This is a genomic window from Mesorhizobium sp. M7A.F.Ca.US.005.03.1.1, from assembly GCF_003997975.1.
Taxonomy (GTDB): Bacteria; Pseudomonadota; Alphaproteobacteria; order Rhizobiales; family Rhizobiaceae; genus Mesorhizobium; species Mesorhizobium ciceri.
The window spans coordinates 1-55597 of the sequence record NZ_RZRO01000036.1 but is presented as its reverse complement, the minus strand read 5'-3'; the positions used below and the strand labels follow the sequence as shown (position 1 = coordinate 55597).

Genomic DNA, 55597 nt, shown 5'->3' with positions numbered 1-55597 from the left:
GCCGTGGTCGGTATCGGCCTGATCTCGGTGGCAGCGATCGCCTGGTTGGTGCCGTCCGATGTCGCCGAGCCAAGCGGTGGCGGCCTGCGCGGCGAGCTGCGCGTGCTGGGCAAGCTGCAGGTCTGGCTGGCCATGCTGATCGCGGCGCTGACCTCCGCAAGCCTGTTCACCGTCTTCACCTACATCAAACCCTACCTCACCGAGGTATCGGGCTTGTCGACCTCGGCAGTCACGTGGGTTCTGCTGCTGTTCGGCGCGGGCATGACCATCGGCAACATCATCGGCGGCAGACTGGCCGACTGGAAACTGATGCCGACAGTGATCGGCACCCTGCTGCTGATGGCCCTGCTTTTCGTTGGATTCAGGCAGTTCGGCGCAATCGCCAGCGTTGCCATCGGCATCGTCTTCCTGTGGGGCCTGCTCATCTTCGTCGTCGTGCCGCCGTTGCAGATCCGGGTCGTCGAGGCGGCCTCCGAGGGACCGAACCTTGCCGCCACGCTGAACCAGGGCGCCTTCAATATCGGCAATGCCAGCGGCGCCTGGATAGGCGGCGTGGCCCTGTCCGCCGGTGTTTCCTATGCCAATTTGCCGCTGGTCGGCGCAGCACTCGCTCTTTTGGCGGTCACCGTCGCTGTGCTGTCGCAGGCGCTGGACCGGCGCGCGCCGGTCATCCCGCTTCCGGCTGAATAGTCTCTTGCGCCCATAGCGCGGCAGGCTGGACCAATCGACATCGGCGCCTTCAAATCGCATGTCTCTCGCTCCTGATGGAGGAAGTCATGCAGAAATCGATCGAACGCATCGCCGGGGAAAGCGAAGGGGTTTCCTACGAATTCCCGCTGTTCCGCTTCACTGGTTCCGACAAGGCTGCTCCTTCGGCCTATCTGCAGGCGGCACTCCATGCCGGCGAATTGCCGGGTGTCGTCGCCATCGACGCGCTGATGCCGATGCTTGCCAGGGCGGAGGCCGAAGGCCGCATCAAGGGCAACCTCACCATCGTGCCCTGGGCCAACCCGATCGGCCGGGCGCAATATCATTTCGGCGAGCATCAGGGCCGCTTTCATCTCGGCACGCGCACCAATTTCAACCGCGGCTTTCCGCTGCTCGCGGCGCCCGACACAGCGCTCTTGCCCGACACCACCCTTGGCAGCGTCGACCAGCGGCTGAAGACGCGGCTGGTGCAGCTGTCGCTCGGCCACGACATCATGCTCGACCTGCACTGCGATGACGAGGGCCTCGCCTATCTCTACGTCCACACCAGCCTGTGGCCTGGTATGGCCGATTGCGCCGCGGCCATGGGCGTCGACGCGGTCGTGCTGTGGAGCGAAGACACTGACGGCACCTTCGAGGGCGCCTCGATCATGCCCTATCAGAACGTCCCCGCCGATGTGGCCAAGCTCGACCGTCGCGTCGCCACCACCGTCGAATATCGCGGCATCCTCGATGTCGACGGTGCCTTGGCCGCCGCCGACGCCGACGGCCTCTACCGGCTGCTGGTGGCGCGCGGCGTGATCGCCGACAGCGCCCTGCCCGCGCCGGGTCCTTTCACCGGCTTCGTGGCGCCATTGGAAAACATCGACATGATGCCGGCGCCACGGGCCGGTGCCGTGCTCTATGACGTGAAGCCCGGCGACCGCGTCGCCAAGGGCGCGCGCCTCGCCACCATCGTCCATGCACCGGGTGAAGCCGATGGCCGCACCGAAGTGTTCGCACCGCAGGACGGCATCATGCTGACCCGCCGCTCGCGCCGCATCATCCGCGCCGGCGAAGATCTTCTGAAGCTGGTTGGCGACAGGAAGAGCACTGATGCCCGGTCGGGAACGCTGGAGGACTGACTTAGCCCGAAATAGCCAGTCGCGCTTTCGCCTCCAGCCATTCGGACATCTGCCGGTAAGGCATCGGGCCGTGACTGATGCGGGCGACACCCAGTTCCGCCAGCCGCTGGCGCGGCGGCACATGCGCCAGCGCAATGATGTTGACCGGCAACGCAATTGCCTTGCAGAGCGTCTCGATCAGGCCTTCGTCGCCAAGGCCCGGCGCAAAGAAGCCGTGCGCGCCGGCTTTTTCGAAGGCCTGTGCGCGCTCGATGGCCTGGTCGAGCAGAACGTCATCATGCGCATCCGGTTTCGCCTTGAGGAAGATGTCGGTTCGAGTGTTGATGAATGCCGGTATGCCGGAAGCCTTGACGGCCGCCGCCGCGGCTTCGATGCGCTTTGCCTGCACGGAAATGTCATGCAGGCCGCTGCCACCGACAATCTGATCCTCGAAATTGAAACCGATAGCGCCGGCCCGCAGCGCCAACGTCACCGTGCGAGCGACGATTTCCGGGTCAACGCCGTAGCCGCCCTCGAGGTCCATGGTCACCGGCAGGTCGACCGACCCGACGATGCGCTTGATGTTGTCGAGCGCCAGTTCCAGCGGGATTTTCTCGCCATCGGCGTAGCCGAACGCGGCCGCGACCGGCCAGCTTCCGGTGGCGATCGCCTTGGCACCCGCTTTCTCGATGATCTTGGCCGAACCCGGATCCCAGGCATTGTAGAGGACGACCGGGTTGCCCTTGACGTGGAGGGAATGAAACGTCCGCGCACGCTCGATCTGCTCGGTCATGGTTATTTTCCCGTCTTCCTGCTGTTGGATGAGCACTCTAAGCGGCACTGTCGGCTCTGGCGATGTGCCATGAGCCTGAGAAGCGGCGGCCAACGAACAGACTTTCAAACCTGTTGCGCATCCTTCTTTTCGCAGCTATGGATTTCGCCATGAATATGCGTTCGATCAAGACCATTTGGTGGTGGGCCTGCTGACAGCGGCCTGTTCGAACACGTGCGCGTGAATAGAGAGGGTGGCCGCAACGGAAAGTCCGGGCGGCCATTTGTTTTTTCCAAGCCATTCCCGGGTCCGTTGCCCCAAGAAGCTGATGGAGACGGCAATGACGATGAAGGTTCTGGAAAACGGCGCGGAAAGTTTCGTGACCGCGGGTGGCATCACCATCACCCGCGCGCGCCACGACCGGCCGTATGCGGGCGCGATCGACGCTTACGTCGACGGCCTGAATTCGCGCCGCGGCGCGGTGTTTTCCTCAAACTATGAATATCCCGGCCGCTACACGCGCTGGGACACCGCCATCATCGACCCGCCTCTGGTTATCTCCGCGCGCGGCCGCGCCATGCGTGTCGAGGCCCTCAACGGCCGTGGCGAGGTGTTGTTGCCGGTCATCGGCAAGGCGCTGGGTAGCCTGGCCGATATCACCATCGCCGAGACATCGAAAAGGCTCATCCGTCTCGACGTCGCCAAGCCCGGCCGTGTCTTCACGGAAGAAGAGCGCAGCCGCGTTCCTTCGGTGTTCACGGTGCTGCGCGCCATCACCGCTCTGTTCAAGACCGAGGAAGACGCCAATCTAGGTCTCTACGGCGCTTTCGGCTACGATCTCGCCTTCCAGTTCGACCCGGTAGACTACAAGCTCGAACGCAAGCCAAGCCAGCGCGACCTGGTGCTGTTCCTGCCTGACGAGATCCTGGTCGTCGACCATTATTCGGCCAAGGCATGGACCGACCGCTACGACTATGCCGGCGAGGGTTTTTCGACCGAAGGGCTGCCGCGCGACGAAATCTCCGAGCCGTTCAAGAGCCCCGACCGCATCCCGCCGCGCGGCGACCATGAACCCGGCGAATACGCCGACCTGGTGCGCAAGGCGATGGATTCGTTCAAGCGCGGCGACCTGTTCGAGGTCGTGCCGGGCCAGATGTTCTACGAGCGCTGCGAGACGCAGCCGTCCGAGATTTCGCGCAAGCTGAAGGCCATCAATCCGTCGCCCTATTCCTTCTTCATCAATCTGGGCGAAGGTGAATATCTGATCGGCGCCTCGCCCGAAATGTTCGTGCGCGTCAACGGCCGCCGCGTCGAGACCTGCCCGATCTCGGGCACCATCAAGCGCGGCGACGACGCAATTTCCGACTCAGAGCAGATCCTGAAACTGCTCAACTCGAAGAAAGACGAATCCGAGCTGACCATGTGCTCGGACGTCGACCGCAACGACAAGTCGCGGGTCTGCGAGCCGGGTTCGGTGCGCGTTATCGGCCGGCGCCAGATCGAGATGTATTCGCGCCTGATCCATACGGTCGACCACATCGAAGGCAGGCTGCGCGAAGGCATGGATGCCTTCGATGCCTTCCTGTCGCATGCCTGGGCGGTCACCGTCACCGGCGCGCCGAAGCTATGGGCCATGCGCTTTATCGAGCAGAACGAGAAGAGCCCGCGCGCCTGGTATGGCGGCGCGATCGGCATGGTCAATTTCAACGGCGACATGAACACCGGCCTGACGCTCCGCACCATCCGTATCAAGGACGGCATTGCCGAAGTGCGCGCCGGCGCCACATTGCTGTTCGACAGCATTCCCGAGGAAGAAGAAGCCGAAACCGAACTGAAGGCATCCGCCATGCTCTCCGCCATCCGCGACGCCAAGACAGGCAATTCCGCCAGCACCGAGCGCACCACCGCGCGCGTCGGCGACGGCGTCAACATCCTGCTGGTCGACCACGAGGACAGTTTCGTCCACACGCTGGCCAATTATTTTCGCCAGACCGGCGCCAACGTCTCGACCGTTCGCTCGCCGGTGCCTGAGGAAGTCTTCGACCGGCTGAAACCCGACCTCGTCGTGCTGTCGCCCGGCCCCGGCACGCCGAAGGACTTCGATTGCGCCGCAACCATCAAGAAGGCGCGCGCCCGCGAACTGCCGATCTTCGGCGTCTGCCTTGGCCTGCAGGCATTGGCCGAGGCCTATGGCGGCGAACTGCGGCAGCTGCACATACCGATGCACGGCAAGCCGTCGCGCATCCGCGTCTCCAAGCCCGGCATCATCTTCTCGGGCCTGCCCAAGGAAGTCACCGTCGGCCGCTACCACTCGATCTTTGCCGATCCGGTGCGGCTGCCCGACGATTTCATCGTCACGGCCGAGACCGAGGACGGCGTCATCATGGCCTTCGAGCACCGCAAGGAGCCGATCGCCGCAGTGCAATTCCACCCGGAATCGATCATGACGCTCGGGCACAATGCCGGCATGCGCATCATCGAGAACATCGTCGCCCACCTGCCGCGCAAGGCCAAGGAAAAGGCCGCCTGACGATCATGGCCGAAGCCGAGAACACGATGGCGATCGCGGCCAAGGCGGCCGCGAAGCGCAAGGTCGCGAACCTCGCCTTCTGGTCGATTATCGTCGCCTTTGTCGTGCTCGCGCTGAAAGCTGCCGCCTGGTACGTCACCGGCTCAGTCGCACTCTATTCGGACGCACTGGAATCGATCGTCAACGTCATCGCCTCGGTCGCCGCCTTCTGGGCGATCCAGATCAGCCACAAGCCGGCCGACCAGGATCATCCCTTCGGCCATCACAAGGCCGAGTATTTCTCGGCAGTGCTGGAAGGCGTGTTGATCGTGCTTGCCGCGCTATTGATCCTCAACGAGGTCTGGCGCTCCTGGCAGACTCCGTCACCCTTGGAACAGCCTTGGGAAGGTCTTGCGGTCAACGGCGTTGCCACGACTATCAACGCCTTCTGGGCCTGGACGCTGATCCGCGCCGGCAGGGCGGAGAAATCACCGGCACTGGTCGCCGACGGCAACCACATCATGACCGACGTGGTGACCTCGATCGGGGTCTTCGGCGGCCTGGTCGGGGCGATCCTGACCGGTTGGCAGATCCTTGACCCCGCACTTGCCGTCCTCGTGGCTTTGAACATCCTGTGGCAGGGCTGGCATGTCATCGGCTCGTCGATGAACGGGCTGATGGACCGCGCCGTCGACACCCAGGAGCACATGCGCATCCGCGACGTCATCTCGGCCAACTGCAAGGGCGCACTTGAAGTGCACGACCTCAAGACGCGCATCGCCGGCCGCGCCACCTTCATCGAGTTTCATCTGGTCGTCGACGCACACATGTCGGTCGGCGCCAGCCATGTCATCTGCGACCGCATCGAGGATGCGCTGAAGGCCGAAATCCCCTCGGTGCGCGTCACCATCCATGTCGAGCCCGACGACGAGGCCAAGCTGCCCAAGGGCACCACGGCCGTGCCGTTCGCATGAGGCGGTTCACCAGGTCTCGATTGAGAGATCTTTGATCCGCTCGAATTCCCGGACATTACGGGTCATCAGCGCAAGGTTCCGAGCGCGCGCTTGCCCACCGATCAACGCATCGTAGGGACCGATCGGAGTTCCTAACGTCGCAAGCGTTGCCCGAATCTCCCCAGCATGTCTTGCGTCTTCTCGGTCGAATTCGAGCACCGGGAACTGCAGAGCTTCGATGCGCGCCAAATTTTCAGCCCTTCGCTGGCTCTTTTCAGCACCATAGTGCAGTTCGTGCGCGACGATCGCAGAGAGGGCATAGTCCTGCGGCCTGTGCCGTTTTAGCAGCGCCAACAGACCCGCGTCGCCCTTGATGACCGCGATGACGGCATTGGTGTCGAGCAGGTAGATCACTTGAAAACGTCATCCAAGGCAGGTCGATCCTGCCCGTCTTGACGTTCGAGCGCCGCCTCGGCGAAATCGTTATCAAGCGGTCCGATCACTTGGTCTAGCCACGCCCAGTCCTGCGCAAGCGGTTCCAGAATGACGGTTTGCCCGTGACGGCGGATCGAAACCTCATCTGTTTCGAAACGGAACTCCTTGGGCAGACGCACAGCTTGTGACCGGCCCGACCAGAACACTTTCGCCTTGTCCATCACGCTATCCTCAAATGAGATATAGCAAAGATATATCCCTTCATGGCGACGTAGACAAGTCCGAGCTCAGGGCGAGCAGGCCGATTGCGGCATTGGCTTCAGCCGATAGACCTTGTCGTCGGATTTCGTCTTTCCGGCGTCCGCCTTCGAACACAGGTCGACGATTGCAAGCGCGCTGTTTGGGTTGGCCAGCATCATCGTGCCGTTGGCGCCACGCTTGAGGAAAATCTCCTTCTGCGCGATGTCGCAGGAGAAATCGCTCATCTTCGTGCTGGCCGCGCAGCGCCACTGGTCGGCTTCGCCCTGGCAGGAATAGGTCTGCGTCACCTTAGCCGATTTCTGCCGTGTGGTGACGGTAACGGCAATGTCGGCGCCGTCTGGCCAATTGGCGGTGTCACCGCCCGAGGCGAAGGACGCCAGTTCTACCTTGCCGCGGAAAACCCGGATCGACTGGGTGAGTTGATCGGGGTGCGAGCCGAGATGCGCTGCATCGTAGTCGCGCCCGTAGCAGAACGCCTGGTCCGGCTTCAGCCGCTCGCGCAACGGAGCTCCGAGCGCAGCGGCGACTGGATCGATGCGCGCGAACTCCGCCTGGCAGGTCGCTGCCGGCATCGGGTCGAGGCGGAAATTGTCATCCTCCGAGCCGAGCGCCTGCCTGTCATATTCCGCTGCGCCAAGCTCCTCTTCTGATCCGGCATCGAGATAGATGTCGGGCTGCAGATCCGAGAGGAACAGCCGACCCTTGTCATCGACCTTCAGCGACGCAAGCGTCCGGTCGCATTCCATGCCGCAATGGACCGGGCCCGTCTTGCCGTCCTCGGAAGCATGATTGCACCAGCCGCCGGCCCATTCAGGCGACTTGGCGCCGCGCACCGTGGTGGCGATGAAGGCATTGTAGGACGTGTCGGAATTCCCGGTCGGCTCCTCGTTCGGCCGGCTGACCGGATCATGGCCGTAGTAGAAGAAGATCCGCGCCACCTTCTGCTTCGGGTGCGCCTTGAGATGCGCCGCATCATAGACGCGGCCGAAACAGGCATCAGCGCCGTTCGGACTGAGTTCGGTAAGCTTCAGCGCATCGTCGGCGGAGGCCGATCCGGCAAGCGCGCCGAGCAGCACGGCGCAAAACCCGGCGCCGGCAACCGTCTTCCATTCCCCCAACCCAAACGCCCATTCCTTCAACGCCATGTGACCTCTCCTCCGCATCGAAAGGACGCAACGGCAATTTATGCTAGTATTGCGGCTGGAGTCACGCAATTCGCGGTCAGCCGCCAAGCGGAGGAGGATGCCATGCGCCGGCGCGATATGTTCCGCACGGTTCTTGCCGGAACCGGAACGCTTCTCGGTCTGCGGGCAGCACAGGCAGCCGCCACCGAGCCCACAAGGCAAAAAGTCGCCTACCACTTGAGCGACAGCGACAAGGTCAATTTCGTGCTCGGCAACATCAAGAACCATTATGAAGGCACCGGCGGCAAGGTCGACATCGTGCTGGTCGTGCATGGTCCCGCGCTCGCGGCCTTCAAGTCGAAAGGCATATCGGCCGCGATTTCCGGGCGCTTCGCCGGCCTGGTGCAGCAGGGACTGGAACCCCACGCCTGCGCCAACACCATGCACGGCATGGACATTACACTCCCCGACCTGCTCGCCGGATTTCATGCCGCCGACAAGGGCGGCGTCGTCAAACTCGCCGAACTGCAAGGCCAGGGTTACGCCTATCTGCGTCCGTAGAGCGGTTTGTTTGACGCAAATCCCCCGGGGAAAGCGCTCACACTTTTCCTTGAATTGCTCCAAGGCTTGAACACCGGGGTGGCAAGGGCCTACGAAGGGCAGGCAGACATCCCGGAGGAAGAACCGTGCCAGCCACCACACTCAGCATACCCGATCTTGCCGGCAAGGCAGTGCTGGTTACCGGTGCATCGACCGGCATCGGGGCGGCGCTCGCGCTGGCCTATGCAGCGCAGAAATGCAAGGTGGCGTTGCATTATAACTCGAGCCGCGACGCCGCCGAGAAGCTCGGCCTGACGATTGCCGACAAGGGCGGCGAGGTGTTTCTCGTCCAGGGCGATTTCTCCGTTGCCGCCGATGTCGAGCGCGTCGTCGAGGACAGTGCGCAATATTTCGGCCGCCTCGACGGGCTGGTCAACAATGCCGGCGGCATGCTCGGCCGCATCCCCTATGCCGAGCAGACCGAGGCGCATTACGATGCGGTGATGGACCTCAACGCCCGTTCGGTGCTGACTGCTTCGCGCAAGGCGATCCCGTGGCTGAAGAAACAGGGCGGCTTCATCGTCAACACCTCGTCGATCGCCGCCCGCAATGGTGCGGGCGGCGGCGCCGGGCTTTACGGCTCGGCCAAGGCCTTCGTCTCCAATGTGACGCGTGGCATGGCCAAGGAGCTGATCGGCTTCGGCATCCGCGTCAACGCGGTGGCGCCCGGCACAATTCTCACCCCGTTCCACGAGCGCTATTCGACCGACGAGCAGATCAAGGGCATGGTCGCCACCATTCCGCAGGGACGCGCCGGCACGGCGCAGGATTGCGTCGGCGCCTATCTGTTCCTCTCTTCCGACCTTCTCAGCGGCTACATCACCGGCCAGGTGATCGAGGTGAATGGCGGCCAGTTGATGCCTTGAACGGCTATCGGCATACTGGCGATCTGCACGCTCTTGTCGAAAACCTCAAAGGGAGACAACGGAATGTACGGACTGATCGGCAAGATGCGGGCGTCGCGCGGCCAGCGCGACGCGGTCATGGACCTCCTGCGCGCCAGCACCGGCGCCCTGCCGGGCTGCCTGAGCTATATCATCGCCCGCGATCCCGCCGATGCCGACGCGATCTGGGTCACCGAAGTGTGGACCGACGCCGAAAGCCACAAGGCCTCGCTGCAGCTTCCCGAAGTCCAGGCGGCGATCGCCAAGGCGCGGCCGTTCATCGCCGGCTTCGAATTCCAGGTCGAGACCCACCCCGTCGGCGGCTTCGGCCTAGCCGACAGCAAGACGGGGTGAGTTCGATGCCAATTTTGAGGAGCAATCTTTGACGCAGACAGTAAACATTCGCGATGCGAAAGCTCATCTGTCGCGCCTTGTGAGACGTGCAGCCCAAGGCGAGTCGTTTGTTATTGCCAAAGCCGGCAAGCCGTTGGCCAGAATCGTGCCGATCGAACAGCCGGCGCTGCAGGCGCGACGGGTCGGTTTTATGGCCGGCCAGTTTTCCGTCCCCGACGATTTCGACCGCACGGGTCGCAATGAGATCGAGCAACGGTTCAACGCCGGCTTGTGAGACCTGTTACTCGACACCTGGGCGGGTGAAACAATCATTTTTCTGTGAATCGCGGTTCGCATTTTTCGCCCTGCGGGTCTAAGAGCGAAACATGGATTCCTCGGCCGAGCAGCCCTCCCCGGACCTGCCCACACTCGAGCGCATGGCGCGGATGCGCAGGCTCTGGCAGTGGCTTGCCCTGCTGGTTGTTTCCTTGCTGTTTGCCGGCGCGCTGGAACTCGCCGCCCTGCCGGCGGCGCTGCTGATCGGGCCGATGCTGGCCGCCATCGTCGCCGGCACCAATGGCGCCACGGTGCGCGTGCCGCGTCTTCTGTTCGGCGCCGCCCAGGCGATCGTCGGCTGCCTCGTCGCGGCGTCGATCTCGGCCGACATCTTTCCGGTCTTCTACAAGGAATGGCCGCTGTTTCTTGGCGTCGTGGTGGCCACCGTCACAGCCTCCAGCCTGCTCGGCTGGCTGATCAGCCGCTGGCGCATCCTGCCCGGCACCACCGCCGTCTGGGGCTCGTCGCCGGGTGCGGCCACCGCCATGGTGCTGATGGCGGGTGCCTTCGGCGCCGATCAGCGGCTCGTCGCTTTCATGCAATATCTGCGCGTCATCTTCGTCTCGATGACGGCGGCACTCGTTGCCAAGATGTGGGTCGACACGTCTGAGGTCGAAATCCCCGCCATCGTCTGGTTTCCGCCGATCGATGCCCAAGCCTTCGCCGCCACCATCGGCATCGCGGTCGTAGGCGGCCTGGCGGGAAAGTTGTGCCGACTGCCCTCGCCCTTCTTCCTCGGCACCTTCATCTTCGGCACCGTCGTCCATCTCGGCTTGGGCGTGGAAATGCAATTGCCGCAATGGCTGCTGGCCGTCAGCTACGCCATGGTCGGCTGGTCGATCGGCCTGAACTTCACAAGGGCGATCCTGCGCCATGCGGCGCACGCCTTGCCGCAGATCATCGCCTCGATCGTGGCCTTGATCGCCTTTTGCGGCGGCCTTGCCTTCATGATCAGCCATCTCCTGGGCATCGATCCGCTGACCGCCTATCTGGCGACCAGCCCCGGCGGCATGGACAGCATCGCCATCATCGCTGCAGCAGCGCAGAACGTCGACATCTCTTTCGTCATGGCGCTGCAATCGGTGCGCTTCCTGATCGTGCTGCTGGTTGGCCCGAGCGTGGCGCGGCTGGTGGCGAGAGGCGTCAGGCAATAGGCAGCGGCTAGTCCTCGCCGCCCTCGCCCACGCTGTGCGCGTCCCGGCGCCAGTAGGCCGTAACCAGGTGGCGGTCGCGCGGCAGGCCCCACTGTTTACGCACGATCTTGCGGATCTCCCGGAAATCGCCAAATTCGCAACCGACCCAGACGTACAGGCCGTCGGCAAGCGCCATGTGCTTGCGCTCGCGCAAGGCGGCGGACAACAGGCCCGCGGTGCCGGCCTCGCGGCCGTGCCGGTAAAGCCAGGTGATGTCGATATTATCCCCTTGCGCCAGCGCCATCCGGTCGTCCGGCCCATCGATCTCGATCAGCGCCTCAGCGCGTGTTGACGGCGGCAGATCTTCCAGAATCCTGCCTATGGCGGGAAGTGCTGTGTCGTCGCCGAGCAGAAGCAAGGTCTGCGCCACCGGAGCGTCGCCGCCACCGGGTCCGATCATGCCGATGACATCTCCCGCCCGTGCATTTTGCGCGAAGCTGGCGGCGGGCGTCTCCTGGCCGGGGTGCAGCACGAAATCGACATCGAGCCAGCCGCTTGCGGCATCCAGCGCCCGGATCGTGTAGACCCGCACGGCAAGCGCATCGTCGCCCGAAGGCCAGACAATCAAGCCATCGGCACCCATCGACGGCCAGAGCGGCTGGCGGCCAGCCGGCGGCAGCAGCAGCCGTATGTGCAGGCCGCCATGGCTAAACCGGCCGAGATCCTTACCGGCGAAGCGCAGACGCTGCATATGCGCCGAGAACCGCGTCGACGACATCACCGTGATCTCGCGGAAGAAGACCGGCATGCCGGCGTCAATGCCGTCGCCTTGCCAATGGATGCCCCTGGTCGTGCCGAGATGTTCGGCGACATGGCCGGCAACCGTCATCTTCATGTAGGACAGGCAGGTTTCGTCGGACGCCGCGACGCGGATCAGTACGCTTTCATTATCGAGCGTGGCGCTCAACGAACCATAATAGAGGCGAAGCTCCCATTGGTCGGCGACGCCGGTGTCGATCTCGAATTCGCTGTGCTCGGCGCGCAGCCGGTCCATCACCGACCTGATCGCCGCGTCGCTGATCCGGGTTTGCGCGCTCAATTGGTCCATCATTCAAGTCCTATGCAACAGTTCGGGGCAAGCGCCGCAGCGCCCCCGCGGTCAGCGGCATGCCACAGCCGCTCAAGCGCTTCCACACAAACATGACTATCACTGTCATATTATGCGATGAACGCCTAGCGCGCCGCAAGGCGATCGGGAAGGAAATCGACGAACACGCGCACCTTCGGCGACAAATGGCGGTTGGAAGGCCACAGCATCCGGAACTGGCCACGGCCGTCGACATGACCGTCGAGAACGGTACGCAGCCTGTCTTCGTGCAGCGCCTCACGCACCAGGAAATCCGGCATGCAGGCGATGCCGAGGCCGGCGATCGTGGCGCCCTTCAATGCTTCCATGTTGTTGCAGGTCAGCATCGAGCGGATCTGCGGTTCAGCGCTTCCGGTTATGAACGGCCACTCCAGCAGCCTGCCGCTGTTGAGGAAGCGGAAGTTTATGCCGAAATGCCTGATGAGATCCGCCGGCTCGCCGGGTGTGCCATGGCGCTCGAGGTAGGAGGGCGCCGCGCACAGCAGCATGCGGAAGGGCGCAACGGGTCTCGACACGAGGCGCGAATCAGGCAGCTCGCCGCTGCGGATCGCGACATCGATGCCCTCGTCGATGACGTCGACGATCCGGTCGTTGAAATCGATATCGAGCTCGATCTCGGGATAGCGGGCCATGAACTCCGACAGCACCGGCAGCAACAGATGATAGGTGACGATCGGGGTGGATATGCGCAGCCGCCCACGCGGTGTTTCCCGTGTCCGCGACAGCATCGCCTCGGCATCGTCGATGTCGTCGAGGATGCGGCGCACCCGCTCGTTGAACAGCTTGCCCTCTTCCGTCAGGCCAATGCGCCGCGTGCTGCGCTGCAGGAGCCGCACGCCGAGTTCCTGCTCAAGCCGGGCGACACTTTTGCCGACAGCGGAAGCCGAGATGCCAAGCGCCCGTCCGGCAGCGACGAAATTGCCGAATTCGGCGGTGCGGGCAAAGGCCAGGAGCCCGTTGAGACGATCCATCGTGTCATTCCATTCGAGCGTTTCAGTCCGATATACCAGGAGATATAACACCATTTTTCCTGAAATGCCGACGACCTATCTTGTCATCACGACCGGCTCCGCAATCGCGGCCCACCGGCGAGTGCTGTTTCAGATAGGAAAATCCATGACTTCCAGGACCACAACCGGCTCTGCCGAGAGATGGCTCGTGCTCTTGTCCGTGTGCCTTGCCGCGATGACGATGCCATTGACCTTCACCGGTCCGGCCGTCGCTCTGTCGCGCATCGCGGCCGATCTCAGCGGCAGTCCCATCGAGCTCAACTGGGTGACCAACGCCTTCATGCTGACCTTCGGCGCCACCCTGATGGCGTCGGGCGCCCTGGCCGACAACCACGGCCGCAAGCGCCTCTTCCTCGTCGGCCTCTCCCTCTATATCCTGGCATCACTGGGCGCGATGCTGGCGCCGGACATCATCTGGTTCGACATCTTCCGGGCCGTGCAGGGGATCGGCAGTGCGGCCGCCTTCGCTGGCGGCGCCTCGGCACTCGCCCAGGAATTCGAAGGGCCATTGCGGCTGCGCGCCTTCAGCTTCCTCGGCACCAGTTTCGGCATCGGCCTCGCCTTCGGCCCGATCGCGTCGGGCCTGCTCATCTCCGCATTCGGCTGGCGGTCGATCTTTCTTCTGGTTGTGGCACTCGCGATTGCCGCCGCCATGCTCGGCCTGCGCACCATCAGGGAATCGCGCGACCCGGATGCGACGGGCCTCGACTGGGCGGGAGCCGGCACCTTCACGATCGCGCTGGCGTCGCTGACCTATGGCGTGCTCCAGGCGCCGCAGAGCGGCTGGGCTGATCCCCTCGTCGTCACGCTTCTGGCCGCTTCTATCATCTGTTTTGTCGCCTTCGTCGTTGTCGAGCGGCAAGCACAACGGCCGATGCTCGATCTCACGCTGTTTGCCTACCCCCGCTTCGTCGGCGTCCAGTTCCTGGCTGCGGCACCCGCTTACGCCTTCGTCGTCCTGCTCGTCCTGTTGCCGATCCGTTTCATCGGCATCGAAGGGATGAACGAGATCAAGGCCGGGCAATTGATGATCTGCCTCTCAGGTCCGCTGCTGATCCTGCCGATGCTCGCCGGCCAGCTGGCGCGCTGGATCGCACCGGCCACCATCTGCGGCGTCGGCCTGCTCGTCGCTGCCGCCGGGCTTGTCTGGCTGAGCCTGACACCACCGGTCGATAGTGCGCTGATGGCGCCGCTGATGCTGATCGGCGTCGGCATCGCTCTGCCCTGGGGATTGATGGACGGGCTTGCGGTCAGCGTCGTGCCAAGGGAGCGCGCCGGCATGGCGGTCGGCATCTTCAACACCACCCGCGTCGCCTGCGAGGGTGTGGCGCTGGCGATCGTCATGGCGACGCTTTCCGGCTTTGCCGCCGCGCAGCTCGCCGCACAAGGAATGGCATCTTCGACGGACGCAGCGGCGGCAGCCCAGTTGCTGGTGACCGGCAATCTCGGCGAAGCAGCACAACATTTGCCCCAAGCCGGAGCCATTGTTCTGGTCCAGGCCTACGAGACGGCGTTCGACAGGCTGCTGATCGTGTTGGCGGCGATCACCGTCGTCACCGCCCTTGTCGTCTTCCTTGGCCTGCGTCGCGTATCGGCTTCCGAGCGCGAAACCGCCGCCCTGCCGGCATGCCAGAAAGGGTAGCCGTCAGCGGACGGGCCTCGCTATCAATCCAGCCTGTGCATCAGGTCCTCATCCAGCCAACGGCCGAAGAAATAGACCAGTTGCTTGTGCCACCACGGCCAGTCGTGGCTGACATCGCCGCCCCAATAATCGACCCAGGCGGGAATGGATTTGTCGCGCAGGATCTGTTCCAACCTGCGCGTCTCGACCAGCATCCGCTCTTCCCACGCGCCCTGCCCGCAGCAGAAGATCAGCCTGAGCGTCTTCAGCCGGGCCAGCAGTTTGGGATCGACGATGCCGGGCAGATAGTCCAGCGGCGAGTTGTAGAAAATGTCGCCCTCGAGCGCCCTGCCGAAAAAATCGCGGGCCGAATAGACGCCCGACAGCGCGATGACGCCGCTGGCGAGTTCGGGAAAGCGGAAGACGAAGTTCGAGGAGTGATAGCCGCCCATCGAACAGCCCGAGAACAGCGGCTTCAGCTTGCGCCCGCCATTGGCCTGCTCGGCCGTGGACAGGAAGTCCGGCAGCGCTTCCTCGCGCACATAGCGGAAATAGGCCTCGTGGCGGGCAATGCGATGAGCCGCGTCGGCATGCTTGTCGAAGAAGGATTCCGAATCGACGCCGTCGACCGTGAACAGCTGGATGCGGCCGGTGTCGATGAATTCGGCCAGTGCGCCCACCCCGCCGGAATCCTCGAACTGGTAGAACCGGCCCTGCGAGGTCGGAAACACCACCACCGGCCGGCCGGCATGGCCGTAGCGCTTGTATTCCATGTCGCGGCCGAGTTGGCTCGAGAAATTCTTGTGATAGGAAATGTCCATCGCCTCACGCCTTTTCCGCGTGGATGTACGCGACCGCTTCGCGCAGCGCTGCTTCGTCTTTCGAGCGCATCTGGTAGGCGTAATTTCCCATGGCGCGGCTGAAAACCTCTTCGATGGCCTGATGGTGGACGATCTTGTCGCGGTGCGCGGCTAGCACGTCCTCATGGCTGTGCAAATAGTGGAGGCGTCGCTTGCGGCTGGCATAGGCGGTGAAATATTTGCCCTCGTAAGGGCCGCCGGCGGCATCCCTGACCACCATGTCGGCCCACGCCGCATAGACATCGATGTCGAACGTATAGTTGATCGCATCGGTCATCCACGCGCCGGGCGGGCGCATGTTGACCTCCAGCGCGATGACACGGTCGTCCTTGGTCTCGAACAGCTCGATGTGGAAGAAGCGTTCCCGCACGTCGAATGCTTTCAGGATCTTTCGACCGGCCTCCTCGACCGCCGGGTTGATCCTGGGAAAGCAGGTATAGCTCATGTGGCGGTCCTTGTTGACCACCTCCATGACGCTCTGGTCGTAGCGGTGGCTGGCCGCCAGCACCACCTCGCCGTCGCGGTTGACCAGCCCGTCATAGGTCACCACCAGCCCCTCGATGAACTGCTCCATGACGAAGGTCACGTCCTCGGGCTTGTCCCGGAAGAACTGGTCGAGCTCCTTGGCGTTGGAGATCTTGAAGGTGTTCGATGCGCCGGAACCGCTGTCGGGCTTGACCACCACCGGATAGCCAACGCGCCGGATGAAGGTCATGGCCCCGGCGCGGTCGGAACATTTGCGCTGCGCGATGGTGTCGACGCCGCTCTTGCGGAAGAAGGCACGCATGCGGCTCTTGCGCTTCAGGTTCTTCACGAAATCGAGCTTGGTGCCGTAGATGTTGAAATCGGTGCGGATGTTGGCTTCCAGCTCCAGCCAGTGTTCGTTGAGCGATTCAAAGCGGTCGATGCGGCCCCACTTGTGGATGAAATGCCCCATTGCCCGGAACACCGGATCATAGTCCTCCATGTCGGCGACACGGTAGTACTCGCTGAGCGCCGCCTTCAGCTTGGCGTCGAGCGCGTCATAGGGCGCGTCGCCGATACCGAGCACCCTGGCCCCGGCCTTCTTCAAACGGTCGCAGAAATCCGCGCCATTGGCGGGAAAATGCGGCGAGAAGAACACGAAATTCATGGACGACCCCTCCCGGTGACTGGACATCGCAACCCGTCGCCCAAGTCTGGCCCATTTGCCGCGCCTGGGGAAGAGCACGCGCGTCGGGGTGCCGCCCGTCTCAACCAGCCGGCAGACAAATCGGACAACTCATCTGCTGCCTAATCCGGACGACTGCTTACGACACGGCCTGCCGAACTCAGCTGAACAAAGGCCTGGCGGCGACAGTCAGTTCGGCGGTGTTGGCAGCTTTTGTGCCGAAAGTTTTTTAATGATAGGAATTTTTTCTTGACTCCCTGCCCTCAGCTAAGGTACATTTTCATCCATGGTGCTGATTTGCGCCAGTGACCCGCCGAACAGGCGGGTTTTTCGTTTGACGCTTCGTCGGCCAACGCGCCGGCAAAGGCTCCGAAGCCTGTTAACCCGGATTCGTTGTCCTGCACGGCCTGCGGCCCGCTTCATCCCCAGCCTCCATTCGCTGGCGATAAAACCGGACAACTCACGTGCTAATCCGGACAACTCATGTGCTTACGACACGGCCCGCGGCCCACTTGCCTCCCACAAGCCGCTCCTGTAAGAGAACCGCCATGAACACGCGCGCCAGCAACGCTTCCCGTCCGACCGGTTTTTCCGGCGAGACCGTGCGCGCGCTGGCTTCGACCCTGCTTCTTCTCGGCCTTATCGGCGATCGCCGGGTTCGCTGAAGGAGCGCCCGGCGGTCGAACCGCCGCGCAAGCGCATGCTCCTTGGCAATCACATCAAGCGAACGAAATTCTGGTAAAGGCGCCGCTCGCCATCAATCCACCTGAAGGTGGATCCATGAGCCGCCGGGAGAAACGACGATGAACGCACGAGAAGAGATCCGCTCCGATGCCGCGGTAGCCGACACGGATTCGGCCAAAGGCATGCCCGACGCAGCCCGCAAATATCAGCCCTATCCGACCGTCGGTCTCACCGATCGCACCTGGCCCTCGAAGGTTATCGACAAGGCGCCGATCTGGTGCTCGGTCGACCTGCGCGACGGAAACCAGGCGCTGATCGATCCTATGGGCCATGAGCGCAAGGCACGCATGTTCGGCCTGCTGCTCGACATGGGCTTCAAGGAGATCGAGATCGGCTTCCCGTCGGCCTCCCAGACCGATTTCGACTTTGCCCGCTGGTGCATCGAGGAAGGCAACGTACCCGCCGATGTCTCGCTGCAGGTGCTGGTGCAGTGCCGGCCGGAGCTGATCACCCGCACCTTCGAGGCGCTGAAGGGCGCCACCAACCCGATCGTCCATTTCTACAATTCGACCAGCGAATTGCAGCGTCGCGTCGTCTTCGAGAAGGACGTCGGCGGCATCAAGCGGATCGCCACCGACGCCGCCAAGATGATCACCGACATGGCGGCCAAGGCCGGCGGAGGCTTTCGTTTCGAGTATTCGCCGGAAAGCTTTACCGGCACGGAGCTGGAAGTGGCGCTGGAGATCTGCAACGCCGTCACCGAGATCGTCAGGCCGACCGCTGACAACAAGCTGATCATCAACCTGCCCTCGACGGTCGAGATGTCGACACCCAACATCTATGCCGATCGCATCGAGTGGATGTGCCGCAACCTCGACAACCGGGAGAACCTGCTGGTCTCGCTGCATCCGCACAATGACCGCGGCACCGGCATCGCCACCACCGAGCTCGGCCTGATGGCCGGCGCCGACCGTGTCGAAGGCACGCTGTTCGGCAATGGCGAGCGCACCGGCAATGTCGACATCGTCACGCTGGCGCTGAACATGTACACGCAAGGTGTCGATCCGTTGATCGACTGCTCTGACATCAACCGGATGAAGGACGTCTATGAATATTCGAACCAGTTGAAGATCCCCGAGCGCCACCCCTATGTCGGCGAACTCGTCTACACCGCCTTTTCCGGTTCGCACCAGGATGCCATCAACAAGGGCATGAAGGCGCTGAAGAAGGCCAATACGAGCCTGTGGGAAGTGCCCTATCTGCCGATCGACCCGGCCGATGTCGGACGCAGCTACGAAGCCATCATCCGCATCAATTCGCAGTCCGGCAAGGGCGGCATCGCCTATGTGCTGCAGGCCGATTACGGCCTCAATTTGCCGCGCAACCTGCAGATCGAGTTCAGCCAGGAAATCCAGGCGATCACCGATGCCGAGGGCAAGGAAGTGCCGGCCAGGCGCATCTACGATCGCTTTCTCGAGACCTATGTCGACCAGCCCGGCGCGCGGCTGAAATTCCTCGATCACCACACCTATCCCAGCACCGAGATCAAGGGCCGGCGCGTCGTCGAGGCGGTCATCCTCGACAACGGCAAGGAACTGACGATATCGGGCACAGGCACCGGCCCGATCGACGGCTTCGTCGATGCGCTGTCACGTCATCTCGGTGTCGAGATGTCGGTGCTCGACTATTCCGAGCACTCGATGCAGCGCGGCTCGAACGCGTCGGCCATTTCCTATGTCGAGATGGAATATCCCGGCGGCAAGCTGTTCGGCGCCGGAATCAACACCAACATCGTCGCTGCCTCGCTGGAAGCAGTGATGTCCGCCGCCAACCGTATCGTCGGCAAAAAAGCCGGCTGACGCCCGACGGGAACAAAGATCGGAACCGTCCCAATCTGGTGATCGGTTCCGACCTTTCGGGCCGTTAACCACCGCGGAATTATCCGGTGGGTACGTGATCGCATAATGGGGTGTATACTTGTGTGGTGGTGCGGGACCTATATGATCGCGCCTCAACCTGTGCCGACTTCGAGAGGATCGACACTTGCAGCATGCCACGCCTGCCGCCCCCGCAGTGCGCGAGACACTGGAGCGACTGCTTGCCAGCCAAACGTTCGGCCGATCCGAACGCGCGCGCAAGCTGCTACGTTATCTTGTCGAACGTGAACAGGCCGGCGAAGCCGACAGGCTCAAGGGCTTTTCCATTGCCATGGATGTTTTCGGCAAGGACGGCGATTTCGACCCGTCCACCGATGCCGTGGTGCGGGTGCAGGCAGGCAGGCTGCGCGAGCTTCTGCAGCACTATTTCGCCAATGAGGGAATTGCCGAACCGGTCCGCATCGCCATTCCGCGCGGCGGCTATGTTCCTGCCTATGAATCGAATGCGATCCGCCTGCCGGATATTGCCGAGGCTGTTCCCGAACTCAGGCTGGACGGCGCCGCATCCGCCGATCGGTCAAACGAAGCCGGCACGGGCACGCCGGAGGCGATGTCTCTGACTTCCGTACCGACTTCGCCTGCCCCCTCGGTGGCGCGCCATCTCCGCTTTTTCTGGATGGCGATCGCGCTGGTCATCGCCATGTTGGGCGTACTGATTCTTCGCCAGGGCAGCACTGCCTTGCTGGCAGGCGGCGACATCTCGGCAACGCCGGAGACCGCTGGCGCAACCGCAAGCATCACATCGTCGGCAAGGGCTGACGCCCTGCCGCAAGTCTATATCGGACTCAAGGCTGACGGCTCCGACGCCAGCCGTGTCGCCGCATCGCTGCGCGCCGGCCTGAGTGGCTTCGATACGATCGACTTCATCGGCCGCGACACCGTCAACGATCCAGCCGACGACGCTGCGAGCTTCATATTCGACATCCTGCCCGGACCGGACGCGGGCGATATCACGATAGAACTGCAAAGCATGGCGTCCGGACGGGTGCTTCTATCGCGCAATCTCACCCCTGCCGACAGCGCACCTGCGGCGGTCGAAGACCGTATTGCCGACATGCTGAGCTCGGCACTCCCCGCCTCCGGCACCATCTACAACTATATCGAGCAGACCGGCACGCCAAACGGTCTGACGCAGTGCCTGCTGCTCAACGGCAAATATTACCTCGACCAGAACGCCAGGACCCATGAGGCGGCCTATCGTTGCCTCGAGAAGCTGGCCAATGGTGGAACCAAGTCCTCGCTCGTCTATTCGGAACTTGCTTCCCTGCATCTCGAGGCGGTGTCCGATCATTACGCCTATCCGCCCAACGCGACGATTGAAACAGCCGTCGAGTTTGCCCATCGCGGCGTGCAGATGGGTCCGACCAGCCCTTATGCGCATCGCGCCTACGGCTATGTCAGTTCGCGCCTCGGCAATACGGACGAATCAATCCGCTGGATGCGCAAGGCCTATGAACTCAACCCCTACGATCTCGGCATGGCCGCCGCTTACGGCTACGGGCTGATCTTCGCCGGACGATACGCCGAGGGAACGCCGATCCTCGATCATGCGGCGGAGACCTTCAGCGGACACCCGACATGGTGGGACTATGGGCTGTTCGTCGGTGAGCTCATGCTCGGCGACACGAACAAGGCAGTCGCGGCCAGCATGGCACTGAGAACGACGGCAACGAAATCACACTATCTGGCGGCACGGCTGATCGGCGCCAAGGCTGCCGGACAGGACCATCTGGTGAGCACGCTGCTGAAACAGTTGACCACCGAGTTCCCCAAATTTGCCGCCGATCCGCGGGCGACTTTCGTCGAGCGGAAATATCCGGCCGACCTGACCGACCGGCTGGTTCAGGCACTGCGCGCTGCCGGGCTCGGCAGCCCGAGCTGACACCATCGACGTCCGCGGACTGGCTGCGCCGTGTCCCGATGGGTTTACTGCGCTTCGATCGCCGAATGCCGGTTGATCCCCAAGTTCTGTACACAACCGTACAAATCGCGAAAATTTTACTGGTCATCATGTCGGACTAGGAGCAATTCAGCCACGATTGGTGTCGCGCATTCTGCAATAACAAAAAATCAGCTTTCATGACCGCATCACTTTTTGCCGCCGAAGAGGGTGTTGGCTCGAAGGCCATCGTCCTGCTGCACGGTTTCGGCGGCTGCCACGATGTATGGCGCGAGGTGATTTCCGCCCTGACGCCTTCCACGCATACGCTGGCCTATGATCTGCCTGGGCATGGGATGTCGCTCGACTTTCCCGCCGCCGGTCCGGCCAGGGTGGCGGCTAAGGCCGTGCTGACCGACCTCTCGGAGCGTCGGCTGAAGCGCGTTCATCTCGTGGGCCACTCGATGGGTGGTGCCGTGGCGGCGCTGATGGCGCTGGCCGAGCCCGAAAAGATAGCCTCGCTGACGCTTCTGGCACCGGGCGGCCTTGGCCCCGAAATCAACGGGCCGCTGTTGCGCCGCTATGCCGAAGCCGCGGATCGGTCCGAGATCCGCTCCTGCCTCTCCGTGATGTCGGGACCTTCTGCCCTGCCGCTCGAACATACGGTGGACATCCTTTGGGAAATGCGCAGGCGACCCGGCCAACTCGAAAAGCTGGTCGGGATCGCGGCCGCCATGACCGTGGACGATCGGCAAGGCGTCATCCCGCACGATCGCCTCGATCGGCTGAACATGCCGGTAATGGTGGCATGGGGAACCAGCGATGCGGTGCTGCCCTTTACCCAGGCGGATGACCTGCCGGCGCATTTTCACGTGCACCACGTGCTGGAGGCGGGCCATATGCTGGCCGAGGAAGCACCCGACCTCGTTGCCGAGATCATTCGCCGCAACACCAGCCGCCGCGCCAGGCCGCACCGCCAGAAATTCGCCGCCGCAGCAAGCTGACCTTTTCGCGCACGACGACCCTCCTGAGCATCCCGACGCCGTCGATCTCGCCAGTGCATTTTGCTGGCGGCTGTGTTAACCCAGTGTTAACCAAACCCACGAGGCAGACGCCGATGAAGGAAGCAGGCGAGAAGACCATCGACCAGTCGAAGAAACTGTCCGATGCCATCCGTGATGTCAAAAATGCCTTCGCCGACCGCGACGATGTCGTCGTCGACATGCGCGAGGCGCATCGCATGCGTCTCGATCTGCTTGCCGCCGAGCTGGCGCCGGTTTTTGCCGATGTTCCGGCCGACATGGACAATTTCGACTTTGTCGTCTCGTCGGGCTTGCAGCCGCGCCTGTGGATCGACGCCATCAGCCATGTCGCCATGGGGCGCGACCGCCGCACCTATCGCTTCCTCAAGGACACCCGCATCGGCCGGGTGGTGCTTGCCGAATCCACTGAGATGAAATCGGTTGCCGATTCCGTGACGCGCTATGTCGCCGAGCGCATCGTCGAGCGTCAGAGGATGCTGGAAGGCGGCGTCGAACCCGCCGTCGCCGGCCTGAAACGTGCGTATGTGCCAGAAGCCGAACCGCCGCTGCGCGCGACGGAGCGCGGCAAACGCTGGTCGGCCCTTCTGTCCGGGCTTGGCCTGGTCGCTGCCGGCGCACTGGTCGGCCTTGTGGTGTCGGTCGTCCTGTTCTGGGACCGCATCGTGGCCATGGTTGTCAATTTGCGGCCATAGCGGCCTCGGCGCCAAGCTCCACCGTCTGCAGATCGGATGGCGGTATGGACGGCCCGGTCAGGCCGCGCCGTGTCAGCCGGATCCGCCAGTTTCCCTTTTCACCGTCGATGTCGAACAGATTATACTGCGCCGCCGGGTGCTTGCCACCCGGCGCCTGGCCGGCGGCAGCGACACCGACCGCCGGGATCCTGACGCCTCGACCGCCGATGAAGAACAGCGACGGCAGATGCGAATGGCCGTGTAGCACAAGGTCGGCGCCATGGCGGCGAATGATCTTGTTGAAGCGGGCGATGCCGAACAGCCGCTTGTGCTGCGGGACCGCGCCGCGCACCGGCGGATGATGGATCATGATGACGCGGAACAGCCCCTGTCCGGCAGTGTCCTGGAGGATTTTGCCGAGCCTATCCCCCTGGCCTTCCATGAAAAACCCATTGGCCATGAAGGGTGCCGTGGCGCGCGCTGTCGAGACGCCGATCAGCGCGACATTGCCGCGTACACGCAGATAGGGGAAGGCGTTGCGGTCGACCGGCGTGTTGACGCCGTCGCCGCTCATCCACGCCGCCCAGGACCGGCAGACCTTGTCGAAGGCGCCCGGCACATAGGCGTCGTGATTGCCCGGAACGACCGAAACATCATGCGGCGGCCCCAGCGTCTCCAGCCAGTGCCTGGCCATCTCGATCTCGCCGTCGAGCGCCAGATTGACCAGGTCGCCGGTGACGGCGAGGTGATCAGGCGTGTTCGCCTTGATGTCGGCGACGATCGTGTCAATGACCGCATCATGCATATGGCGGCGGCGGTTGCGCTGCCAGTTGACATAGCCGAGCACGCGCTTGGAGGCGAGATCGCGATAGGATACATCGGGGAGCGGCCCCAGATGGACATCGGAAATATGCGCGAGCCTGAACATACAACCTTCATAGGCGACCCGCGCGCGGCTTTCCACCCACGGTTTCGCTATCAATGACGAGCCCTGAAGATGCCTTCCGCCAGACCGGCTGGCCAGGGTTGAGGGCCAGGCTGTTCCATCTCTATTTCGTGCTGCGGAGGCCGATGACGCTTGGCGTGCGCGGCCTGATCCACGACACAGCGTCCAGATCCGTCTTCCTTATTCGCCATACCTATGTACCGGGTTGGCAGCTTCCCGGCGGCGGCGTCGAAGTCGGCGAGACGATGAACGAGGCGCTGGCCCGTGAACTGGCCGAGGAAGGCAACATCGCTCTGACCGCCCCGCCGGTGCTCAAATCGATGCATTTCAACCGCCGCTCCAGCCACCGCGACCATGTCGGCTTTTATCTGCTCGAGCATTTCAGCCAGACGGCGCCGAAGCTGCCGGACCACGAGATCGCCGAAGCCGGCTTCTTCCCGCTCGACCGCTTGCCGCAGGGCACGACGCCGGCGACGCTGCGCCGGATCGCCGAGGTTTTTGACGGCGAGCAGCCCTCGCCCTACTGGTAGATCAGGCCGCCGCTTTCTCGAAGCGCGCCCGGTCATGCCGTGCGCCATAATCGAGATCCGGTCCGACAGGCACGATCCGCGTCGGATTGATCGTCTGGTGGCTGCCGTAATAATGCGCCTTGATGTGATGCATGTTCACCGTCCCGCCCACGCCAGGCACCTGATAGAGATCGCGCAGATAGTTGGACAGGTTCGGGTAGTCGGCGATGCGGCGCAGATTGCATTTGAAATGGCCGACATAAACCGGATCGAAGCGCACCAGCGTGGTGAACAGCCGCCAGTCGGCCTCGGTGATACGACCACCGACGAGATAGCGCTGTTTTGCCAGCCGCTCCTCCAACGTATCCAGCGCCGAAAACAGCTCGCCGAAAGCCTCTTCATAGGCGCGTTGCGTGGTGGCGAAGCCGGCGCGATAGACGCCGTTGTTGATGGCGGGATAGACCAGCGCATTGATGCGGTCGATCTCGCCGCGCAACGCCTTCGGATAGAAATCCAAGCTGGCGTCGCCCCATTCATCGAAGGCTGAATTCAGCATGCGGATGATTTCGGAAGACTCGTTGGAGACGATGGTCTGCTCCTTTTTGTCCCACAGCACCGGCACAGTCACCCTGCCCGAATAGGCGGGATCGGCCTTGGCATAGATCTGGTGCAGGAAGTCGAGGCCGTAGAGCGTGTCGCCCGTGGCGCCGTCCTCAGCTACGAACGTCCAGCCGTTGGCGCCCATGAAATGATGCACCACGGACACCGATATGATGCCCTCCAGCTTCTTCAGCGCGCGAAAGATCAACGTCCGGTGGGCCCACGGACAGGCAAGCGAGACATAGAGGTGATAGCGGCCGGGCTCGGCCTTGAAACCGCGCGTCCGGCCTTCGGCAGGCGCCCCGTCAACGGTGATCCAGTCGCGCCATTGCGACTGCGCCCGCACGAACCTGCCACCATTGTCCGCCGTATCGTACCAGCGGTCCTGCCATCTTCCTTCGACCAGCAATCCCATGCGAATCTCCTTGCGTCCTGTTGGTTGATGTAGGCGCAAGGCTGCCCTGTCGAAGACGTCAGGTGCTGAACAGACCGTCACTTGGCCGAAATGACGGACAGAAACGGCCGATTGCAGCGGCGGGAAATTGATGCTAGCGGACAATCCGCATGTTCGACTTTGCTTTGATCCGGTTTGACCGACGACGAAAGGGCGCCCGCGCTTGATGAAGCGCTGACTGGCGAATGCTGCCGTTTGCAGCAACCTTTCCTCCTTGTACCGGACCGCAAAGACCATGAGCCTTGCCGACGTGAAATACCTGCCGGAAACCCCGGCGCACGACCCCGAGATCGAAGCCATCAACGACGAAGCCTTCGGGCCCGGCCGCTTTGTGCTGGCCGCCTACAAGATTCGTGAGGCCGGAGGGCACGAGCGCTCGCTGTCCTTTGTCGCCGTCAATGGCGACATCGTCGTCGCCTCGGTGCGCATGACCCGCATCGCCGCCGGTGCCGGCCGCGCATTGATGCTCGGGCCGCTCGCCGTGCGGCCGGCCTTCAAGAATCTCGGCATCGGCCGCCGGCTGGTGGCGATCGCGCTCGAGGCCGCTGCCCGGGCCGGCGCACCTGCCGTCATGCTGGTCGGTGACGAGCCCTATTACGGGCCGCTCGGTTTCAAGCGGATTCCGCGCGGCCAGATTTCGATGCCGCGCCCCGTCGACCTCGACCGGCTGCTGTCGCACGAGATCGCGCCGGGCGCGGTCGCCAGGCTCTTGGGCGAGGTCTGCCACGCCGATCAGGCCAGGGTGACCGATCCTACCGCGGCGATGGCTTGACCTTTCCCATCGATCTGGCGCCTGATCCGTCCACTGTTCCTGAGATCAAAGGATGACGTCATGAACCCGAACGGCCAGATCGCGATCGTCACCGGCGGCGGCTCCGGCCTTGGCGAGGCAACGGCGCGCGCGCTGGCCACCAAGGGAGCCCGCGTCGCCATCTTCGATGTCGGTATTGACCGCGCGGCCAAGGTCGCGGCCGAGATCGGCGGTATTGCCGTCCAATGCGACGTCAGCAGCGCCGACAGTGGGACTGCTGCCCTCGCCGACGTCGCCGCCAAGCTTGGCGAGCCGCGTATCCTGATCAATTGCGCCGGCATCGCCATCGGCGTGAAGACGATCGGCAAGGATGGTCCCCATCCGCTTGATCAGTACCGCAAGGTGATCGAGGTCAATCTGATCGGCACGTTCAACATGATCCGCCTCGTCGCCGAACGCGCGTCGAAGCTCGAGCCGCTGCCGGGCGGCGAGCGCGGCGTCATTGTCAACACCGCTTCGGTTGCCGCCTATGATGGCCAGATCGGGCAGGCCGCCTATGCGGCGTCCAAGGGCGGCGTCGTCGGCATGACGCTGCCGGTGGCGCGCGACCTTGCCCGTTCCGGCATCCGCGTCTGCACCATCGCTCCCGGCATCTTCAAGACGCCGATGATGGCCGGCATGCCGCAAGAGGTGCAGGATTCACTGGGCGCCGCCGTGCCCTTCCCGTCGCGCCTGGGCGAACCGTCCGAATATGCCGCTCTCGCCCTGCACATCATCGAGAACCAGATGCTGAACGGCGAGACCATTCGCCTCGACGGCGCCATTCGCATGGCGCCGAAATAAACCGGTCATGAGCGCCGGCCTGTCCGCTGCCGCTAAAACCGGTCCGCTGACCGGGCTGAAGGTGATCGAGATGGCCGGGCTCGGCGCCGTGCCGCTGGCCGGCCTGATGCTGTCGGAGATGGGCGCGCAACTGTTGCGTATCGAACGGGCGGGGACGAGCCAGCTCCTGCCGCTGCCGGATGAGTATAACATCGACCGCCATGGCCGCGCCGTGCTGCGCCTCGACCTGAAGCGCCGTGAAGGCACCGATCTGTTGCTGCGCCTTGCCGAAAAGGCGGACATGTTGCTCGAAGGCTTTCGTCCGGGCGTCATGGAGCGGCTCGGCCTCGGCCCGGAAACGGTGCTGGCGCGTAACCCGGCGCTGATCTACGGCCGTATGACCGGCTTCGGCCAGGACGGCCCGCTCGCCGGCCGCGCCGGCCACGACATAACCTACCTCGCCTATAGCGGCGTGCTGCACGCCATCGGCCATGCCGGCGGCCGTCCCGTCACGCCGCTCAACCTCGTTGCAGACTATGGCGGTGGCGCCATGATGCTGGTTGCCGGTGTGCTGGCCGCCCTGTTCCAACGTTCGCGCACAGGCAAGGGTGAAGTTATCGACGCCGCGATGGTCGATGGCGCTTCGATGCTGGCGGTGCCCCTGCACGCCTTGATGGCGGCCGGCTTGTGGAGCGATAAGCGTGGCGCGAACCTGCTCGATTCCGGCGCCCCGTTCTACGACACCTATGAGACGTCGGACGGACGCCATATCGCCATCGGCTGTCTCGAGCCGCAATTCTTCGCCGAATTCGCCAGGCTGCTGCCGCTCGACGAGCGCTTTGCATCCGGCCAGTACGACAAGGCCCTGTGGCCGCCGATGCGCGCCGCCATTGCCGATCGGATCCGGCAGAAACCACGCGACGACTGGGACCGGTTGTTCGCGCAAACCGATGCCTGCGTTGCACCCGTTCTGTCGCTGCAAGAGGCAAAGCACCACCCGCACAATCGGGCACGCAACGCCTCTGTGACGGCAGGTGCATTTGAGCGCCCGGCCCCGGCCCCGCGTTTCTCGAGTTCGCAACCGACATTGGCCACTATGCCCGGCGATGAGGATTTGTTGCCGTCGACAATGCTGGCACGTTTCGGCTTTGCGAAAGCCGAGATCGACGACCTTGTCAAATCCGGCTTGCTGACCGATAACTAGAGAACAAAAATCAACTTACTGCGGTGCTGCCTTGGACGAGCCGAAGAAGGACGTGATCCGTGAGACGGACGCCGAAGCGATCCGGCTGGCGAAGACGCTTCTGCGCAGCGCCCGCTTTGGCGCCCTGGCGGTGATCGAACCGCAAACCGGCTCGCCGCTGGCCAGCAGGGTTGGCGTGGCCACCGACATCGACGGCGCACCGCTGATCCTGGTGTCGATGCTTTCGGCGCACACCGGCGCGCTGCTTGCCGACCCGCGCTGTTCCCTGTTGCTCGGCGAACCAGGCAAGGGCGACCCGCTGGCGCACCCGCGCCTGACACTGGTCTGCCAGGCGGTAAGGATCGAGCGCGGATCGGCCGAACACGCCCGCACCGAGCGCCGTTACCTCAATCACAATGCCAGGGCGAAACTTTACGCCGGTCTCGGTGACTTTTCGATCTTTCGCCTCGATCCGCAACGCGCCAGCCTCAACGGCGGCTTCGGCAAGGCCTATCAGCTCGACCGATCGGATCTGCTCGCCAGCGGACCGGTCGTCGAGGAACTCGCGGCGCGCGAACAATCGGCCATCGACCACATGAACGCCGACCATCTCGACGCGATCGCCGTTTACGCACAGCATTTCGCCAAAGTATCCGGCAACGGCTGGCGTATTGCCGGATTCGATGCCGATGGCATGGATCTGGTGTCGGGCGACGATGCTTGCCGGGTCTTTTACCCGCAACCTCTGGGCGCAGCAGGTGAATTGCGGCACGTTCTGGTCGATATGGCGAGGGCGGGCCGAGCCATTGTCGACGCCGAGACTGAGACTTAATTATGCTGGATCAAAAGCAACACTTGAGATTTAGGTGAAATGCTCTACCTTTTAGTGACGCTGAATCGCCAGCGCCGATCGATAAGTGAATTTATGGAATCAGACGCCATTGCCCCCATGGCGTCGGGATGAACAGGAAGCATGGGGGATCGATGGTCTCGACAAAGCTAATCGTGAACGCCGAATCGGCGGCAGAGTTTCTCATGCTGATGGGCAATGAGAAGCGACTGTTGATCATGAGCTACCTCGCCGAAGGTGAAATGTCGGTGGGAGCCATAGCCGAGAAGGTGATGCTCAGCCAATCCGCCCTGTCCCAGCATCTCGCCAAGTTGCGGGCGCTCGACCTTGTCGACACCCGCCGCGACCGGCAGATGATTTACTACTCCTGCAAATCCGACGCCGTGCGAGAACTGCTTGTCATGCTGGACGGCATTTTCGGCAGCGGCAAGGATGACCTGTCCCAGATGGCGCACCGCTTGCGCCGTGCTGGAACCTGACCACACAGCCGCCGATCTCGCCGGCGATTCAGAGCGACATGCGCCGATTTGGGGCGCACAAAGCTGGCTGATTGTCCCGAATTGTCGCATCGTGCTTTCCAAACAAGGTGAGCGCCGGGAAGCGGTCCGGATTTTCGGGCCGATGCGACGGTCGCGAGGAATGCATGGATCCCATTCGCATCGACGACCCGCAAGATCCGCGCGTCGCTGCCTATCTCGACATTCGCGAGCGTGACCTCGCCGGCCGGCAAGGCCGCTTCGTCGCCGAAGGCAAGGTGGTGCTCGACCTGTTGCTCACAACTGGACGCTTTGCCGCCGAATCGGCCCTCGTCCTGGAAAACCGGCTGGCGGGTCTCGACAAGATCCTGAGCAAGGCGCCCGCCGACCTCCCGGTCTATGTGGCCACCAGCGCTGTGATGGACGCAATCGCCGGATTTCACATGCATCGCGGCATCCTGGCCATGGGCCGCAAGGGAGCGCCGCAGCCGGCCGAAGCCCTGCTCGATGGCTTGCCGCCTCGTGCGCTGGTCGTGGTGCTCGTCGGCATCGCCAACCATGACAATGTGGGCTCGATCTTCCGCAACGCCGCCGCCTTTGGCGCTGACGCGGTTTTGCTGGATGCGACGTGCTGCGACCCGCTCTATCGCAAGGCGATCCGCGTTTCGGTCGGCGCCGCGCTCAAGATCCCGTTCGCATCGTTCACCGACACCGCCGGCTTCACAACGATGCTCGCCCGACGTGGCTTCGAACAATTCGCGCTCTCGCCACGCGGGAAGACCGACATCCGCGATGCGCAGCGCAGCGAGCGCCTGGCGCTCTATCTCGGCACCGAGGGCGAAGGCTTGCCGGACGACCTGCTCGCAAGCCTGCACGACGTGCGGATCACCATGGCGGAAGGCTTCGACAGCCTGAATGTCGCCGCGGCTTCAGCCATCGCGCTGCATCATTTTTCGGCTAGAGCAATTCTAGGAAAAGTGTGAAGCGGTTTTCCGTCCAGAATTGCGTCAAAGCGAAGAATTAGGGCATTTCGCCGTTTCCGTGAAACGGTGAAATGCTCTAAGGAGACCTGATCTCAGCTTGTCGCGTCAGCCTTCTGCAGCGCGCGCACGCGGTCGGCAAGACTGCGGTCACCGTTGCCGGAGCGTGCGTCCGACGGTACCGCCAATGCCATGGCGATCGGCGAACCAGGCCCCTCGAGCTTGGCCGTCAGATGGACGACCTCCGCCGCCAGCTCGTTCATCTGCTCGCGCAAGGCGGAGCTGCTGTCAGTGGCCTTGGAGGCGGCCAGTGCGGTGAGATCCGCCTTCAGCCGTTTGTTCTCGCGCGCCAGCGCCGTCAGCCTCGCCTCGAGCTGCTCACGGTCGCTGTCGAGCTTGGCGATTGCCTTGTCGAAATCATCGCTCCTCGCGACATCGCCGCCCTTGCCGACCAGCCGCAAGGCTGGCGCGCTGTCCTCGGATTTCGATCTTTCGCGCATGCGTGCCAGTTCCTTTTCGCGGCGATCGAGTTTGTCTTCTCGATCGGCAAGTGTGGCCAGCAGCCGTTCGACCTTCTTGTCGAGCTCGGCGGTCTTTTTCTTCTCGGCTTTCAGGGCGTCCCGCGCGGCCTTGCTTTCGGCCGCGATTTCCTGGCCGCGCCTGTCGGCTTCCTTGCGCTGGCCGCGCAGCATCGCAATGTCGCTGGCGAGTTTCTGCATTTCGGATTCTCGCGCCACGAGCTCGATCTGCCGGCTGCTCGAGGAAAAACTGGCGTCGTCATACATGCGCTCCAGCTTTTCCAGCTCAAGTGCGCGCTTTTCCAGCTTGCGTTCGGTTTCCTTCAGACGCTCCGAAAGCTGCTGCAACTCGCCCTCTCGCTGACGCAGCGCTTCGTTCTTCGCGCCCAGCTCGGTCAGCGCCTGGTTCTTGTCCGTCCGCTCGACCGCCAGGCCCTTCATGGCCTCGCGACCGCGATTGATCTCGACCAGTTGTTCGGCCGCCTTCTCACGCAACGCCTTGACGCTGATTTCCAGGCGGCGCGTCGTCATGGCGTATTCGGCGCGGATGCGATCCTTGTCCGCCTGGATCTCGGTCTGCGTCAGAGGGATCGAGGATTCGATGCGTTTGCGTGTAAGCGCGACCGCACGACGCCATATGGCCGGAGCCACCATGAGCGCCAGAAAGCCAGCGCAGAGAAAGCCGAGGACGAAGAACAGGACCGACTGGACCAAGTGACTACCCGTTGTGGCCGGCAAGCATCAAAAGCGCATAGACCGCTTTGACTGTGCCACGTTGACATGGCGGAAATCCAGCGTTGCGGCAAGGGTTTGCCGCAACGGTACGAGTTTAATGCATGTCGACCCAAAAGCGGTCCCGGATTTGGACAACGACAGTCAAGGACTTCAGCCTAGAACGGATTCCAGGTGGCCCGCTCGGTAAGCTTCAGATAGCCGAGATTGACGCCGAGCCGAGCACCGACGCCGGTGCGGATCGGCACCAGGAGAACATTGTTGTTCTTCAGCACGTTGAAGCCGACGCCCGCCACCACATAGGCTGAACCGGCAACGCCGCCATAGCGGTTGTAGAGGCTGCCCACATCATCGAGATTGTAGACCAGCATCATCACCCGCGACCCCTCGCCGCCGAAATCCCAGCCGAGCGACGGGCCTTGCCAGAACACTTTGTGGTCGCCGGCATTCTTGGTGTAGAGCGTGCCTTCGCCATAGGTCAGGCCACCGATCAGCGCACCGGAGCCCTCTTCGCCCAGCAGATAGCCGTTGGGCAGGCCGTAGGAGGCAAAAATCTTCTCTATCACCGTGGCGAGTCCGCCCGATGTGGCGCCAAAAAATTTGTGACCGGAATCGACAATCTCCTGAGCGGTGTATTCCTGGGCCCGCAGGGCTGAAGTCGAGAAGACGAGAACGCCCAGGAGCGTGACCGCCATTGAGAAGACACGGAGAAAGCTCCGGTCGTAGTATCGGGAAAACATGCTTCCAATCTCCGTCAGGGAGCACCTTCGCCGACGCCTCGCACCCCGTACGGCTCTTTTAGCCGGCCGTTAAGGGTAACTGTTAGGGGCAAACTATGCCGTAATCCTTTTTCAACCATTAAGCTCCCACATGAACATGGCGGTTCGAAGGCTGTTTGGGGTCGCTCAATTGGGGTCGGCAGCCTGCGTGAACACGCCATTTGCCACAACCACAATTTGGATTTGTTGCTGCACGCACGGGCGCTGTGTATTCAGAAAGCCTGAGGAGAGAGTGCGTGATTCGTGTGGCAGGCGACGATCGATCGCCCGGCCATGAGTTGTGAGATTTTGCAGGGATTTTTCGCCGATGGCCGATCTGTTCACCCTTTCCGCACCCGATCTGGCAGCGCTTTTGTGCAGCCGGGTCTGCCACGATATCATCTCGCCGGTCGGCGCGATCAACAACGGGCTCGAATTGCTTGATGAAGGCGGCGCCGATGAGGACGCCATGAAGCTGATCCGTCAGAGCGCCCGCAACGCTTCGGCCCGCCTTCAGTTCGCCCGCATCGCCTTCGGTGCCGCCGGTTCGGCCGGCATGTTGATCGATACCGGCGATGCCGAAGCGGTCGCCATCGCCTTCCTCAAGAACGAAAAGCCAGAACTGACCTGGAACGGGCCCCGCGCGTTGCTGCCCAAGAACAAGGTCAAGCTGCTGCTCAACCTGATCCTCGTCGCCAATGCCGCCATTCCGCGCGGCGGCAAGCTTTCCGTGACGCTGGAAAACCTTGAGACCGAGCCGCGATTCGCGCTTGCGTCGGCTGGCCCGATGCTGCGGGTGCCGCCGAAATTCCTCGAACTGCATTCCGGCCACAAGCCGGAGGAGCCGATCGACGCGCATTCCGTGCAGCCCTATTACACGCTGCTTCTGGCGCGCGAAGCCGGCATGACGATATCGATCCACGCGACGCCGGAAGAAATCGTGCTTTCGGCGGCCTGATGCGCAGCCGATAAAGCGAAGTATTTTTTCATTTAACGCTGTAATTCCAGCTCATCGACTTGAAATGCGTCCGGTCGTTCAGGCGGTGCCAAAGCATTCGTGAATAAAAGTAGGCACCTGCCCATCTTTGTAAAAATTTTACCTAACGCCTTTTCGGCTTCTTTACCAGATTGGCCTATGGTGCGTCCTGGATGCCCCCGACGCTACCGGACTGCCAGAAGGCAAAGAGGACCCGGAAATGAAACGCTGCATGTTCGTCGACGATTCAAGCGTTATCAGGAAGGTTGCAAAACGCATCCTGGGCGGCTCCGAAATGATTGTCATCGAGGCCGCCAGCGGACTTGACGCGCTGGAGATGTGCGCCGCCGACATGCCCGACATCATCGTCGTCGATGGCGCCTTGCCCGACGTACCGGCGGTCGATCTCATCCGTCGCGTCCGCGCCATGGAGAGCCCGATAAGGCCGCAGATCCTGATTTCCCTGGTCGAGCTCGATATTGCTTCGATCATGCGGGCCAAGCGAGCCGGCGCCCAGGGCTATCTCTTGAAGCCGTTCAACCGCCCGCAGCTGCTCGAGCGCTTTCGCACCTTGAAGAGCGCACCTGATTCGGCATCCTTGAGCAACTCCAGAAAAAGTGCGTGACGGTCTTCTGCTCGGAAGCCCAAAAGCAGACCGTTACCAGCCCATCATGCAAAAACCCGGCCGAAGCCGGGTTTTTTATTGAAAAGATTCGAACGATTCGTCGCTCAGGCGCTGACGCGAATGTCTTCCGGTTCGCGCAGCACATAGCCGCGACCCCAGACCGTTTCGATGTAGTTCTGACCGCCCGATGCCGCGTCGAGCTTTTTGCGCAGCTTGCAGATGAAGACGTCGATGATTTTCAGCTCAGGCTCGTCCATGCCGCCATAGAGGTGGTTGAGGAACATTTCCTTGGTCAACGTGGTGCCCTTGCGTAGCGAGAGCAACTCCAGCATCTGGTATTCCTTGCCGGTCAGGTGCACGCGCTGGCCGCCCACTTCGACTGTCTTGGCATCGAGGTTGACCACCAGGTCGCCGGTGGTGATGACCGACTGGGCGTGGCCCTTGGAACGCCGCACGATGGCATGAATGCGGGCAACCAGCTCGTCCTTGTGGAATGGCTTGGTCATGTAGTCGTCTGCGCCGAAGCCGAGGCCGCGCACCTTGTCCTCAATGCCGGCCATGCCGGAGAGGATGAGAATAGGTGTTTTGACCTTGGAAAGGCGAAGCGTTCTCAAGACCTCGTAGCCTGACATGTCAGGCAGGTTGAGGTCGAGAAGAATGATATCGTAGTCGTAGAGCTTGCCTAGATCGACGCCCTCTTCACCGAGATCGGTCGTGTAGACGTTGAAACTTTCCGATTTCAGCATCAGTTCGATGCTTTGTGCGGTTGCACTGTCATCTTCTATCAGCAGAACACGCATTTTATTCCCCTTTTCTGCTGCCGGACCATTTCACGACCCGTCCGGACCCGGAGCAGTGGTTGCCTTGTGCAGAGGCTGCCATTGAATGGTTAACAAATCCTAATTTCCCGTCCATGACGGTACCAGATTTTTTAACCTCTTTCTACACCCTCTTGAATCTAATAACGAATCTCAGAACCAAATTCCTAATGCAACACATTAACAACCTGGACTAAGCGACTCCAGGGACTCATCGACGTCGCTTCCGCATCGGTGGCCGGAATTTTTACCCGGCCTTAAGTCCTGACCCGTATGATTAACAATGCCCGTAAACGAATGGTTACCGCCGGCAAAAAACTTTAGGGTTTTGTTTCCCATAGTTGGGGGAAAGCCGGTGGACACGGGTGCGGCCTGGGCGTTTCCAGGTGGTTTGGACGATAAGTGCGGGTGTGCGTTTCCGGGAGTACCGAATCATGAAGTCACGTGAAAACCTCGTTCGGCTGAAACAGTTTCAGGTGAATGAGAAGCGGCGGCAGCTGCTGCAGCTCGACATGATGATCGCCGAGTTCGAACGCATGGCCGTCGAGCTGGAGCTTCAGATTACCGCCGAGGAAAAGAAGGCCGGCATCACCGACATCAACCATTTCGCCTATCCGACCTTCGCCAAGGCGGCTCGCCTGCGCCGCGACAATCTCAGGAATTCCCAAAGCGACCTCGCCCAGCAGCGAAGCGCCGCCGAATCATTACTCGGCGAAGCTGAAGCGGAGCTTTCCAAAGCGGAAATGCTGGAATCGCGCGACACGAAGATCCGCGAAGCCGAAGTCGGTGGCCGCAGCGCCATGATCGGCTAAAACCCTGCCCTTGGCGACGTCAACGCTCGCCATCGGACTGGCGCATTGTCGCGGCTTGCGGCCCGGCGGGAATACGCCCAGAAGAATGAAAACCGCCCTACGCGGCCCAATCCCCTTCATTCTCGGCAATTGCCTTTGCACGGGCATCCTTGATATCCGGCGCATGCTGCTCCGCCCATGACCTGATCTGGGTAAGCAGTCCCGCCAGGTTCTGACCGAGCTCGGTCAATTCATATTCGACGCGCGGCGGAATGACCGGAAAGATCTCGCGCCGTACCAATCCGTCGCGCTCGAGCACGCGCAGCGTCTGCGTCAGCATCTTCGGCGTGATGCCGTCAAGCTTCCGGGCAAGCTCGCCATTGCGCAGCCGGCCTTTGCGCAGCGCGCAAACCACCAGATAGACCCATTTGCTGGCCAGCATCTCCAGCACCGTGTGCGAAGGACACGTCCGCCGGAACGCGTCATAGCCGAAACCGCAATCATCTTCACTATCCATGAGGTGCGTATGTATCAGGAAGGTACATACTGGACAAGGGGCTATTACTATCCAAATGATAGTGGCATCAACCGAGCAGGAGACATCTCAATGCGTGCCGCTATCCAGAATTCCGTCGGCGGACCCGACGTCCTTGTCATCGCCGATCAGCCCGATCCCACGCCAGAGGCCGGCGAAGTGCTGGTCGGTGTCAAGGCCGCGGGCATCAATCCGGTCGATGGCGCCGTCCGTGCCGGCTACTACCCCTTGCTCGGCGAGCCGCCCTTCATCCTGGGTTGGGATATCTCGGGAACTGTCGAAGCACTCGGCGCCGGCGTCACCGGCTTCAAGATCGGCGACGAGGTGTTCGGGATGCCGCGCTTTCCCAAGCAGGCCGCCGCCTATGCCGAGTTGGTTGCCGTACCTGCCGATCAAATCACACTGAAGCCGAAGGGCGCGGGCCACCTCGAGGCAGGCGCCTTGCCGCTGGCCGGCCTCACCGCCTGGCAAGGGCTTGTTCGCCACGGCGGGCTGAAATCGGGGCAGCGCGTATTGGTGCATGCGGGAGCCGGCGGCGTCGGTCATCTGGCGGTGCAGATCGCCAAGGCGCGCGGCGCCTACGTCGTCGCCACGGCCAGCCCGGGCAAGCTCGATTTCGTCCGCAAACTTGGCGCCGACGAGGTCATCGACTACACCAAGGGCGATTTCACCGACCAGGTTCGCGACATCGATCTGGTGCTGGATCCAATGGGGGGCGACCACGCCCAACGCTCACTGAAGGTGCTCAAGCGTGGCGGCGTGCTGGTGTCATTGCTCGATGTCAGCGACGACACCAGGGCGCAGGCCAGTGCGCGCGATATTCGGGTCGAGCGTATGTCGGTCGTGCCCGACAGGGAGGGCCTGCTGGAACTGGCTCGGTTGATCGATGCCAACAAGATCACCGTCCATGTGGCGAAGAGCTTCCCACTGGACCAGGCGGGGGCCGCTCACGCCTTCCTTGCCACCAAGCCGATCGGCAAGGTTGTGCTGTCGCTCTGAGCGGAACGGTGACCGTGAAAAACAGAAGGGCGCGGGGTTAGCCGCGCCCTTCATCTAAATTCGCAACGGTCAGTGCCGGTATTGCTGGATGCGTGTCGTGCGCAGCCCGGCAAGGCCGTATTCGTCGATCGACGCCTGCCAGGACAGGAATTCCTCGGTGGTGAGCTTGTAGCGTTGGCATGCCTCGTCCAAGCTCAAAAGCCCGCCGCGCACGGCCGCAACCACTTCCGCCTTACGCCGGATAACCCAGCGACGTGTATTGGTCGGCGGCAGATCGGCAATCGTAAGAGGGCTGCCGTCAGGCCCGATAACATATTTGACTCTCGGTCTAACCAGATCGGTCATCGTACTCTCTACAAAAAACTCAAAGACCCAATCCCCGCCACGTTACCGCCACAGCTTTAAAAATTGCCTAAGCAGACCCTAATGACTAGGTAAGGATCATGAACGCCGCGTTAGTCTTTTCGCCGGCATTTGAAACATCTGCCCGCAAACCCTGATTTGCCGGGGGAAAATGCATCCATTGGCGAAGATCGGCCACAAACGGTGAATCGCCCTGCACGCTGGCGCGCCGGTAAAGCTTGACCTATATTCTCGACATTGGCATTGAGGCGCCGCGCAGAACGAAAGCATCATGAACAGTCTCGATCTTCCCGGACGTCCCGAAAACACCCGCATCGTCGTCGCCATGTCCGGCGGTGTCGATTCATCGGTCGTCGCCGGCCTGCTGAAACGCGAGGGCTACGACGTTGTCGGCGTCACCTTGCAGCTCTACGACCACGGCGCGGCGACGCACCGGGCCGGCTCATGCTGCGCGGGGCAGGACATCGACGATGCCCGCCGTGTCTCCGAGACGCTCGGCATCCCCCATTATGTGCTCGACTACGAGGAACGCTTCCGCAAGGCGGTCATCGATCCCTTCGCCGAAAGCTACGTCGCCGGCGAGACGCCGATCCCGTGCGTTTCCTGCAACCAGACGGTGAAGTTCGCCGACCTCCTGGCCACCGCCAAGGAGCTCGGCGCCGACGCGCTGGCCACCGGCCACTACATCCGTTCCGGCGCCAATGGCGCCCAGCGCGCGCTCTACCGTCCGGTCGACGCCGAGCGTGACCAGAGCTATTTCCTGTTCGCCACCACGCAGGCGCAAATCGATTATCTGCGCTTTCCCCTCGGCGGCCTGTCGAAGCCTCAGGTTCGCGCCATCGCTGAGGAGATGGGGCTGGCGGTTGCCACCAAGCAGGACAGCCAGGACATCTGCTTCGTGCCGCAGGGCAAGTATTCCGACATCATCGCCAAGCTGAAGCCAACTGCGGCCAATCCGGGCGACATCGTCCACATCGACGGCCGCGTGCTCGGCCGCCATGAGGGCATCCTGCGCTACACGATCGGCCAGCGCCGTGGCATCGGCATCGCTTCCGGCGAGCCGCTTTACGTCGTCCATCTCGATGCCGACCGGGCTCGCGTCGTGGTTGGCCCGCGCGAGGCGCTGGAGACGCACAAGATCTATCTGCGCAATATGAACTGGCTGGGCGACGGACCGCTCACAGACGTCCCTGCCGGCGGCCTGGAACTGTTCGCCAAGGTCCGCTCGACGCGGCCGCCGCGCCCGGCCGTGCTGCATCATCGTGCCGGTGCCACATGGGTGGAGCTGGTCGACGGCGAGTCCGGCATCGCGCCGGGCCAGGCCTGCGTGCTCTACTCCGATGACGGCAACGAGGCCCGCGTGTTCGGCGGCGGCTTCATCGAGCGATCGGAGCGTGGCGCCGAGGCCGAGGCCATGCTGACCCGGCTTGCCGCCCGGCCGGCCCAGATTCCCGCGGAATAGGATTCCCGCGGAATAAGATTCTTGCCGAATAAGTTTCCTGCCGAATAATCCGCGCTTCAGGAATTCGACTTGGTGTGGGTGACCGTGCCGGCGGTCAGGATGCGCAGCACCCTGATCGCTTCCTCGCCGCTGGTACGCGGTTCGGCACGCGTCTCGATGCACTGGATGAAATGCTCCAGCTCGCGCGTCAGCGGCATGCCCTGGGCAACCGCGACATAGGACGGCTCATTGGTGGTGAAGGCCCATTGGCCGCTGTCCTGCCACACCGCGTGGCGGTAGACGGCCAGCTTGCGTTCCCATGGCTCGACGTCGTCGAACACCGCCATTGCCTTGGTGCCGACCACGGTCAGCCGCCGCTCGCGATAGGGATTGAGACGCGAGGTGAAAAGATGGCTGCGCAGGCCGTTGGGGAAGCGCATGTGCAGATGCGCGAAGTCGCTGAGATTGTCGAGCAGGGCGGCCCCCTCGCCGCGCACCTCGATCGGCTCCGTGCCGGTGATCGCCAGGATCATCGACAGATCGTGCGGCGCCAGGTCCCACAGCGCGTCGTTCTCTGTGTGGAACTTGCCGAGGCCGAGCCGGTGAGAGTGGATGTAGCGGACCTCCCCGAGTTCGCCCTTGTCGATCAGCCCCTTCAGCGTCTCGAAGGCGGGGTGGAACCGCAGGACATGGCCGACCATGAAGACGCGGCCATTGTCCTTGGCCGCCTGCACCGCACGCTCGGCATCCGCCACCGTCAGCGCGATCGGCTTTTCCACCAGCACGTCCTTGCCGTTCTCGACGGCACGTACCGCAAGGTCGGCATGGAACTGCGGCGGCAGCGCCATGACGATGGCGTCGATATCGTCGCGGACGAACAGCTGGTCCGGCTCGATCGCCAGGCAGTCCTGCTCGCTGGCAAAGCCTTCCGCGCGGGCCCGGTTGGTATCGGAGACCGCGTGCAGCGCGCCGAGCGCCTTGAGAGTGCGGATGTGGTTGCTGCCCCAGTATCCGCAACCGAGGACTGCTATGCGCGGCTTCATCTGTTTCAAACTCTAAAAACTCGTGGCCGAGACATAGCGACGTGCCCCTTCGAACTCAACCCCGGCGGCGACAACCAAATGTCGCCGCGGCAAAGCTTTTCGATAATGACGATAAGCCGGCAAGCCGGTTGCTTCGAAGCTTGACAGGCTCGCCCTCCCAACCTTATATCCGCGCGACCTTGGCGAACGCCCCCGACATGCCTTTCGATTTGAGGCGGATTTCGGGTCTTTCGCCGCCCTGGCGGGGTAGCTCAGTTGGTTAGAGCACGGGAATCATAATCCTGGGGTCGGGGGTTCAAGTCCCTCTCCCGCTACCAAAATCCAGTTAAACCATTGAAATGGCTAAAAATTTATACGCGTTGGTAGCGCTTCCTGTTGAAATTGTTCAATAATTTCAATGCGGCGCCATCGTGTTCCTCGCCCCGGTAGAGACGAGAAAGAGTAACGCGTTCCTCGCTTGGACGAGGATTAATCCGATTGCATCGCTCGGACCTCGACCTATGCAAGCCGTTCCGCATGCCATCTCAAATGGTCGTCCATGAATGTCGAAATGAAGAAATACGAATGGTCGTATCCGTCCTGCATGCGCAACGTCAGCGGAATGCCGGCTTTGGCGCAGGCCGCCTCCAAAAGCCAGGGTCTCAGCCCGTCATTCAGGAACCCGTCCGATGTTCCCTGATCGACGAGAAATTCCGGGAAGCGGCGCCCGTCTTCAACAAGCGAAGTAGCGTCGTAGGCCCGCCACGAGGCCTCATCCGTGCCGAGATATTTTTCGAAAGCCGGCCTTGACCAGCCGGCAGCGCTTGGCTGCACGATCGGCGCAAATGCCGAGCAACTCCTGAACCGCTGCGGGTTTTTCAAAGCAATCGTCAGCGCGCCGTGTCCGCCCATCGAATGGCCCGTTATGGCTTGGCGCGACATGTCTGCCGGAAAATTAGCGGCGATCAGCGTGGGTAGTTCCTCGACGAGGTAGGAATACATCCGGTAGTTCTTCGCATAAGGCTCCTGCGTTGCATCAAGATAAAAGCCGGCGCCGCCGCCAAACTGCCAATTGTCCTTGTCATCAGGGATGTCGGCGCCGCGCGGACTGGTGTCTGGACAGACGACGATCAGGCCAAGTTCGGCGGCCATGCGCCTGTATTCGCCTTTGTCCATGACATTTTGATGGGTGCAGGTCAGTCCCGACAAATACCACACCACGGGGCGAGGCGTTTCCCGGGCCTGTGGAGGCACGAAAACGGCAAACGTCATGTCGCAGCAGCAACTCGTCGACAGGTGCGAATAGATGCCCTGCACTCCGCCAAGGGATTTTGCCTGGGAGATGGTCTTCATGGGTTCCGGCATATTCCCTCTCCACGGATTTCAAACGCCAATGGGCCGGTGTCTACGGCATCGACCATGATCGCGGCAACCCGGGCGGATCAGGTGGGGTCGAACCGACCGGCGGCGCGGACATCCGGAATGTCAGTCGCGCCGCCGGCCCAACGCCCGATGTCGGGGAGGCACGGTATTTTGGGAACACAGAGCCTTCGACGCGGGCGTGTCGTGTGAGCCGGTCAGTAAACCACGACGCTTCTGATCGATTTGCCCTCATGCATGAGATCGAAACCCTTGTTGATGTCCTCAAGCTTGAGCGTGTGGGTGATCATCGGGTCGATCTGGATCTTGCCGTCCATGTACCAGTCGACGATCTTCGGCACATCGGTGCGGCCGCGCGCGCCGCCGAAGGCGGTGCCCATCCAGGTGCGGCCGGTGACCAGCTGGAACGGCCTAGTCGAGATCTCCTGGCCGGCGCCGGCAACGCCGATGACCACCGACTTGCCCCAGCCGCGATGCGAGGCTTCCAGCGCCTGACGCATGACCTTGGTGCTGCCCGTGCAGTCGAATGTGTAGTCGGCGCCGCCGATCTGGTCGGCGCCACGCTTGGTCATGTTGACGAGGTAGGGCACGACATCGCCGTCGATCTCCTTCGGATTGACGAAATGCGTCATGCCGAAGCGCTCGCCCCACTCCTTCTTGTCGTTGTTCAAATCGACGCCGATGATCATGTCGGCGCCGGCAAGTTTCAGGCCCTGGATGACGTTGAGGCCGATGCCGCCGAGGCCGAAGACGACCGCGGTGGCGCCGATCTCGACCTTGGCGGTGTTGATCACGGCACCGATGCCGGTGGTGACGCCGCAGCCGATGTAGCAGATCTTGTCGAAGGGCGCGTCGGGGTTGACCTTGGCCAGCGCGATCTCGGGCAGCACGGTGAAGTTGGAGAAGGTCGAGCAGCCCATATAGTGAAAGATCTTGTCCTTGCCGATCGAGAAGCGCGATGAACCATCGGGCATAAGGCCCTGGCCCTGCGTGGCGCGGATCGCCGTGCAGAGGTTCGTCTTCCTCGACAGGCAGGACGGGCACTGGCGGCATTCGGGCGTATAGAGCGGGATGACGTGGTCGCCCTTCTTGAGCGAGGTGACACCCTTGCCGACATCGACGACGACGCCGGCACCCTCATGGCCGAGGATGGCCGGAAACAGACCTTCCGGATCGGCGCCCGACAGTGTGAATTCGTCGGTGTGGCAAATACCTGTCGCCTTGATCTCGACCAGCACTTCGCCCTCGCGCGGGCCCTCGAGGTCGACCTCCATGATCTCCAGCGGCTTTCCGGCGGCGACAGCGACAGCGGCGCGGGTTTTCATCAGGCGTCCTCCAATGCGAATTTTTCCAAGGTTTCAGGTTTTGCCGACACGATCAACTGGCAGCTGGCTCCCCGACTGGGCCACAGCGATGAATTGGAATCGCAAGTCGATTGAAAGGCAGTGAATTGCATGGTCGGCTTGACCCTGCAAGCACAGGCCATAAAAGGAACGGCCGACCCGAGGGATGACATTTCGCATGTTCACCAAGATCCTGATCGCCAATCGCGGCGAAATTGCCTGCCGCGTCATCAAGACGGCGCGCAAGATGGGCATTGCCACGGTCGCGGTCTATTCCGATGCCGATCGCGACGCCGTGCATGTCGAGATGGCCGACGAGGCGGTGCATATCGGGCCTTCGCCAGCCGCGCTGAGCTATCTCGTCCCTGAAAAGATCATCGCCGCGTGCAAGGAGACGGGAGCCCAGGCCGTGCACCCCGGCTACGGATTCCTGTCCGAGCGGGCGGCCTTCTGTGAGGCGCTGGAAGCGGAAGGCATCATTTTCATCGGCCCGAAGCCCAAGGCGATCAAGGCGATGGGCGACAAGATCGAATCGAAGAAGTTCGCCAACGCCGCCAAGGTTTCCACCGTGCCCGGCTGGCTCGGCGTCATCGAGAATGCCGACCATGCCGAAAAGATCGCCGGCGAAATTGGCTATCCCGTGATGATCAAGGCTTCGGCCGGCGGCGGCGGCAAGGGCATGCGCATCGCCTGGAGCGAAGCCGAAGTGCGCGATGGCTTCGACCGCGCGCGCTCGGAAGCCAAGAGTTCGTTCGGCGACGATCGTCTCTTCATCGAGAAATTCGTCGTCGATCCGCGCCACATCGAAATCCAGGTGCTGGCCGACGCGCATGGCAACGCGCTCTATCTCGGCGAGCGCGAATGCTCGATCCAGCGACGCAACCAGAAGGTCGCCGAAGAGGCGCCGTCGCCATTCCTGGACGCAGCGACACGCAAGACCATGGGCGAGCAGTCTGTGGCGCTGGCCAAGGCCGTCGACTACCAGAGCGCCGGCACGGTCGAATTCATCGTCGACAAGGACAAGAACTTCTATTTCCTTGAAATGAATACACGATTGCAGGTCGAGCACCCGGTGACGGAGCTCATCACCGGCATCGATCTGGTCGAGCAGATGATCCGCGTCGCCGCCGGCGAAAAGCTTGGCCTGAAGCAAAGCGACATCGAGCTGAACGGCTGGGCGGTGGAAAGCCGGCTCTATGCCGAAGACCCTTACCGCAATTTCCTGCCTTCGATCGGCCGGCTGACGCGCTACCGGCCGCCGGAGGAAGGACAATTCGGCGATGTCGTCATCCGCAACGACACCGGCGTCACCGAAGGCTCCGAAATCTCGATGTTCTACGATCCGATGCTGGCCAAGCTGTGCACCTGGGCGCCGACGCGTCTGGAAGCCATCGATGCCATGTCGGAAGCGCTCGACAGCTTCGTCGTCGACGGAATCGAGCACAACATTCCGTTCCTGGCTGCCTTGATGCAGCATCAGCGTTGGCGGGAAGGGCGGATATCGACCGCTTTCATATCGGAGGAATATCCCGACGGTTTCGCGCCGGTCGTGCCGAACGACGACGAGAAAGCGGTGCTGGCGTCGATCGCGACCGCAGTGGAACTGCTGCGACGTGATCGGCTTGACCGGCTGGGCGGGCGCCTGGCGCCGCATTCGGGAGCGCTGAAGCGCGACTGGGTCGTGAAGATCGATGATGACTATCTGTCGGCGTCCATCATCGAGGGCATGATTTCCATTCCGATGGAAGTCGATCTGTCGATCGCGGGCGGCAAGGCGCTGACCGTTGCATCCGACTGGCGGCCGGGCGATCTGGTCTGGCGCGGTACGGTCGGCAAGCGCAAGGTTACGGCTCAGGTCAGGCCGGTCGCCAATGGCTTTCGCATCGCCTGGAAAGGCATGTCGGTGACCGCGCGCGCCATGCTGCCGCGCACCGCCGAACTGGAAAGGCTGATGCCCGAAAAGGTGGCGCCGGACACGTCGAAGCTGCTGCTTTGCCCGATGCCCGGCCTTGTCGTGTCGATTGCCGTTGCCGAAGGCCAGGAGGTCAAGGCAGGCGAGACATTGGCTGTGGTCGAAGCGATGAAGATGGAAAACGTGCTGCGTGCCGAACGCGACCTTGTCGTCTCCAAACTCAACGCCAAGCCGGGCGACAGCCTGGCTGTCGACGCCGTGATCATGGAGTTTGCTTAGGGCTAGCCGGGCAGGCAGCCTGTGATCAGCAGTGGTTTGTGCTGGACTGGCATGGCGCGGTCCCGGACAATACATCTCCATCGACTCAAGGACCTTCACGCAGCACCATGGCCGACGAAAAACTCCCCCGCGATCCCTTGAAGCGAGAAGCGGCGATTGCTGCGGCGCGGCCGGAGGCCCCGGCGCGGCCCTTCGTCCATTTGCGCGTGCATTCGGCCTATTCGCTGCTGGAAGGCGCCTTGCAGATCGGCAAGGTGGTGGCTCATGCGGTCAAGGACGAAGCCCCGGCCATCGCCGTTACCGACACCAACAACCTGTTCGGCGCGCTCGAATTCGCGCAGAAGGCGGTGAAGGACGGCATCCAGCCGATCATCGGCTGCCAGACGGCGCTCGCCTTTTCCGGCGAAAACAGCGATGGCCAGCGCGACCGCCGACGGCAAGGTCCCGATATGCGGCCGGTCGTCCTGCTTGCCGCGACCGAGGCGGGCTATTCCAATCTGGTCAGGCTGGTCAGCCGCGTCTACCTCGAAACGCCGCCGGGCGAAGCCGTGCACCTGACCACCGAAATGATGGAAGGCTATTGTGACGGGTTGATCTGCCTCAGCGGCGGACCGCGCGGACCGATCGGCACCGCGCTCAAGGAAGATCGCCGCGATCTGGCCGAAGCCCGGCTTTTGACCCTCAAGGAGATGTTCGGCGACCGGCTCTATGTCGAGCTTGACCGGGTTTCCGGTTATGATCGCGTGATCGAAAAATCCTCGATCGATCTGGCCTATGCCCATGAACTGCCGCTGGTCGCCACCAACGAGGCGTTCTTTTCCTCTCGCGACGACTATGATGCACATGACGCGCTGATTGCCATTGCCGAGGGATCGGTCGTTGCCGCTGACAACCGCCGCCGGCTGTCGCCCGACAATTTCCTGCGCAGCCAGGCCGATATGGCAAGGCTCTTTGCCGACCTGCCGGAGGCGATCGACAACACTGTCGAGATCGCGCTGCGCTGCTCCTATTACCCGAAGAACCGCAATCCGATCCTGCCGCGCTTCACCGGCGGCGATGTCGCAGACAATGACGCCGCCGTGCAGGCGGAAGCCGACGAACTGGCCCGCCAGGCCCATGAGGGGCTCGACGCGCGCCTTGCCATGCATGGCCCGACCGCGGGCTATACGGTCGAGCAATACCGCGAGCGGTTGAACTTCGAGCTTGGCATCATCACCAAGATGAAGTTTCCCGGCTACTTCCTGATCGTTGCCGACTTCATCAAATGGGCCAAGGCGCAAGGCATTCCGGTCGGGCCTGGCCGCGGTTCGGGCGCAGGCTCGCTGGTCGCCTATTCGACCACCATCACCGACATTGATCCGCTGCGCTTCTCGCTGCTGTTCGAGCGCTTTCTCAATCCCGACCGCGTGTCGATGCCCGACTTCGACATCGACTTCTGCCAGGATAGGCGCGAGGAGGTCATCCGCTACGTCCAGCAGAAATACGGCCGCGACCAGGTCGGCCAGATCATCACCTTCGGTACGCTGCAGGCGCGCGCCGTGCTGCGCGACGTCGGCCGCGTCCTGCAGATGCCCTATGGCCAGGTCGACAAGCTCTCCAAGATGGTGCCGCAGAACCCGGCCAATCCGGTCAAGCTCGCCGACGCCATCGCCAACGAGCCGCGCTTTGCCGAAGAGGCCGAGAGGGAGCCGATCGTCCAGACGCTGCTCGACATGGCGCAGAAGCTGGAAGGCCTCTACCGCCATGCCTCGACGCACGCCGCCGGCATCGTCATCGGCGACCGGCCGCTGTCGGAGCTGGTGCCGATGTACCGCGATCCGCGCTCGGACATGCCCGTCACCCAGTTCAACATGAAATATGTCGAGCAGGCCGGACTGGTGAAGTTCGACTTCCTCGGCCTGAAGACGCTGACCGTGCTGGAGACGGCGGTGAAGCTGATCCGCCGGCGCGGCATCGAGATCGACCTGGCAACCATCCCGCTCGACGATCCCGAGACCTACGCCATGCTGTCGCGCGGCGAAGTGGTCGGCGTGTTCCAGGTGGAAAGTGCCGGCATGCGCAAGGCGCTGATCGGCATGCGGCCCGACTGCATCGAGGACATCATCGCGCTGGTCGCACTGTATCGACCCGGCCCGATGGAAAACATCCCGACCTACAACGCCCGCAAGCATGGCGAGGAGGAGATGGCCTCGATCCATCCCAAGATCGACCATCTGGTGAAGGAGACGCAAGGCGTCATCGTCTACCAGGAACAGGTGATGCAGATCGCGCAGGAGCTGTCGGGCTACTCGCTCGGCGAAGCCGATCTGCTGCGCCGCGCCATGGGCAAGAAGATTCGCGCCGAGATGGACAAGCAGCGCGAGCGCTTCGTCTCCGGCGCGGTCGAGCGTGGCGTCGGCAAGCCGCAAGCCGACTTCATTTTCGACCTGCTGGCCAAGTTCGCCGACTATGGTTTCAACAAATCGCACGCCGCCGCCTATGCGGTGGTTTCATACCAGACCGCCTATCTCAAGGCGCATTATCCGGTCGAGTTCCTGGCGGCGTCGATGACGCTCGACATGGGCAACACCGACAAGCTCGCCGATTTCCGCCAGGACGCGCTGCGCCTCGGCATCGAGGTTCTCGCGCCGTCGGTGACATCGAGCTTTCGCCCCTTCGAGGTCGGCGAGAACCGCATCTACTATTCGCTGGCAGCGCTCAAGGGCGTCGGCGACGCGGCGGTCGAGCACATCGTTGCCCAGCGTGGCGAAAAGCCGTTCAAGAACCTCGCCGATTTCTGCGAGCGGGTCGATCCCAAGATCGTCGGCAAGCGCGTCTTCGAAAGCCTGATCATGGCCGGCGCGCTCGACTGCTTCGGCCACGACCGCGCGTCGATGATGGCGGGCGTGGAGCGCATGATGGGGCTGGCGTCGCTGGCGCAGCAGAACGCGGTTTCCGGACAGCACGACATCTTCGGCGCCTCGCTCGGCGCCCAGTCGCAGGCACTCAATCTGCCGGCGACAGAGCCGTGGCTCGCCGCCGACCGGCTGCACCGTGAATTCCAGGTGGTCGGCTTTTACCTCTCGGCCCACCCGCTCGACGAGTACAAGGCGGCCCTGCAGAAGATGCGGGTGCAAACGTGGGCCGAGTTCTCGGCGGCCGTCAAACGCGGTGCCGCCGCCGGCCGCCTGGCCGGCACGGTGACATCCAAGCAGGAACGCAAGACGCGCACCGGCAACAAGATGGGCGTCATCGCCTTTTCGGATACGTCAGGCCAGTACGAAGCCGTGCTGTTTTCGGAAGGACTGGCACAGTATCGCGACCTGCTCGAGGCCGGCCGCTCCGTCGTCATCACCGTTGCGGCCGAGGACAGGCCGGAAGGCGTCAATCTGCGCATCAACTCGGTGCAGTCGCTGGAGGATGAGGCAAGTCGCATCCAGAAGGCGCTGCGTATCTTCGTGCGCAACGCCACGCCGATCAACACGCTGGCCGGCCAACTGACCGTCAGGGGCGAAGGCCAGGTCAGTTTCGTGCTGATCAAGGAAGAAGGCGAGGGGGAAATCGAGATAGAGCTGCCGAACCGCTACCGTATCTCGCCGCAGATCGCCTCGGCGATGCGCGCGGTGCCGGGCGTGGTCGAAGTGGAATTGGTGTGACCCCCGCTCTTTTCGGGGCGCGGCAATCAGCCGGGCGGTCGCTGCGGCCAACGCCGGCGCAGTCAGCATGAAGCCGGCGCAGAGGAATGGGTCGCAGGCGGTTTCGGTCTTGGCGCGGCTGCGTGACCGGTTGCGCAGGCTTTATCATGGGCGCACGCCGGCCGCTTTCCGGTTCCAACTGGTGGCCGTCGTCATCGACCTCGCCATCATCGCCTTCTTCATCGCGACGCCGGTTCTCCAGGACAAGCCGTCATTCCTCTGGCTCGACTATTCGGCGGCCGCGCTGGTTGCCGCGGACCTCGCTGCCCGCCTGCTTGCCTCCAAGAACATGCTGCGGCTGATGAAGCAGCCGACGTCGTGGGTCGATGTCTTCATCCTCTTGACGCTGCTGATGCCAACGGCGTTCGCCAATCTCGCCTTCCTGCGCATCCTGCGGCTGTGGTCGCTGTCACGCAGCGGTTCGCTCTGGCGGCATTTCGAGATGCGAGGACTGCGGCCGTGGCGAGAGGCCAGCCACGCGGTCATCAACCTTTTGACCTTCCTGTTCGTCATCACCGGCTTCGTCTACACGTTCTTCTTTCGCACTGGCGCTGGCCTGGAAAACTATATCGACGCGCTTTATTTCACTGTCGCCACGGTGACGACGACCGGCTTCGGCGACATCGTGCTGCCGGGCATGGCCGGCAAGCTGACGGCAATCGTCACCATGATCATCGGCATATCGCTGTTTGTCAGACTGGCTCAGGCGATCTTCCGGCCAGCCAAGGTGTTGTTTCCCTGTCCGCAGTGCGGCTTGCGGCGGCACGAGCCGGACGCCGTCCATTGCAAGGCCTGCGGCCATCTTCTCAACATACCCGACGAAGGGAACTGACGGCCGGCGGGACTACGACGCCGCCACTTCGGCCGGCTTTATCTGCCTGCGCTGCAGATTGAGCAGATTGCCCATCAGGATCAGCAGCGCGCCGCCGGCGGTGAAGGCGTCGATCTGCTCGCTATAGAGCAGCCAGCCGATCAGTGCCGATAGCGGCACGCGTAGAAAATCCATCGGCGAGACGATGGTCGCGTCGGCATAGCCAAGCGCGCGGGCCATGCAGAAATGCGACGACATGCCGGTGAAGGCGATCAGCACGATCCATGGCCATAGCTCCAGTGGCGGGTTGCGCCACGTATAGAGCGCCGGGATGAGACCGACCACCGACTGGACAATCAGCATCCAGCAGATGATGCGTACGACGCTGTCCGTCCGGGTCAGTGACTTGACGGTGACCACCGAGATGCCGAAGCAGGCCGCGGCGCCCAGCACGACGAGATGTCCAGGATCGACCGAGCCGACACCGGGGCGCACGATGATCACCACGCCGATCAGCCCCAGCGCGATCGCTGCCAACTTGGGCCGGTTCAGCCTTTCGCCCAGAAAGATCACCGCCAGGATAGCTGTCCAGATCGGAGTGGTGAATTCGATCGAGATCAACACGGCCAGCGGAATCAAGGTGAGGGCGTAGAGCCATGCCGCCTGGCCCGTGTAATGGATGACGTTGCGGGCGATATGGGCAACCGGGCGCTGCGTGCGCATGGCTTGAAAGCCGCCACTCATCATCACCAGCGGCAGCAGGATGAAGAAGCCGATCACGGAGCGCAACTCCAGCACTTGGAAGACGTTGAGCTCCGCTGTCGTGGCCCGGCCGGCGACCGTCATGCCAAGGAACGAGGCGATAGACAGCGCCATCCAGAACGCGGCCTTGGGGATCGAGGGGGTGGGTGCCATTCGCGCTATGTCGCAGGCCAGCACCTCTGCCGCAACCGCTAGCCAAGGCATTCTTCTGGGCCAGTCGCGACTGGCCCGATGTTGTAAAACAGTCATGTGGCGGACGGAACCTGAAACGGTAGGTGGCGTTGAGTCCCGATGGTCAGCCGTGCTCGTGGACCGCCCCGCCTTTTTTCGAAAACGACAAGGAGAGCTTCGATGAGATCCTTCGCGCAATTCGCGCTTACCGGCGGTCTATTGGTTGCGGCAGGCGCAGCACATGCCGACGAGACCCAATTTCTTCAGTCGTTCAAGGGCAATTTCGCCGGCAAGGGCACTGTCCAGGTAACCACGGATGCTCCGAACGTCACCGTATCGTGCAGCTTCAAGTCGAATGCGACCTCAACCTCGCTATCGCTGGATGGAAATTGCCGCGGTCTCATTGTGGTGTCGCGGGCCATCAGCGCCAATCTGAAAGTTACAGGTGCCAAATACAGCGGCACCTATGTTGGCTCTCGCACGGGACCGGCGCAACTCAACGGCCGCCGTTCGGGCAATGCGATCAACCTGGGCATTCGCTGGGCCAAGGAGGTCAATGGCGACCGAAGGGCGCAGATGAAGGTCGAGAAACGCGGCGAGAACGGCATGCGGCTGACCGTCATCGACACCGACCCGAAAACCGGCAAGAGCGTGGTGACGAGCAGGATAGACTTGCAGCGCACCTAGTCCTCGAGCGGCTCCGGAGGATGGGCATCGCGGCCCTTGCCGAATGTGTAGCCGGTTTCCACCGCCTTGCGGCCGAACTTGTCGCGCAAGGCATCGATGGCGCCTTCAGCCATGGCGCGCTTGCGCGACTGGATGTCGACCAGATCGGGCGGGTCGGCCTTGTCGTCGTCCGAGAGGTCGCTGACGCCGATGCCGAGCAGCCGATACTTCGTGCCGTCGGTTTCCTTGCGCAGAAGCTCCACCCCAGTCTGAAAGATGCGGTCGGCGAGCCGGGTCGGGTCGCCGAGCTGGCGATTGCGCGTGCGCAGCTTGAAATCCTGGCTCTTCAGTTTCAGCACCACGGTGCGCCCGGCAATGCCTGACTTTTTCAGCCGTGCCGAAACCTTTTCCGAAAGCCCCCTCAGCACCGCCACCAGCTCTTCCAGCGACGCGATGTCGGTATCGAAGGTGGTTTCGGCCGATACGCTCTTGGCATCCTGATCGGGATCGACGCGGCGGACATCCTCGCCGCGCGAAAGGTGGTAGAGCCGGTCGCCCATCGTGCCGTAGCGGCGCATGAGATCGCCGCGATCCATCTGCTGCAGCTGGCCGATGGTGCGGATGCCGTCACGCTCCAGCGTTGCGTTGAACGCCTTGCCGACGCCCCAGATCATGGTCACCGGCTGCGCCGCCAGGAAGCCGACCGCCTCGGCTTCGCCGATGACCGAGAAGCCGCGCGGTTTACGGAAGTCCGACGCTATCTTGGCGAGGAACTTGCAGTAGGACAGGCCGGCCGAAACGGTGATGCCGATCTCCTTCTCGACCGCCAGCGCAAAGCGCGCCAGCACCACAGCGGGTGGCAGGCCGTGCAGCCGTTCGGTGCCGGCGAGGTCGAGAAACGCCTCGTCGATCGACAGCGGCTCGACCAGCGGCGTCAGCGCCTGCATCATGGCGCGCACCTCGCGGCCGACGCGGACGTATTTTTCCATGTTGGGGCTGATGACCACCGCCTCCGGGCAGGCTTCGAGCGCCTTGAACATCGGCATGGCCGAGCGCACGCCCTGGATGCGGGCGATGTAGCATGCGGTGGAGACGACGCCGCGCTTGCCGCCGCCGATGATCAGCGGCTTGTCCTTGAGCGCCGGATTGTCGCGCTTTTCGATTGCCGCATAGAAGGCGTCGCAATCGATATGGGCCAGATGCAGCCGGTAAAGCTCGGGATGACGCGCAAGCCGGGGGCTGCCGCAGCGCTCGCAGCGGCGCGTCTGGCTGCGCTGAAGCATCAGGCAGTCGCGGCAAAAACCGTGATCGGGATTGTTGACAGGGGCCGCCATCGCTGCGAACATAAAGAGAACAGAGGCAATGGTACGACAGTGCAAGGCCAGCGACAAGGCTGGCCTGGGGAGAACGCATGAGCACGACCATAGCGCCGCTTGCGCCCGAGCTTTGGGCTGAATTCGAGGACCTCTTCGGCAAGCAAGGTGCCTGCTACGGCTGCTGGTGCACGCATTTCCGGCTGGCGCCGGCGATGCGCCGCGAGAGCAGCCGGGAACGCAACAAGGACCACATCAAGGCGCGCATCGAGGCCGGCCCGCCGCCGGGCCTGCTGGCATTCGAGGACGGTCAGGCGGTTGGCTGGATGCAGATCGGACCGCGCGCCGACGTGCCCGAATGGAACAACCAGGGCAGGGGGTCGGCACCGGTCGATCCTGCCGACGCCACGGATCCGGCCGTCTGGGCGATCTCCTGCTTTTTCATCCGCGGCAAGGCGCGCGGCAGGGGCATCACGCATCGCCTCGTCGAAGGCGGCATCGATTTTGCCCGCCAGAACGGTGCACGGCTGCTCGAGGCTTGTCCGATAGATCTGTCTCGCGATTCGCGTTCGATCGGCCTGTTCGTCGGCTCGTCGCGGGTCTTCGAGAAGGCTGGTTTCGAGAGGCTGTTGGAACGCAAGGCCGGTCGGCCGCTGATGCGGCTGGTGCTTTGATCGAGATTGCCTGCCCGGGTGCCGTTGTCGATCTCACCTTGCGGTTGCAGCGGTAATTTCATACCAGACGGACAAAGCCTTTCTTCTCGGTCAAACGGAGAATTCGCGTGAACCGTGCCCTGCCATTCGTGTTCCTTCTTGCGTTGAGTGCCCCTGCTCTCAGTCAGACCGTCGACAGTCAGGGTGCGAAGCAATTGTCCGACGACTTGTCCCGCTATGTCGGCAAGCAGGCCATCGACAAAGGCATTTTGAAGGTTTCGCTGGAAGGTGGTGCCTACAAGATCCTGTTCGATTTCAAGGCACTTGCCGCATCATTTCCGGACCAGAAACTGCTGAAGTTCGACTTTGCGCCCTATGCCCTGATGGTCAAGCCGCGCAGCGACGGATCCTGGGATGTCTCGATGGATTTCTCCCAGAGCGCCTCCTTCGAGTTCAACGGACCCGAAGGACTGCAAAGCACTCAGTTTTCGATCAAGGACGGCAAGGGCTCGGGCGTCTACGATCCAAATCTGGCGGCCTTCACCAGCGGCACCAGTTCGATGGCCGGCATGACGATGACGTCGAAGGATGCCAAGCAGCACATGGAGGCCAGCGCCGGCGCTGGCATCGCGACCGTTGCCGCGACCAAGTCGGCGACCGGGGGCGTCGATTTCACAACCTCGCAGAAGGTGTCGAGGTTTGTCGAAGCGATCAATTTCGATGACCCCGAGAGCGGGCTGAAATTCCCGGTCACCGTCAGGTCGCCGGAACTATCGGTCGAAGCCAGCGGCAAGGGCGTGCGGACCAAGCCATTGCTCGATCTTCTGGCATTTGCTGTGGCCAACGAGGACGAGGCGACGCTGAAGGCCAACCAGGCGCAGCTCAAATCGCTTTTGTTCGCCGCCTTACCGCTTTGGCAGCGTATCGACGGGACCTATGGTTTCAAGGATTTCGCGGTGGAAAGCCCGGTCGGCAATTTCGGCGCCACCCAGCTCAGCACCGTGTTCGGCTCCGACGGCGTCGCCCAAAACGGCACGATCACCTACGGCATCAAGGCATCGGGACTGACCGTGCCGACCCAGCTTCTCCCGAGCTGGAGCGTGGGGTTGTTGCCCACCGATGTCGATTTGAACTTTGGCGGCGCCAATATCGATCTCGACAGCATGGCGAAGAAGGCGATCGAAGCTTTTGATCTCAATAAGAATCCGCCGCTGTCTGCCGAATTCGGCGAGCAGCTTAAGGCCGACTTCATGGCCAAGACGCCGAAGGTCGTGCTTGGCCACAGCACCGTGAAGAACAAGGATACGGAGATCGCCTTGGAAGGCGAGATGACATTCCCAGGCGAAAAGCCCGAAGGTAGCGTGACCGTCGATGTCGCCGGCTTCGACAAGCTTGTCGAAGGCCTGCAGGAAGCGGCAAAGTCGGAACCGGAGGTGGCCCAATACGTGCCAGTCGCTCTCATGGCGAAGGGCTTTGGCAAGACGCTGCCCGATGGCCGGCTGGAATGGATCGTCAACGCCAAGGCCGACGGTTCGGTCACCGTCAATGGCGTCATGCTGAAGCCTGCCGATCCGGCCGTGGACGACAGCGTGGACGATGGTGACGGCGACGATGACAGCGGGGACGACAGCGGCGGCGCAGGTGCGAAACTGAACCCTTGAAGGCTGGAGTTTAGAGCCCCAGCGCGCTTGCGATCTTCGGCGCGGCTTCGTGCCAGTCCTGGACGACGACCACATCGTCCGTCACCGGAGGCAGGAATGCGCGCAGCGAATTGTCGGCCATCAGGTGGAACAGTTCGGCGTCGGCGACCGATTCCCGCACCGACGCCAGATTGTGCGGCTGATCGTCGACGAAGACCACCGGTCGGCCGGCCTTGCCGCGAAGCTTGGCCACTGCCGGTCCTTTGGCCATTTCAGTGGTCAGAAGCGGGTAGCTCAGTCCAAGCGCGTCGAGATGGACACGACGCACGGCACGGTGTTTGTGTGGCATGGCCGTCAGCAAGATGATTTCCGCGCGGTCGCCAAGCCCTGCCAGGGCCTCTGCCGCGCCGTCCGTAATGTTTTGCCAATCGGCTTGCGTGTCAAAGAAATCGCCCAGCAGTGCCGTGACTTCGGGCTGTTCGATCAGGCGGCCGCTGGCCGTCTCTGCGATGTTGCCGGTCAGCCGGAACGAGGCCAGCGTCAGGCCATAGCCACGCGTCTTGAGGAAATTCGGAAACGGGCGGATGAATTCGAGCACGACATCGTCGACATCGAGCACCAGCAACGGCCGGTTGTCGGCTGCCAGTTCTTCGATCTGGCGCGCTGTTTCTGGATCATCGCTCATATGGAA

The 55597-nt window shown here is 62.7% G+C and carries 53 protein-coding genes and 1 tRNA gene; 33 read left to right on the top strand and 21 right to left on the bottom strand.

The window, feature by feature from the left end; genetic code table 11:
• Positions 1–690: MFS transporter (locus EN990_RS16860; protein ID WP_164766118.1), on the top strand; the 690-nt coding region annotated here is incomplete at its 5' end.
• A gap of 86 nt (positions 691–776) precedes the next feature.
• Complete coding sequence (locus tag EN990_RS16855) at positions 777–1832, top strand: succinylglutamate desuccinylase/aspartoacylase family protein (protein ID WP_127384908.1); 1056 nt, start codon at positions 777–779, stop codon at positions 1830–1832.
• Between the two features lies 1 nt (position 1833).
• Here EN990_RS16855 and EN990_RS16850 read toward each other — a convergent pair whose 3' ends face one another.
• Entirely contained in the window at positions 1834–2604 is a 771-nt protein-coding gene (locus EN990_RS16850) for an isocitrate lyase/phosphoenolpyruvate mutase family protein (protein ID WP_127370114.1), read from the bottom strand.
• A 319-nt stretch (positions 2605–2923) separates the two neighbouring features.
• Here EN990_RS16850 and EN990_RS16845 point away from each other — a divergent pair, with 319 nt between their 5' ends.
• A complete protein-coding gene (locus EN990_RS16845; protein WP_127384907.1) occupies positions 2924–5113 on the top strand; it encodes an anthranilate synthase in 2190 nt (729 codons plus the stop codon).
• 5 nt (positions 5114–5118) lie between these two features.
• The gene (locus EN990_RS16840) at positions 5119–6066 is read left to right on the top strand and encodes a cation diffusion facilitator family transporter (RefSeq protein WP_127368482.1); all 948 of its coding nucleotides are present in this window, start codon (positions 5119–5121) and stop codon (positions 6064–6066) included.
• A gap of 6 nt (positions 6067–6072) precedes the next feature.
• Here the strand turns inward: EN990_RS16840 and EN990_RS16835 are convergent, their stop codons facing one another.
• The 3 genes from EN990_RS16835 to EN990_RS16825 form a co-directional block, all read right to left on the bottom strand.
• Positions 6073–6459: a type II toxin-antitoxin system VapC family toxin gene (locus EN990_RS16835; RefSeq protein ID WP_127368481.1), complete on the bottom strand. Its 387-nt coding sequence runs from the start codon at positions 6457–6459 to the stop codon at positions 6073–6075.
• Positions 6456–6701, bottom strand: coding sequence for a type II toxin-antitoxin system VapB family antitoxin (gene vapB / locus EN990_RS16830; RefSeq protein WP_023760667.1), 246 nt, complete (start codon positions 6699–6701; stop codon positions 6456–6458). Before vapB ends, EN990_RS16835 begins: the two co-directional genes overlap by 4 nt.
• A gap of 66 nt (positions 6702–6767) precedes the next feature.
• Positions 6768–7886, bottom strand: a complete 1119-nt coding sequence (locus EN990_RS16825; RefSeq protein ID WP_127368480.1) for a hypothetical protein — start codon at positions 7884–7886, stop codon at positions 6768–6770.
• A 102-nt stretch (positions 7887–7988) separates the two neighbouring features.
• Between EN990_RS16825 and EN990_RS16820 the strand changes: the two genes are divergently transcribed.
• The 5 genes from EN990_RS16820 to EN990_RS16800 all read left to right on the top strand — a co-directional run bounded on the left by EN990_RS16820 (position 7989) and on the right by EN990_RS16800 (position 11172).
• The gene (locus EN990_RS16820) at positions 7989–8426 is read left to right on the top strand and encodes a DsrE family protein (RefSeq protein ID WP_127368479.1); all 438 of its coding nucleotides are present in this window, start codon (positions 7989–7991) and stop codon (positions 8424–8426) included.
• 125 nt (positions 8427–8551) lie between these two features.
• Positions 8552–9331 (top strand): SDR family oxidoreductase, encoded by a 780-nt coding sequence (locus EN990_RS16815; protein ID WP_013529934.1) that lies wholly within the window; start codon positions 8552–8554, stop codon positions 9329–9331.
• A 63-nt stretch (positions 9332–9394) separates the two neighbouring features.
• The gene (locus tag EN990_RS16810; RefSeq protein WP_013529933.1) at positions 9395–9703 is read left to right on the top strand and encodes a putative quinol monooxygenase; all 309 of its coding nucleotides are present in this window, start codon (positions 9395–9397) and stop codon (positions 9701–9703) included.
• A 28-nt stretch (positions 9704–9731) separates the two neighbouring features.
• Positions 9732–9977: a type II toxin-antitoxin system Phd/YefM family antitoxin gene (locus tag EN990_RS16805; RefSeq protein WP_127368478.1), complete on the top strand. Its 246-nt coding sequence runs from the start codon at positions 9732–9734 to the stop codon at positions 9975–9977.
• 91 nt (positions 9978–10068) lie between these two features.
• Positions 10069–11172 carry an AbrB family transcriptional regulator gene (locus tag EN990_RS16800; protein ID WP_127368477.1) on the top strand — a complete coding sequence of 368 codons (1104 nt, stop codon included), beginning with the start codon at positions 10069–10071 and terminating at the stop codon, positions 11170–11172.
• A 7-nt stretch (positions 11173–11179) separates the two neighbouring features.
• Here EN990_RS16800 and EN990_RS16795 read toward each other — a convergent pair whose 3' ends face one another.
• Positions 11180–12259: a siderophore-interacting protein gene (locus EN990_RS16795; RefSeq protein ID WP_164753626.1), complete on the bottom strand. Its 1080-nt coding sequence runs from the start codon at positions 12257–12259 to the stop codon at positions 11180–11182.
• 125 nt (positions 12260–12384) lie between these two features.
• On the bottom strand, positions 12385–13269 hold the full coding sequence (locus EN990_RS16790) for a LysR family transcriptional regulator (RefSeq protein WP_013529929.1): 885 nt from the start codon (positions 13267–13269) through the stop codon (positions 12385–12387).
• A gap of 145 nt (positions 13270–13414) precedes the next feature.
• On the opposite strand from EN990_RS16790, the gene EN990_RS16785 reads away from it, so the two are divergent.
• Positions 13415–14950, top strand: coding sequence for an MFS transporter (locus EN990_RS16785; RefSeq protein ID WP_127368475.1), 1536 nt, complete (start codon positions 13415–13417; stop codon positions 14948–14950).
• A gap of 23 nt (positions 14951–14973) precedes the next feature.
• Here the strand turns inward: EN990_RS16785 and EN990_RS16780 are convergent, their stop codons facing one another.
• Both EN990_RS16780 and EN990_RS16775 read right to left on the bottom strand, forming a co-directional pair.
• Positions 14974–15750, bottom strand: a complete 777-nt coding sequence (locus EN990_RS16780; RefSeq protein ID WP_013529927.1) for an esterase family protein — start codon at positions 15748–15750, stop codon at positions 14974–14976.
• A gap of 4 nt (positions 15751–15754) precedes the next feature.
• Entirely contained in the window at positions 15755–16921 is a 1167-nt protein-coding gene (locus EN990_RS16775) for an ATP-grasp domain-containing protein (protein WP_024504514.1), read from the bottom strand.
• An 821-nt stretch (positions 16922–17742) separates the two neighbouring features.
• Here EN990_RS16775 and leuA point away from each other — a divergent pair.
• From leuA to EN990_RS16750, 4 genes are all read left to right on the top strand, one after another.
• Complete coding sequence (gene leuA, locus EN990_RS16765) at positions 17743–19482, top strand: 2-isopropylmalate synthase (RefSeq protein ID WP_127368847.1); 1740 nt, start codon at positions 17743–17745, stop codon at positions 19480–19482.
• Between the two features lie 184 nt (positions 19483–19666).
• On the top strand, positions 19667–21442 hold the full coding sequence (locus tag EN990_RS16760) for a hypothetical protein (protein ID WP_127368846.1): 1776 nt from the start codon (positions 19667–19669) through the stop codon (positions 21440–21442).
• A gap of 197 nt (positions 21443–21639) precedes the next feature.
• Positions 21640–22443, top strand: a complete 804-nt coding sequence (locus tag EN990_RS16755; RefSeq protein ID WP_027162195.1) for an alpha/beta fold hydrolase — start codon at positions 21640–21642, stop codon at positions 22441–22443.
• Between the two features lie 113 nt (positions 22444–22556).
• A complete protein-coding gene (locus EN990_RS16750) occupies positions 22557–23174 on the top strand; it encodes a hypothetical protein (RefSeq protein ID WP_013529921.1) in 618 nt (205 codons plus the stop codon).
• Here the strand turns inward: EN990_RS16750 and EN990_RS16745 are convergent.
• On the bottom strand, positions 23158–24081 hold the full coding sequence (locus EN990_RS16745) for a metallophosphoesterase (protein ID WP_013529920.1): 924 nt from the start codon (positions 24079–24081) through the stop codon (positions 23158–23160). The two genes, EN990_RS16750 and EN990_RS16745, sit on opposite strands and share 17 nt — an antisense overlap.
• 53 nt (positions 24082–24134) lie before the next feature.
• Between EN990_RS16745 and EN990_RS16740 the strand changes: the two genes are divergently transcribed.
• Positions 24135–24629, top strand: coding sequence for an NUDIX domain-containing protein (locus tag EN990_RS16740; RefSeq protein WP_013529919.1), 495 nt, complete (start codon positions 24135–24137; stop codon positions 24627–24629).
• A gap of 1 nt (position 24630) precedes the next feature.
• Here the strand turns inward: EN990_RS16740 and EN990_RS16735 are convergent, their stop codons facing one another.
• Entirely contained in the window at positions 24631–25623 is a 993-nt protein-coding gene (locus EN990_RS16735; RefSeq protein WP_064994476.1) for a glutathione S-transferase family protein, read from the bottom strand.
• Between the two features lie 274 nt (positions 25624–25897).
• Here EN990_RS16735 and EN990_RS16730 point away from each other — a divergent pair, with 274 nt between their 5' ends.
• The 6 genes from EN990_RS16730 to EN990_RS16705 all read left to right on the top strand — a co-directional run bounded on the left by EN990_RS16730 (position 25898) and on the right by EN990_RS16705 (position 30727).
• Positions 25898–26434, top strand: a complete 537-nt coding sequence (locus EN990_RS16730) for an N-acetyltransferase (protein ID WP_013529917.1) — start codon at positions 25898–25900, stop codon at positions 26432–26434.
• A gap of 60 nt (positions 26435–26494) precedes the next feature.
• Complete coding sequence (locus EN990_RS16725; RefSeq protein ID WP_013529916.1) at positions 26495–27256, top strand: 3-hydroxyacyl-CoA dehydrogenase; 762 nt, start codon at positions 26495–26497, stop codon at positions 27254–27256.
• Between the two features lie 7 nt (positions 27257–27263).
• Complete coding sequence (locus EN990_RS16720; RefSeq protein ID WP_127370319.1) at positions 27264–28439, top strand: CaiB/BaiF CoA-transferase family protein; 1176 nt, start codon at positions 27264–27266, stop codon at positions 28437–28439.
• Positions 28440–28470: 31 nt separating this feature from the next.
• Positions 28471–29250 (top strand): HugZ family protein, encoded by a 780-nt coding sequence (locus EN990_RS16715; protein WP_127385377.1) that lies wholly within the window; start codon positions 28471–28473, stop codon positions 29248–29250.
• A 152-nt stretch (positions 29251–29402) separates the two neighbouring features.
• Positions 29403–29747, top strand: a complete 345-nt coding sequence (locus tag EN990_RS16710; RefSeq protein WP_013529913.1) for a metalloregulator ArsR/SmtB family transcription factor — start codon at positions 29403–29405, stop codon at positions 29745–29747.
• Positions 29748–29911: 164 nt separating this feature from the next.
• On the top strand, positions 29912–30727 hold the full coding sequence (locus EN990_RS16705) for an RNA methyltransferase (protein WP_127370508.1): 816 nt from the start codon (positions 29912–29914) through the stop codon (positions 30725–30727).
• A 92-nt stretch (positions 30728–30819) separates the two neighbouring features.
• On the opposite strand, the gene EN990_RS16700 is transcribed toward EN990_RS16705, so the two are convergent.
• Together EN990_RS16700 and EN990_RS16695 are read right to left on the bottom strand one after the other, a co-directional pair.
• Positions 30820–31956 carry a hypothetical protein gene (locus tag EN990_RS16700; RefSeq protein WP_024504506.1) on the bottom strand — a complete coding sequence of 379 codons (1137 nt, stop codon included), beginning with the start codon at positions 31954–31956 and terminating at the stop codon, positions 30820–30822.
• Between the two features lie 176 nt (positions 31957–32132).
• On the bottom strand, positions 32133–32669 hold the full coding sequence (locus EN990_RS16695; protein ID WP_224621527.1) for an EipA family protein: 537 nt from the start codon (positions 32667–32669) through the stop codon (positions 32133–32135).
• A 391-nt stretch (positions 32670–33060) separates the two neighbouring features.
• Here EN990_RS16695 and EN990_RS16690 point away from each other — a divergent pair, with 391 nt between their 5' ends.
• Positions 33061–33690, top strand: coding sequence for a histidine phosphotransferase family protein (locus EN990_RS16690; protein ID WP_024504504.1), 630 nt, complete (start codon positions 33061–33063; stop codon positions 33688–33690).
• A 238-nt stretch (positions 33691–33928) separates the two neighbouring features.
• A complete protein-coding gene (locus EN990_RS16685) occupies positions 33929–34333 on the top strand; it encodes a response regulator (RefSeq protein WP_024504503.1) in 405 nt (134 codons plus the stop codon).
• Between the two features lie 104 nt (positions 34334–34437).
• Here EN990_RS16685 and ctrA read toward each other — a convergent pair whose 3' ends face one another.
• Complete coding sequence (gene ctrA, locus EN990_RS16680; RefSeq protein ID WP_006203583.1) at positions 34438–35133, bottom strand: cell cycle two-component system response regulator CtrA; 696 nt, start codon at positions 35131–35133, stop codon at positions 34438–34440.
• 452 nt (positions 35134–35585) lie between these two features.
• On the opposite strand from ctrA, the gene EN990_RS16675 reads away from it, so the two are divergent.
• The gene (locus EN990_RS16675; RefSeq protein WP_013529907.1) at positions 35586–35963 is read left to right on the top strand and encodes a flagellar export protein FliJ; all 378 of its coding nucleotides are present in this window, start codon (positions 35586–35588) and stop codon (positions 35961–35963) included.
• 97 nt (positions 35964–36060) lie between these two features.
• On the opposite strand, the gene EN990_RS16670 is transcribed toward EN990_RS16675, so the two are convergent.
• Complete coding sequence (locus tag EN990_RS16670) at positions 36061–36459, bottom strand: helix-turn-helix domain-containing protein (protein ID WP_127368630.1); 399 nt, start codon at positions 36457–36459, stop codon at positions 36061–36063.
• A 90-nt stretch (positions 36460–36549) separates the two neighbouring features.
• Here EN990_RS16670 and EN990_RS16665 point away from each other — a divergent pair, with 90 nt between their 5' ends.
• On the top strand, positions 36550–37476 hold the full coding sequence (locus EN990_RS16665; RefSeq protein ID WP_127368631.1) for an NADP-dependent oxidoreductase: 927 nt from the start codon (positions 36550–36552) through the stop codon (positions 37474–37476).
• Positions 37477–37545: 69 nt separating this feature from the next.
• Here EN990_RS16665 and EN990_RS16660 read toward each other — a convergent pair whose 3' ends face one another.
• Entirely contained in the window at positions 37546–37821 is a 276-nt protein-coding gene (locus EN990_RS16660) for a DUF1153 domain-containing protein (protein ID WP_013529904.1), read from the bottom strand.
• A gap of 289 nt (positions 37822–38110) precedes the next feature.
• Here EN990_RS16660 and mnmA point away from each other — a divergent pair, with 289 nt between their 5' ends.
• Positions 38111–39301, top strand: coding sequence for a tRNA 2-thiouridine(34) synthase MnmA (mnmA, locus tag EN990_RS16655; RefSeq protein ID WP_127368632.1), 1191 nt, complete (start codon positions 38111–38113; stop codon positions 39299–39301).
• 56 nt (positions 39302–39357) lie between these two features.
• Here the strand turns inward: mnmA and EN990_RS16650 are convergent, their stop codons facing one another.
• Positions 39358–40323 carry a Gfo/Idh/MocA family oxidoreductase gene (locus EN990_RS16650; protein ID WP_013529902.1) on the bottom strand — a complete coding sequence of 322 codons (966 nt, stop codon included), beginning with the start codon at positions 40321–40323 and terminating at the stop codon, positions 39358–39360.
• 240 nt (positions 40324–40563) lie between these two features.
• On the opposite strand from EN990_RS16650, the gene EN990_RS16645 reads away from it, so the two are divergent.
• Positions 40564–40640, top strand: a tRNA-Met gene (locus tag EN990_RS16645).
• A gap of 181 nt (positions 40641–40821) precedes the next feature.
• On the opposite strand, the gene fghA is transcribed toward EN990_RS16645, so the two are convergent.
• Together fghA and EN990_RS16635 are read right to left on the bottom strand one after the other, a co-directional pair.
• Positions 40822–41655, bottom strand: a complete 834-nt coding sequence (gene fghA / locus EN990_RS16640; RefSeq protein WP_245469188.1) for an S-formylglutathione hydrolase — start codon at positions 41653–41655, stop codon at positions 40822–40824.
• 224 nt (positions 41656–41879) lie between these two features.
• Positions 41880–43007: an S-(hydroxymethyl)glutathione dehydrogenase/class III alcohol dehydrogenase gene (locus EN990_RS16635; RefSeq protein WP_063172038.1), complete on the bottom strand. Its 1128-nt coding sequence runs from the start codon at positions 43005–43007 to the stop codon at positions 41880–41882.
• 196 nt (positions 43008–43203) lie between these two features.
• Here EN990_RS16635 and EN990_RS16630 point away from each other — a divergent pair, with 196 nt between their 5' ends.
• From EN990_RS16630 to EN990_RS16620, 3 genes are all read left to right on the top strand, one after another.
• On the top strand, positions 43204–45216 hold the full coding sequence (locus EN990_RS16630) for an acetyl/propionyl/methylcrotonyl-CoA carboxylase subunit alpha (RefSeq protein WP_127369454.1): 2013 nt from the start codon (positions 43204–43206) through the stop codon (positions 45214–45216).
• A 107-nt stretch (positions 45217–45323) separates the two neighbouring features.
• Positions 45324–48851 (top strand): DNA polymerase III subunit alpha, encoded by a 3528-nt coding sequence (gene dnaE, locus EN990_RS16625; protein WP_024503588.1) that lies wholly within the window; start codon positions 45324–45326, stop codon positions 48849–48851.
• 67 nt (positions 48852–48918) lie between these two features.
• Positions 48919–49722 carry a potassium channel family protein gene (locus EN990_RS16620; protein WP_027161463.1) on the top strand — a complete coding sequence of 268 codons (804 nt, stop codon included), beginning with the start codon at positions 48919–48921 and terminating at the stop codon, positions 49720–49722.
• 12 nt (positions 49723–49734) lie between these two features.
• Here the strand turns inward: EN990_RS16620 and EN990_RS16615 are convergent, their stop codons facing one another.
• Complete coding sequence (locus EN990_RS16615) at positions 49735–50616, bottom strand: DMT family transporter (protein ID WP_013531939.1); 882 nt, start codon at positions 50614–50616, stop codon at positions 49735–49737.
• A gap of 198 nt (positions 50617–50814) precedes the next feature.
• On the opposite strand from EN990_RS16615, the gene EN990_RS16610 reads away from it, so the two are divergent.
• Positions 50815–51321 (top strand): hypothetical protein, encoded by a 507-nt coding sequence (locus EN990_RS16610; RefSeq protein ID WP_127369529.1) that lies wholly within the window; start codon positions 50815–50817, stop codon positions 51319–51321.
• On the opposite strand, the gene EN990_RS16605 is transcribed toward EN990_RS16610, so the two are convergent.
• Positions 51318–52646, bottom strand: a complete 1329-nt coding sequence (locus tag EN990_RS16605; protein WP_027161464.1) for a DNA polymerase IV — start codon at positions 52644–52646, stop codon at positions 51318–51320. The genes EN990_RS16610 and EN990_RS16605 overlap by 4 nt on opposite strands.
• A 65-nt stretch (positions 52647–52711) precedes the next feature.
• On the opposite strand from EN990_RS16605, the gene EN990_RS16600 reads away from it, so the two are divergent.
• Positions 52712–53287: a GNAT family N-acetyltransferase gene (locus EN990_RS16600; protein ID WP_024503584.1), complete on the top strand. Its 576-nt coding sequence runs from the start codon at positions 52712–52714 to the stop codon at positions 53285–53287.
• 107 nt (positions 53288–53394) lie between these two features.
• A complete protein-coding gene (locus EN990_RS16595) occupies positions 53395–54927 on the top strand; it encodes a hypothetical protein (RefSeq protein ID WP_127385667.1) in 1533 nt (510 codons plus the stop codon).
• Between the two features lie 10 nt (positions 54928–54937).
• On the opposite strand, the gene EN990_RS16590 is transcribed toward EN990_RS16595, so the two are convergent.
• Entirely contained in the window at positions 54938–55591 is a 654-nt protein-coding gene (locus EN990_RS16590; protein ID WP_013531934.1) for a hypothetical protein, read from the bottom strand.
• Positions 55592–55597 lie beyond the last annotated feature (6 nt).

What these genes read in the sequence shown, in the direction of transcription:
- vapB (WP_023760667.1), bottom strand. Translation starts at nt 6,701, where the DNA reads ATGGACAAGGCGAAAGTGTTCTGGTCGGGCCGGTCACAAGCTGTGCGT.
- EN990_RS16590 (WP_013531934.1), bottom strand. Translation starts at nt 55,591, where the DNA reads ATGAGCGATGATCCAGAAACAGCGCGCCAGATCGAAGAACTGGCAGCC.
- EN990_RS16695 (WP_224621527.1), bottom strand. Translation starts at nt 32,669, where the DNA reads ATGGCGGTCACGCTCCTGGGCGTTCTCGTCTTCTCGACTTCAGCCCTG.
- EN990_RS16795 (WP_164753626.1), bottom strand. Translation starts at nt 12,259, where the DNA reads ATGGACCAATTGAGCGCGCAAACCCGGATCAGCGACGCGGCGATCAGG.
- EN990_RS16635 (WP_063172038.1), bottom strand. Translation starts at nt 43,007, where the DNA reads ATGAAAACCCGCGCCGCTGTCGCTGTCGCCGCCGGAAAGCCGCTGGAG.
- EN990_RS16720 (WP_127370319.1), top strand. Translation starts at nt 27,264, where the DNA reads ATGAGCGCCGGCCTGTCCGCTGCCGCTAAAACCGGTCCGCTGACCGGG.
- EN990_RS16665 (WP_127368631.1), top strand. Translation starts at nt 36,550, where the DNA reads ATGCGTGCCGCTATCCAGAATTCCGTCGGCGGACCCGACGTCCTTGTC.
- EN990_RS16600 (WP_024503584.1), top strand. Translation starts at nt 52,712, where the DNA reads ATGAGCACGACCATAGCGCCGCTTGCGCCCGAGCTTTGGGCTGAATTC.
- EN990_RS16630 (WP_127369454.1), top strand. Translation starts at nt 43,204, where the DNA reads ATGTTCACCAAGATCCTGATCGCCAATCGCGGCGAAATTGCCTGCCGC.
- EN990_RS16690 (WP_024504504.1), top strand. Translation starts at nt 33,061, where the DNA reads ATGGCCGATCTGTTCACCCTTTCCGCACCCGATCTGGCAGCGCTTTTG.
- leuA (WP_127368847.1), top strand. Translation starts at nt 17,743, where the DNA reads ATGAACGCACGAGAAGAGATCCGCTCCGATGCCGCGGTAGCCGACACG.
- EN990_RS16780 (WP_013529927.1), bottom strand. Translation starts at nt 15,750, where the DNA reads ATGGACATTTCCTATCACAAGAATTTCTCGAGCCAACTCGGCCGCGAC.
- EN990_RS16825 (WP_127368480.1), bottom strand. Translation starts at nt 7,886, where the DNA reads ATGGCGTTGAAGGAATGGGCGTTTGGGTTGGGGGAATGGAAGACGGTT.
- dnaE (WP_024503588.1), top strand. Translation starts at nt 45,324, where the DNA reads ATGGCCGACGAAAAACTCCCCCGCGATCCCTTGAAGCGAGAAGCGGCG.
- EN990_RS16685 (WP_024504503.1), top strand. Translation starts at nt 33,929, where the DNA reads ATGAAACGCTGCATGTTCGTCGACGATTCAAGCGTTATCAGGAAGGTT.
- EN990_RS16750 (WP_013529921.1), top strand. Translation starts at nt 22,557, where the DNA reads ATGAAGGAAGCAGGCGAGAAGACCATCGACCAGTCGAAGAAACTGTCC.
- EN990_RS16650 (WP_013529902.1), bottom strand. Translation starts at nt 40,323, where the DNA reads ATGAAGCCGCGCATAGCAGTCCTCGGTTGCGGATACTGGGGCAGCAAC.
- EN990_RS16615 (WP_013531939.1), bottom strand. Translation starts at nt 50,616, where the DNA reads ATGGCACCCACCCCCTCGATCCCCAAGGCCGCGTTCTGGATGGCGCTG.
- EN990_RS16735 (WP_064994476.1), bottom strand. Translation starts at nt 25,623, where the DNA reads ATGGGATTGCTGGTCGAAGGAAGATGGCAGGACCGCTGGTACGATACG.
- EN990_RS16755 (WP_027162195.1), top strand. Translation starts at nt 21,640, where the DNA reads ATGACCGCATCACTTTTTGCCGCCGAAGAGGGTGTTGGCTCGAAGGCC.
- EN990_RS16725 (WP_013529916.1), top strand. Translation starts at nt 26,495, where the DNA reads ATGAACCCGAACGGCCAGATCGCGATCGTCACCGGCGGCGGCTCCGGC.
- EN990_RS16620 (WP_027161463.1), top strand. Translation starts at nt 48,919, where the DNA reads ATGAAGCCGGCGCAGAGGAATGGGTCGCAGGCGGTTTCGGTCTTGGCG.
- ctrA (WP_006203583.1), bottom strand. Translation starts at nt 35,133, where the DNA reads ATGCGTGTTCTGCTGATAGAAGATGACAGTGCAACCGCACAAAGCATC.
- EN990_RS16785 (WP_127368475.1), top strand. Translation starts at nt 13,415, where the DNA reads ATGACTTCCAGGACCACAACCGGCTCTGCCGAGAGATGGCTCGTGCTC.
- EN990_RS16670 (WP_127368630.1), bottom strand. Translation starts at nt 36,459, where the DNA reads ATGGATAGTGAAGATGATTGCGGTTTCGGCTATGACGCGTTCCGGCGG.
- EN990_RS16790 (WP_013529929.1), bottom strand. Translation starts at nt 13,269, where the DNA reads ATGGATCGTCTCAACGGGCTCCTGGCCTTTGCCCGCACCGCCGAATTC.
- EN990_RS16800 (WP_127368477.1), top strand. Translation starts at nt 10,069, where the DNA reads ATGGATTCCTCGGCCGAGCAGCCCTCCCCGGACCTGCCCACACTCGAG.
- fghA (WP_245469188.1), bottom strand. Translation starts at nt 41,655, where the DNA reads ATGAAGACCATCTCCCAGGCAAAATCCCTTGGCGGAGTGCAGGGCATC.
- EN990_RS16850 (WP_127370114.1), bottom strand. Translation starts at nt 2,604, where the DNA reads ATGACCGAGCAGATCGAGCGTGCGCGGACGTTTCATTCCCTCCACGTC.
- EN990_RS16840 (WP_127368482.1), top strand. Translation starts at nt 5,119, where the DNA reads ATGGCCGAAGCCGAGAACACGATGGCGATCGCGGCCAAGGCGGCCGCG.
- EN990_RS16745 (WP_013529920.1), bottom strand. Translation starts at nt 24,081, where the DNA reads ATGTTCAGGCTCGCGCATATTTCCGATGTCCATCTGGGGCCGCTCCCC.
- EN990_RS16675 (WP_013529907.1), top strand. Translation starts at nt 35,586, where the DNA reads ATGAAGTCACGTGAAAACCTCGTTCGGCTGAAACAGTTTCAGGTGAAT.
- EN990_RS16710 (WP_013529913.1), top strand. Translation starts at nt 29,403, where the DNA reads ATGGTCTCGACAAAGCTAATCGTGAACGCCGAATCGGCGGCAGAGTTT.
- EN990_RS16855 (WP_127384908.1), top strand. Translation starts at nt 777, where the DNA reads ATGCAGAAATCGATCGAACGCATCGCCGGGGAAAGCGAAGGGGTTTCC.
- mnmA (WP_127368632.1), top strand. Translation starts at nt 38,111, where the DNA reads ATGAACAGTCTCGATCTTCCCGGACGTCCCGAAAACACCCGCATCGTC.
- EN990_RS16820 (WP_127368479.1), top strand. Translation starts at nt 7,989, where the DNA reads ATGCGCCGGCGCGATATGTTCCGCACGGTTCTTGCCGGAACCGGAACG.
- EN990_RS16740 (WP_013529919.1), top strand. Translation starts at nt 24,135, where the DNA reads ATGACGAGCCCTGAAGATGCCTTCCGCCAGACCGGCTGGCCAGGGTTG.
- EN990_RS16845 (WP_127384907.1), top strand. Translation starts at nt 2,924, where the DNA reads ATGACGATGAAGGTTCTGGAAAACGGCGCGGAAAGTTTCGTGACCGCG.
- EN990_RS16610 (WP_127369529.1), top strand. Translation starts at nt 50,815, where the DNA reads ATGAGATCCTTCGCGCAATTCGCGCTTACCGGCGGTCTATTGGTTGCG.
- EN990_RS16705 (WP_127370508.1), top strand. Translation starts at nt 29,912, where the DNA reads ATGGATCCCATTCGCATCGACGACCCGCAAGATCCGCGCGTCGCTGCC.
- EN990_RS16660 (WP_013529904.1), bottom strand. Translation starts at nt 37,821, where the DNA reads ATGACCGATCTGGTTAGACCGAGAGTCAAATATGTTATCGGGCCTGAC.
- EN990_RS16730 (WP_013529917.1), top strand. Translation starts at nt 25,898, where the DNA reads ATGAGCCTTGCCGACGTGAAATACCTGCCGGAAACCCCGGCGCACGAC.
- EN990_RS16810 (WP_013529933.1), top strand. Translation starts at nt 9,395, where the DNA reads ATGTACGGACTGATCGGCAAGATGCGGGCGTCGCGCGGCCAGCGCGAC.
- EN990_RS16605 (WP_027161464.1), bottom strand. Translation starts at nt 52,646, where the DNA reads ATGTTCGCAGCGATGGCGGCCCCTGTCAACAATCCCGATCACGGTTTT.
- EN990_RS16775 (WP_024504514.1), bottom strand. Translation starts at nt 16,921, where the DNA reads ATGAATTTCGTGTTCTTCTCGCCGCATTTTCCCGCCAATGGCGCGGAT.